The organism is Rhizobium sp. 01N48 (genome assembly GCF_056399145.1).
In genome coordinates, this window is sequence record NZ_JBFTQT010000005.1 from 112,752 (window position 1) to 169,116 (window position 56,365).

Here is a 56,365-nt window from a genome sequence, read left to right on the forward strand (position 1 = left end):
CGTGACTTCCTCGACCGCACCGTGACCTCGACGATCGCACCCGCAGTGCCGGATGCGCCCGATGGCCGCTGGATCGAATATGCCGGCGGCTATTCCGACATGCTGGCGCAGCGCAAGGGTGCAGCCGACGAGCGCAAGAAGGCGGAGAAAGCCGAGAAGGCGAAAGCGCAGGATGCGGCCCCTACCGCCGAAGCGCCGAAGGGCAAGGGAAAGCTCTCCTTCAAACAGAAGTTCGCGCTCGAAAACCTGCCCAAGGAAATGGCCAAGGCCGAAGCCGAGATCGCCAAGCGCGAGGAAAAGATGGCCGACCCCAACCTCTTCTCCAAGGACCCAACGACCTTCAACCGCCTGGCCGCCGAAATGGAGAAATTCCGCGACAGCTTGGTGAAGATGGAAGAAGAGTGGCTGGAGCTCGAAATGCTGCGGGAAGAGCTGGAGGGCTGATCGCCCTCTACGCCGCCGAAAGCTGAGCCTCGATCGCCGCCTTGTCGACGATCGACCACACGTTTGCGATCTTGCCCTCCGCAAACTCGTAGAACACGTTTTCGGAAAACGAGATTCGCCTGCCGTTGACGGGCAGGCCAAGGAATGTGCCTTGCGGGCTGATGTCGAAATTCAGCCGGCTGGCGACCGTGGTTTCATCGGCGATCAGAAGCTGGACGTCGAAATGGAGGTCGGGTATCGCGCGAAACTCGGCCTCACGCGCCTGCCGATAGCCGTCCAGGCCAACAACTTGGCCGTTGTAGCGCACATCCTGCCCGACATAGGTGCCGAGGTTTTCCCAATCCTGGGAATTCAAGCAACGGATATAGCCACGGTATAGGTCCGCAAGTCTGGTCTCCGGCATTCAAGCTCTCCCACATTGGCATACCCTGCCAGATAGTTCCCGTCTCCGAGCCGGAAACCCTCACATTTCATTGATTGGCCAGCGCTAAGACCTCGTGCCTAAGCTCCCGAAGGCTCCCGCCCCCGGAGCCAAGAGGAGAAAACCCATGTCTCGCTATCTGATTACCAGCCATGTCGCGGCGCTTGCCGTCGGCATTCTTCTGAGCACGTCGCAGATCACATCGGCGGCCGATGCGCAGCGCGTGCGCGTGCGTGGCGATATCGCCAGCCTCTCCGGCGACACGCTCGTCGTCAAGACCCGCGAGGGCGCCGACCAGACCATTGCGCTGAAGCCGGAATGGAAGGTTGGCGGCATCAAGAAGGCGTCGGTCGAAGACATCAAGCCGGGCGATTTTGTCGGCATCGCCTCGCTGCCCAAGCAGGACGGCGGCGGCGGCGCACTGGAGGTCCTGATCTTTCCGGCAACCATGAAAGGCACCGGCGAAGGCAGCCGCCCCTGGGATTTGAAGCCCAACAGCAGCATGACCAACGCAACCGTCGCCAAGGCGGTCAAATCCGTCGATGGCCACACCGTGACGCTAACCTATCAGGGCAAGGAAAAGACCATCTCGATATCAGACGATACGCCGATCGTGACCTTCACGGCCGCGCAGAAGTCGGACCTGACGCCGGGCGCGCATGTCATCGTCATGGGCGAGAAGGCAACGGACGGAACCGTCTCCGCGGCACAGGTCACGGTCGGCACCAACGGCATCGTTCCGCCGATGTGATCCCGATCTACGCGATCAGAGCGCAGGCGCCGGCGTGTTCGGCGCCTTGTCCGCCACCTTGTTTTCGTCGGGCTTGGCGGCAAGCGCTTCGAGATGCAGCACGCGCGGATGGAACGCCTCGATATAGGCGTCGGAGCGGCCGATGTAGATCATCGTCGCATCCGGCATCGCCTCGAGCACCTTCATCATCGTCGACTGCCATTCGGGCTCCATGCCCTCGAGCACTTCGTCAAAGACCATCCATTGCGGCCGGACCAGCAAGAGCCGTGCGAAACCAATAGCCCGCTGTTCATCGGCGTCGAGCAGCTTGTCCCAGCGCGCGCGCGTATCCAGACGGGCGACGAGATTATGCAGCCCCGCCTTTTCGAGCGCCGCGACCACATCGTCGTTCTTGTAGGTGTCGGCGGCTGCAGGAAACGCCAGTGCTTCGCGCAAGGTGCCACCCGGGATGTATGCCGATTGCGGCACGAACAGCATGTCGTCTGTCGGTGGCAGGCCGATCTTGCCGCTGCCGCAAGGCCACAGTTCCGACATCGCCAGGAACAGCAGCTTGCGATTGACGTTGTGATCGCCGTTGATCATCACCTTCTCGCCGGCCTTGATGGTGACGCTGCCCTCATGCAGGCGGAAGCCGCCGCACTGGTCGATCTCCTCGTCCATCTTGGTAGCGATGGTCACATCCTCGAGCGTCAGCGTGCCCGGCGCGCTGCGCTCATAGGCGATCGTCTCCTTCAGATCGACATCGTCGCCCATGGTGGTGAGAGCCTGGCGGAAATCGGTGACGCGCATCAATGTCGCGCGCCATTCGGCGATCGGGCCGAAGTTGGACACGTACCAGCGCAGCGCCGTATTGACCTGGTTGAAGGCACCGACCGACATCATCAGCTGACCGAAGGTGAGGCCGCCGGAGAAATAAGCGGGAGCCGCCACGATGATCGGAATGACGACGACGAGCCAGCCGTAACCAGCCGACACCCAGGTCAGATTGACGTTGGCCATCGCCAGCTTCTTGATGACGGCGAGAACGGCGCTGATGTCGGTGTTGATCCGCCCCCGCTCATTCTCCTCGCCACGTGCGGCCGTGATCGCCGGAATGTTCTCGTTGGCATGCATCAGCGCGAAACGCAGCTCGGCTTCCTTGGAGAAACGATCGGCATTGAGCTTGACGAGCTTGCGCCCGACGAGCTGGCTGAGCACCGAGGCTGACGCGGCATAGAAGATCGCGGCCCAGACCATATAGCCCGGGATGGAAAAGGCGTACTCGCCAAAACGGAAAACGAAGCCGCTCGACAGCTCCCAGAGAACGCCGATGAAGCTCACCAGCAGGATCGTCGATTGCACCAGACCAATGACGAGCCCGGTGGTGCTTTCCGCCAGATTACGCGCATCCTCATGCAGGCGCTGATCCGGATTGACGCCGATCAGCCCGCTGGAGGCGAGCCTGAGCGCCCGCTTGCGCTGCAGCCACTGGTCGACGAGATCGCGCGTCAGCCCCTCGCGCATGTAAAGCGCCGTCATCTGGTTCAGCCAGGCCTGCACCACGTTGAGCAAAAGCAGCATGCCGGCGATCAGCGCGAAGATCTTCAGCTGGTGGAAGAACCCCGGGAGGTCGCGCCGCGAGATGGCGTCATAGAATGGCGCGTTCCACTGGTTGAGGATGACGGTGGCATAGGCTGTCGCCAGAATGATGCCGATCAAAGCCGTCGAGAGAATGAGCACCGGCGCCCGCACCCTGGAATGCCAGAATGCCGAAAACATCACCTTGAGCCGGAAGATCAGGCTGAGATCATACCCTACCCGGTCCTGCCCTTGGATGCTCGGTCTGCTTTTGACGTCCTCTGCCATCATGCTTCCTTACGCGTATGTAGCACCTGAATAGCACCGTGAGTCAGCCTGTCCAGCAACAGTTTCTAGCATCAGGTAATGCGCGAGTTACCTCGGCAAATGCGCGACGCCGCGTATCGGTCATTGATTCGCGGCCTGACTGGGTCTATTTAGAGCGCTCCGTGGTGATTTGGCCGGCCGGCTTGCAGCCACGTTAAAGAAGTTGCTAAAGGGCCGCGTGCGGACCGATAGCGATATTTTCGTTTTTTCATCGAGTGACCGCTATGCCGATCAAGATCCCCGATACCCTGCCCGCCTTTGAAACCCTGGTTCAGGAAGGTGTGCGCGTGATGACCGAGACGGCCGCGATCCGTCAGGACATTCGCCCCCTGCAGATCGGGCTTCTGAACCTCATGCCGAACAAGATCAAGACCGAGATCCAGATGGCGCGCCTCATCGGCGCCTCGCCGCTGCAGGTCGAGCTGTCGCTTGTTCGCGTCGGGAACCACAAGGCGAAGAACACCTCGGAAGATCATCTCTTCTCCTTCTACCAGACCTGGGAGGAGATCAAACACCGGAAGTTCGACGGCTTCATCATCACGGGCGCGCCGATCGAAACGCTTCCATACGAAGACGTTACTTATTGGGATGAAATGCAGCAGATTTTCGACTGGACGCGCACCAACGTGCACTCCGCGATGAATGTCTGCTGGGGCGCGATGGCCGCGATCTACCATTTCCACGATATTCCCAAGCACGCGCTGACGGAAAAGGCCTTTGGCGTCTATCGCCACAAGAACCTCAAGCCGTCGTCGGTCTACCTGAACGGCTTCTCCGACAATTTCGAGGTTCCGGTCTCGCGCTGGACGGAAGTGCGCCGCGCCGACATCGAAAAATCCGACACGCTGGAAATCCTGATGGAATCGAGCGAGATGGGCGTGTGCCTCGTTCACGAGAAGAAGGGCAACCGGCTCTATATCTTCAATCACGTCGAATATGATTCGACATCGCTCGGTGACGAGTATTTCCGCGACGTGAATGCCGGCGTCCCGATCAAGATGCCGCACAACTATTTCCCGCATAACGACCCGTCGATCCCGCCGCAGAACCGCTGGCGCAGCCACGCGCATCTGCTTTTCGGCAACTGGATCAACGAAATCTACCAGACGACGCCTTACAATCTGGAAGATATTGGCGAGGACGGATGAGGCCTTTTCGCCTTGCTTGATACGCCGCCGGACCCGACCGGCGGCGTTTGTTTTTTATATCGCGGCGGTTGCGATTTCATTCAATTGAGAGCAGGTTCCCTCGCGAAATTGCGGACGCGAACCGGGGAGGAAACAGGATGGCGGATGGATTGAAGCGGGACGTTTTTGGAACGACGAAGACGGGCGAGACCGTCCATCGCGTCGAAATCTCGGGCGGCGGCCTGACCGCCAAGGTGATCACCTGGGGCGCCGTCATTCAAGATCTCAGGCTCGAAGGCCATGACGCGCCGCTCACCCTCGGCTTTGACGATTTCGACAGCTATCCCGCCCATTCCGCCTATTTCGGCGCGACGCCCGGCCGCAACGCCAACCGCATCGGCGGCGGCAAGTTCACGATCGATGGCAAGAATTATCAGCTCGACCTCAACGAAAACGGCGTCAGCCACCTACATGGCGGCTTCGAGAACATCGCGCTGCGCAACTGGACGATCGTCGAGCACGACAGCGACCGCGTTGTCCTGAAGATCGTCGACACCGATGGCCGCGGCGGCTATCCCGGCAATTGCACCATCCTCGTCACCTACCGCGTGCATGGCGATGGTGAACTTTCGGTCGTTTACGAGACGACCAGCGACCAGCCGACCATCGCCAATGTCTGCCAGCACGCCTACTTCAATCTCGACGGCCGCGACGATACGCTTGGCCACGACATCATGATCGCCGCCGACAGCTATCTTCCGACCGACGAACGCCAGATCCCGACCGGCGAGATCCGGCCCGTCGAGGGCACGGTGTTCGATTTCCGCGAAATGGCCTCGCTGAAGCGCTTCGAGGGCGACACCCAAGCGCTCTACGACCACAATTTCTGCCTCTCATCCGAACGTGTCGCCAAGCGCTCCGTGGTGCTCGCGCGCAGCCTCTATTCCGGCGTGTCGATGGAAGTGCGCACGACCGAACCCGGCGTCCAGTTCTACGCGGCGTTCAAGCTCGATGTGCCGGTGCCGGGCATTGATGGCCGCAAATACGGCCCCTTCGCGGGCTTCTGCCTGGAAACCCAGATCTGGCCAGACGCCATCAACCACGAGGGCTTCCCCAACGCGGTTCTGCGCCCCGGCGAAGTGCTGCGCCAGGAAACGGACTACATTTTCTCGAAGAGCTGACGGCCAGACGCCGACATGCCCGATGTCATCAAACCCTCGCAGAGCTCTGCGAGGGTTTTTCCATGCAAGTTAGCGCTTGCAATTGGTTCCAAAGAGGTTCTATTTTAATCTCATGGATAGAACCAGTCTGATAGGGGAGATCGAGGCACGCGGACTGCGCGACACAGCGCGCAGCGGACCTCTCTATCGCCGTCTCGCGCAGACACTGACCGGCCTGATCAATGAGGGCCTGCTGAAGCCCGGTGCCGCACTGCCGAGCGAGCGCGATCTGGCCGAAGCCTTGAAGATCGGCCGCGTCACCGTGCGCACCGCCTATCGCGACCTCCTGAATTCAGGCACGCTGGAATCGCGCCATGGAAGCGGCACTTTCGTTTCCGCCAAGGTCGAGCGCATGGAGCAGTCGCTCTGGCGGCTTTCATCCTTCTCCGAAGACATGCGCTCGCGCGGCCGTGTGCCGGCGGCGAGGATCTTGTCGCGCACCATCAACAAGCCCTCGCCGGAGGAAGCCTTCCTGCTGGGGCTCGGCGTCGACGAGCGCGTGTTGCGCCTCGATCGCCTGCGCCTTGCCGACGGGCTGCCGCTGGCGATCGATCGCTCCGTGGTTCCCGTGAAGTTTCTCGATGACACCGCCGGCGGGGAAGGCTCGCTCTATGACGCGCTGACGGCAAGCGGCCACCGCCCGGTGCGCGCATTGCAGAAGCTCTCGGCCGTCACGCTCGACGCGACATCGGCGGCAGCGCTCGACGTTGCGGCTGGCGCCCCCGCCCTTCTGATCGAACGCGTATCGCGCCTGGAAGACCAGCGCGTCGTTGAATACACCCGCTCCCACTATCGTGGCGACGCATATGATTTTGTTGCAGAATTGAGAATTGGAGACGAGCTATGAGTGAAACCCAGTCGCTGATGTTGCAGGAAGCCGGCCAGTCCCCTGAGGTGGTCGCCACGCTGCTGCGCAAGGAAAAGCCTGTTTTCGACGAGATCGCCAAGCTCTTTTCCAAGAACGCGCCAAGCGTCGTCACCACCGCCGCGCGCGGCTCGTCCGACCACGCCGCCACCTTCTTCAAATATCTCTTCGAGATCACCTGCGGCATTCCGGTAGCCTCTGTCGGCCCCTCTATCGCTTCGGTCTATGGCACGCCACTGCGCCTCAAGGGCGGCATTCACTTCACCGTATCGCAGTCGGGCGCGAGCCCCGATATCGTGGCGCTTCAGGAAGCGGCCAAGCGCGGCGGCGCGACGACCATCGCCGTCGTCAACGTCACCGACAGCCCGCTCGCCAAGCAGGCCGATCTCGTGCTCGACCTCAATGCCGGCGCCGAAAAGAGCGTCGCGGCGACCAAGTCCTTCATCGCCTCGGTCGCGGCCCTATCGGGCGTTACGGCGGCAATCGGTGCCAGTGGCGACTTGCAGGCAGCCCTTGAAAAGCTTCCCGAAGTGCTGAGCGCCACATCGGGCATCGATACGGCTGCCGCCGAGGACGTGCTTTTCAACGCCACCTCGCTTTACACCGGCGGCCGTGGCCCGGCCTTCGCCATCGCGCTCGAGGCGGCGCTCAAGGCCAAGGAGACCTCCGGCCTGCACGCCGAGGCATTCTCGCTCGCCGAGCTCATGCACGGCCCGATGCGCCTCGTGCAGCCGGGCTTCCCGATCCTCGCCTTCACGCCCGATGACGCGGCCTACGCCAACAACGTCAAGGCGCTGGAGCGCCTGAGCAAGCTCGGCGCCACCACGGTGCCCTTCTCGACCAAGGAACTCCCCGGCATCAACCTGCGCGTCCCCACGACCGGCAACGGCCTCCTGGACCCGCTGGTCTCGCTGCTGGTCTACTACCGAATGATCGAGGCGGTCACCCGCCGCAAGGGCTTCGACCCCGACAAGCCGGCGAACCTCCTGAAGGTGACGGAGACCGTCTGATGTCGCGCAAGATCTTTACCGGCGCCCGCATCTTCGACGGCGAGCGCTTTCACGACGACAGGGCGCTTGTCGTCGCCGACGGCCGCATCGAGACGATCGCCGGTCTGAACGACCTGCCTGATGGCGAGACGATCACGCTCGACGGCGGCATTCTCGCACCCGGCTTCATCGATGCACAGGTGAATGGCGGCGCCGGCCGGATGCTCAACGACGAACCGTCGCCCGCATCCATGTACCGGATCGCCGAGGGACATCGCCCCTATGGCACGACGTCGCTGCTGCCGACGCTGATCACCGACACCAGCGAGGCGACGGCCGCCGCGATCGAGGCCGCGAAAGAAGCGGTCAAGACGAACCGCGGCGTGGCCGGCCTCCATCTCGAGGGTCCCCATCTCGCGCCTGCTCGCAAGGGCGCACATCTGGCCGAACTGATGCGCCCGGTTGACAACAGCGACGTCAAGGCGCTTTCCGCCGCCGCCGAGGCGATCGGCACGCTGCTGGTGACGATGGCGGCCGAGCAGGTTACGGCACGACAGGTGCGGGAGCTGAGCGAGGCCGGCGTCACCGTCAGTATTGGTCACTCCGATTGCACGAGCGAGGCCGCCGAGGCGCGCTTCGACGCCGGCGCCCGTGGCGTGACGCATCTGTTCAACGCCATGAGCCAGCTTGGCCATCGCACACCAGGGCTTGTGGGCGCGGCAATCGATCATCCGTCCGTCTGGTGCGGCATCATCGCCGATGGCCACCATGTCGATCCCAAGGCGCTGCGCACGGCGCTGAGAGCCAAGCGCGGCGAGGGCAAGCTGTTCTTCGTGACCGACGCCATGTCGCTGGTGGGCTCCGCCGAGAACAGCTTCACGCTGAACGGCCGCACGGTGCGCCGCGAGACCGGAGCCTTCTGCTCGAGGCTGGTGCTGTCAGACGGCACGCTTGCCGGCTCCGACGTGGATATGGCCTCGGCGATCCGCTATGGCCTCACCTATCTCGACCTACCGCTCGCGGAAGCGTTGCGCATGGCAACCCTCTACCCGGCCCGCTTCCTGAAGCTCGATGACCGTGGTCGCCTCGCGCCCGGCCTGCGCGCCGATCTCGTGCATATGACCGACGGCATCAAGGTCAATCAGACCTGGATCAGCGGCGAGCCTGCGTGACCGCGAAATGCCGATTGTCAACTTGGTGTTGACAATCGGTCGCTGAAGCCTGGTCTATCCGGCAACGACCGGCAGGCTCATATTGCCCTCACGAACCGGCGGCACGCAGATGCGCCGCCCCTGTGAGAGGACAAAACCATGGCCCAGATCATCCTGAATTCGGCAACCGCCATCCTGATCGCGGCGGCATTTCTGGCAACGGCAGCAACGGCGCTCCGCACTGAAAACCAGGTGCGCGTCAGCGTGCCCGTGAAGGTCCGCGACCGACACCATCCCAACGGTTGAATGACCGAATAATTCCTCGAATTCGCCCCAATATCGACACCGGTCGGGATCAGGAATGCCTCGACCGGCTTGGGAGGGAAAGACAATGACGAAGATCATCGGCGCTGCGGCAATCTTGACGATTGCGCTCGCCACTTATGCGGCCTCGCTCAACCCATACGACACGAGCAAGACCCCGCATAAGCCGTCTCATCAGACGACCGTCAGCGATACCGAACATACCGCCTCGATCCGCTAAGCATGCATCGCTAGAGCGCGATGCGCTTTAGACGAACAGCTGCCCGCCATTGGCGCTGAGCGTCGAGCCGGTGATAAAGCCGGCATCATCCGAAACCAGAAACACAACGCAGCGCGCGATCTCGTCAGGCGTGCCGAGACGTCCGACCGGGATCTGCGGAATGATGCGTTCGTTGAGCACCTTTTCCGGGATCGCCAGCACCATCTCGGTGCCGATATAACCGGGGCAGATGGCGTTGACGGTGATATTCTTCGCCGCACCTTCCTGGGCAAGCGCCTTGGTGAAGCCGAGATCGCCGGCCTTTGCCGCCGAATAATTCGCCTGTCCCATCTGGCCCTTCTGACCATTGATCGACGAGATATTGACGATACGGCCGAAGCTGCGCTCGCGCATGCCGGCCCAGACCTGATGCGTCATGTTGAACAGGCCGGTGAGGTTGGTGTTGATCACCTCGTGCCATTGCTGCGGCGTCATCTTGTGGAACATCGCGTCGCGCGTGATGCCGGCATTGTTGACCAGCACCTCGATCGGGCCGACCTCGGCCTCGATCCGCGCCAGGCCTTCCGAACAGGCTTCGTAGCTAGACACGTCCCATTTGAAAACGGGAATGCCGGTCTCCGCGTGAAACGCATGTGCGGCCTCGTCATTGCCGGCATAGTTGGCCGCGACCCGATAGCCTGCACTTTTCAAGGCCAGTGAAATGGCGGCGCCAATACCGCGCGTACCGCCGGTGACAACAGCGACTCTGCTCATGTTCCGCTCCCCATATGTAAGGCTCCACTATGACAGGAGCTCAACCCGATACGATATAAAGCAGGCTATTAGAGTGCTTCGAAGCACATGGCGACGCCCATTCCGCCGCCGATGCACAATGTCGCAAGTCCCTTCTTGGCGCCGCGACGCTTCATCTCGAACAGAAGCGTATTGAGCACGCGCGCGCCGGACGCGCCGATCGGATGGCCGATGGCGATCGCCCCACCATTGACGTTGACGATCTCGGGGTTCCAGCCGAGATCCTTGTTGACCGCGCAGGCCTGCGCGGCGAAGGCCTCGTTGGCCTCGACGAGGTCGAGATCGTTGATCGACCAGCCGGCCTTCTCAAGCGCCCTGCGCGAAGCCGGGATCGGCCCGGTGCCCATGATCTGCGGATCGACGCCGGCGGTGGCCCAGGAGACGATGCGCGCCAGCGGCTGGATGCCGCGACGCGATGCTTCCTGCTCGGTCATCAGCACGGCAGCGGCCGCACCATCGTTGAGACCCGAAGCGTTGGCGGCCGTGACCGTGCCTTCCTTGTCGAAAGCCGGGCGAAGCTTCGCCATCGCCTCCATGGTGGCGCCGTGGCGGATATATTCATCCGCATCGACGGTCACGTCACCCTTGCGCCCCTGGATGACGAAGGGAATGATCTCGTCGCTAAAACGCCCGGCCTTCTGCGCAGCCTCGGCCTTGTTCTGCGAGGCAACGGCGAACATGTCCTGCTCCTCGCGCGTCAGCTGCCACTGGCGCGCGATGTTTTCAGCGGTCACGCCCATGTGGTAGCCGTAGAAAGCGTCCGTCAGGCCGTCCTTGATCATGGTATCGACCATCTTCATGTCGCCCATCTTGGTGCCGGCGCGCAGGTGTGCTGCATGCGGCGCCATCGACATCGATTCCTGGCCGCCGGCGACGATGATCTTCGCATCGCCGAGCGCGATTTGCTGCATGCCGAGCGCCACGGCGCGCAGGCCGGAACCGCAAAGCTGGTTGATGCCCCAGGCGGTTGCCTCCTTGGGAACGCCGGCCTTCATCGCCGCCTGACGCGCCGGGTTCTGCCCTTCGCCCGCCGGCAGCACCTGCCCGAGGATGACTTCGTCGACTTCGGAAGCATCGACGCCTGCCCTATCGAGCGCGCCCTTGACGGCCGCTGCACCCAGTTCATGGGCGGCTACGGTGGCGAAAGCGCCGTTGAACGAACCGACAGCCGTACGGCCGGCGCTGGCGATGACGATAGACGGACTGGACATGAAGGTCTCCTCGTTTGCTCCACCACATATAGGTTGAAACTGACAAAGCTTCATCGCCAAGTCAAACGACAAGACAGCACATGCGAATTTTCGAAAGAACTTACGCTGCGTGAATTGTCTTGCACTAAAAGGGGCTTGCCGCATCGCACAAAGAGATTGTCACCGGCCCGATTTTGCGTCTACACTCCCAAGTGGAGGAATTTCAATGACAATAAGACGGGCTTTGGGAGATTCATATGGCGAAGAATGAGGGCCAGGTAGCGATCAAGAAATACGCCAATCGCCGACTGTATAACACCGGCACCAGCACATACGTGACGCTGGAAGACCTGGCGGAGATGGTGAAGAAGGGAGAGGACTTCACCGTACAGGACGCCAAGAGCGGCGACGACATCACGCATTCCGTGTTGACGCAGATCATCTTCGAGCAGGAATCGAAGACCGGCAACACGCTGCTACCCATTTCCTTCCTACGCCAGCTGATCACCTACTATGGCGACCAGATGCAGATGGTGGTTCCGAGCTTCCTGGAACACTCCATGCGCGCCTTTACCGAGCAGCAGACGCAGATGCGCGAGCAGGTGACGCGCGCCTTCGGTGAGACGCCGCTGACGAAGAACCTGCAGCTGCCCATGCAGATGGTCGAAGACCAGGTCCGCCGCAACACCGAGATGTTCCAGCAGGCCATGCAGATGTTCTCGCCCTTCAAGGCGCCGGCAACGGCCGCCAAGGAAAGCCGCAAGGCCGAAGCCAAGGACATCGACGAACTGAAGGAACAGTTGCGCGCGCTTCAGAGCAAGCTCGACAGTCTCTGATACCAGACCCCGATCGCTTCGCATCTCCTCTGGCCATGGCTTGGGGAGATGCCGAAACTCAAAGCCCGATAGAGACATCCCGCCCGGCGCTGCGGATCGATACCCGCGAAGCCGCCGACGACATCGATCAGCGCGATCGTCAGAAGAATGAAGAACACCTGCGTCGCCGCATCGGGAACAAGCAGGAACTCCACCAGAAACGCGATGAACACAAGCATGGACAGCATGTGGTTGGCCAGGCTGCCGCGCGCGTTGCGGGTTGCGCGCAAGATCTCGAAGAACAACACGACGAGCGCCACGACGATGAACAGGTCGCCGAGCGACATGCTCCAGATCGCCCCTGAGATCATCGACAGTACGATGAGGTCATTGTGGAGTGCGGGAAGTCCGCCGCTGCCCATGAACCCGACCATCGCAAGATTATAGAGAATGAAAGGCACGACCATCAGCGGAATTGCCGTGAACATGTGGCGGTATTCTCCCTCGGTGAAAGAATAGTGCCGTAAATCACCGCGTCACTTCAAGTGATCATGCGATATATTATTGCCAAAACGCAAAAGGCCGGCACACGGCCGGCCTTGCGAATTCTGCTGAAGCAGAACGCATAATGAAATTATGCGCTTTCCTTCGGCGTCAGAACCTGACGGCCGCGGTACATACCGGTCTTCAGATCGATATGGTGCGGGCGACGCAGTTCGCCGGAGTTCTTGTCTTCAACGTAGGTCGGGGCCTTCAGCGCGTCAGCAGAGCGGCGCATACCGCGCTTGGACGGGCTTGTTTTTCTCTTAGGTACAGCCATTTTTCTTACTCCACTTCACAGGCGAACACATCCAACGGCCAGACTGGCGGCCGAAACGACATATCGCGATTTCGGAAATTTTGCGCGCTTATACATGCCTTGGAGGGGCTTGACCAGTCCCCAGCTTTATTTTTTGAGATTCACTTGAATCTCTCATCAGACCTCATCTTCCTCGACGATCCAGGGCTCCGCGCGCGCCGCGTCCTCCCAGGCCTTCCAGGCCGGAAGGGCCTTCATCGCCGCCATATAGCTCAACGTATCGCCCGATGCCACCAGATCGTAGATCTCGAAGCGATTGACGACAGGCGCGAACATCGCATCTGCGCCGGAGAATTCACCAAACAGGAAAGGGCCGCCGGAATGGGCGCGCAGATCCAGCCAGATCGTCTCGATGCGCGCCACATCGGCCATGACGCCGTCGGCGAGCGCAATCCGGCCCTTCGGGCGGCGCATGTTCATCGGACAGGCGTTGCGCAGCGCCCTGAAGCCAGTGAGCATCTCCATCGACACCGCACGCGCCACGGCCCGCTTGTCGCGCGCCTTCGGCCACAGTCCGGCTTCGGGATAGAGCTCGGCGACATATTCGATGATGGCGAGCGACTGCCACACGCGGGTGGCGCCATGCTGCAGCACCGGCACCTGCCCGGTCGGCGAAAACGCCCGGAAGTGCGGATTGCCGGCCGCCATGTCGAAGGGAACGAGCACCTCGTCGAACGGAATGCCAGCCGCGGCAAGCGCGATCCAGGGGCGAAACGACCACGAGGAATAGTTCTTGTTGCCGATATAGAGCGTCAGCCGGTCCAAAGATCTCTCCCTTGCAAGCAAGCGCGGCCGAGCCACACATCATCCTTCATACGTCCGATCCCGCATGCCAGATGACATCTGGGGTCACCAGCGACATCTTCTGATGTCAGTCATAAATGCATCTGATGTATTCGCCGGAACTGCGCGCCCGGCGCTCGATGACGCCGGCGAGACTGCGCAGGCCGCGGCCCGGCTTGCCGGCATTGCGATCGATCGGATTGGGCAGCGACACGGCAAGCAGCGCCGCCTGCCGGCTGGTGAGCTTCGACGCAGGCACCTTGAAATGATAGCGCGCCGCCGCCTCGATACCGTAAATACCCGGGCCCCATTCGGCGATGTTGAGATAGATCTCCATCAGCCGCCGCTTCGACCAGACGAAATCGGCCGTCACCGCCAGCGGCAACTCCATCGCCTTGCGCACGAAGGAGCGGCTGTTCCACAAGAACAGGTTCTTCGCCGTCTGCATCGGAATGGTGCTGCCGCCGCGCGTTGCTTCACCGCGCAGCGTATCGGTGACCAACATCCGCATCTCGCCCCAGTCGACGCCGCCGTGGAAGCAAAACTGCCCGTCTTCCGACATCATCACCGACTGCACCAGAACCGGCGAGATCTGGTCGATCGACACCCATTGCCGGTCGTAGCCGCGCAAGAGAACCAGATCGCGCAGCATCAAGGTCGAGACCGGATGGATGAAGGGCAGCACGTAGAGGAAGATCAGCACATAGGGCAGAACAAGCAGTGCGGCGATCGCCAGAACAATGCGCATCATAAGCGAACGACCCTTCAGCCAAACGAGGGCGCGCCGATGGATCGGCATGGCCATGCTGTCGTCTGTCTCCGGCGTGATGTCCAATTCCCCTGACCCAGTCTCGTTCCCCTCTTCTCCATACCGCCTGCAAACTGGCATGGCCAGACACAAAGGAAATCTTGGTCGCTCTGTCGACAATTCCGTTGCAAGCCCAAGCCCGCCCGTGCCAAACAACGCCGCATGAACGCGCATCTGAAGACATTCGAAAGCCGGCTCGCAGCCAACGCCCGTGAGATCGAAGGCGTGCTCGACGCGCTGCTCTCTCAAGCGGTCTTGGACGACGAGATCGCTCGCCCGGAAAACCTGCGCTCGGCGATGCACTACGCGGTGCTGAACGGCGGCAAGCGCCTGCGCCCGTTTCTGGTCGTCGAGACGGCAACGATGCTCGGCGGCAATCGCGACGCCGCCCTGCGGATCGGCGCGGCACTCGAATGCGTTCACTGTTATTCGCTCGTCCACGACGACCTTCCCGCGATGGACGACGACGACCTGCGACGTGGCAAGCCGACCGTACACATCGCCTACGATGAGGCCACCGCCATTCTCGCCGGCGACAGCCTACTCACCTACGCCTTCGACATCATCGCCTCGACGCCAGGTATCGACGAGGCGAGCAAGGTCGCGCTGATCCTCGCGCTGTCACGGGCCTCCGGTCTCGGCGGCATGGCCGGCGGACAGGCGCTCGATCTGGCCGCAGAGAAGCAGGCACCGGACGAACAGGGCATCATCATGCTGCAGGCGATGAAGACGGGCGCGCTCATCCGCTTCGCCTGCGAGGCAGGCGCCATCGTTGCCGGCAGCCCGGCCGAAGACCGTGCAACATTGCGCCGGTTCGGCGAAAGGATCGGCCTCGCCTTCCAGCTCGCCGACGACATCCTCGACCTGACCGCCGACAGCGCCACCATGGGCAAGGCAACCGGCAAGGACGCCGGCCGCGGCAAGGGCACGCTGGTGGGCCTGCACGGTATGGCCTGGGCCGAGGCGACACTCTCAGCCCACGTGAAGGAAGCCGAAGCGCTGCTGGCCCCCTACGGCGAGCGYGCCGCGGTTCTCGTCGAAGCCGCCCGCTTCATCGCCGAGCGCAAAAGCTGAGGCTCCAGCGTTAGCAACTGCTGAAAAAGCGTCACCGAGACAAGATTCCGGCACCCGCTCAGGCTCCGCTCTATTGCCGAGCGGCACACGGCGCGCCTAAAACTTGGCGCAAGGCCGCAACGATGCGCGGCCGTTTCCAAGAGAAGCGCCATGCACGAGACCTTCAGCTACCTTCCGCAAATCCTGCCGGCCTATATCGCCTATATCGTCGCCGTCATCAGCCCCGGCCCGGCCATTATGGCGATCGTCTCGACATCCATGGTGCATGGCCGCAAGGCCGGCATGACGATCTCGCTCGGCATTTTCGCCGGCTCCTTCACCTGGGCCTGCGCGGCCGCACTCGGGCTTGCCACCATCCTCAACACCTACGCGGTGGCGCTTGAGATCCTGAAGATCTTCGGCGGCCTCTATCTGCTCTATCTCGCCTACAAGGCCTTCAAGGCCGTGCGCGCCAACCCCGATATCCAGCAGGCCACGACGCCGAAGAACATGTCGACGCGCGCGCTGCTCCTGCGCGGCTACGGCATTCACGTCACCAATCCGAAGGCGATCTTCGCGTGGCTGGCCATCATCGCGCTCGGCATGCCGCAGGGCGCGCCGGCATCCGTTGCCGGCCTGATCGTCGGCATCTGCCTGACGACGGGCTTCATCGTCTTCATGGGTTATGCCGTGCTTTTCTCGACACCGCAGGCGCTGAAGATCTATTCAAGCCTGCGCCGCTGGATCGAAGGCGCGATGGCAGCCTTCTACTGCTTCGCGGGCCTGAAGCTGCTCACCAGCCGTATCTGATTTTGGATAAGGAAAGTGACGGCGCGGATTACTCCGCCGCCGTCCTGTTCTGGCCGAAACGCTTTTCGATATAATCGGCAACCAGCGCCTCGAAATCCGACGCGATATTCGGACCGCGCAGCGTCATTGCCTTCTGTCCGTCGATATAGACGGGCGCAGACGGGCTTTCACCGGTGCCGGGCAGCGAAATGCCGATATCGGCATGCTTGCTCTCACCGGGGCCATTGACGATGCAGCCCATGACCGCGACGTTGAGCGCCTCGACACCAGGATATTTGTCGCGCCACACGGGCATGTTCTTGCGCAGGTCGTTCTGGATGTTCTGCGCCAGCTCCTGGAAGACCGTCGACGTCGTACGGCCGCAGCCGGGACAAGCCGCCACGACTGGAATGAACTGGCGGAAGCCCATGACTTGCAGGATTTCCTGTGCCACCTGCACTTCACGCGTGCGGTCGCCATTCGGCTCCGGCGTCAGCGACACGCGGATCGTATCGCCGATCCCGTGCTGCAGCACATAGCCCATGGCAGCCGACGAAGCGACGATGCCCTTGGTGCCCATACCGGCTTCGGTGAGGCCGAGATGCAGCGCATGGTCGGAACGCTCCGACAGCATGGAATAGACGGCGATCAGGTCCTGCACCTGGCTGACCTTCGCCGACAGAATGATGCGGTTGCGCGGCAGGCCGATCTCTTCGGCAAGATTGGCCGAGATCAACGCCGACTGCACGATTGCCTCACGGGTAACCTGGCGCGCAGACAGCGGCGAACCGGCCGCCGAATTCTGGTCCATCAGCGCGGTCAGCAATTCCTGATCGAGCGACCCCCAGTTGACGCCGATACGCACCGGCTTGTCATAGCGGATCGCCATCTCGATGATGTCGCCGAACTGCTTGTCCTTCTTGTCCTTGAAGCCGACATTCCCGGGATTGATCCGGTACTTCGCCAACGCTTCGGCGCAATCGGGATGATCGGCAAGCAGCTTGTGGCCGATATAATGGAAGTCGCCGACCAGCGGCACGTCCATGCCGAGGCGCAGCAGCCGGTCGCGGATACGCGGCACGGCGGCAGCGCTTTCATCGCGATCGACGGTGATGCGAACAAGCTCGGAGCCGGCCTTGTAGAGCGCGGCCACCTGGGCGACGGTCGCGTCGATATCGGCCGTATCGGTATTGGTCATCGACTGGACGACGACGGGCGCGCCGCCGCCGACGATGACGCCGCCGACATCGACGGCAACGGATGCGCGGCGCGGTTTCGGATCAAAATCCGTAGCTGAAGACATGGATAGAGCTCTTGAACCCTTAAATTTCGTGCCTTTCAGGTGGATCATGACCGCCCGCTTGTCAACCCGCGGCATCCATCACTTTGTTTGACGTCTGTCAGTGACCGCCACCGGAGATACCGTCCGCGTAGCGCGCCAGACTGGAAAGCGCCAGCACCACGAGGAGAAGCACCGGCAGCGCCATGAACACGACGGAGAAGCCGACATGCTCGGCCACGAAGCCGATGGCCGACGGCGCCACCAGCATGCCGGAATAGCCCATGGTGGTGACGACGGAGATACCGATGCCCGCCTTCAGATGCGGAATGTTGCCCGCTGCCGAAAAGGCGATCGGCACCATGTTGGAGATACCGATGCCGCAGAAGGCGAAGCCGAGGATGGCGATCTCCGCATTCGGCGCGAAACCTGCGAGAAGCATGCCCGCGATGGCGAACAGGGTGCAGATCCTGAGCGTCATGACGCCGCCCAGGCGATCACGAACGAGGTCGCCGGCAAAGCGCATCGCCGCCATCGTCAGCGAGAAGGCAGCGAAGCCGAAGCCGGAGAGCGCAACCGAAGCACCAAGTTCCTCGCGGAGATAAAGCGCGCCCCAATCGAGCACCGCACCTTCAGGCATCATCGAAAACAGCGCGACGAGACCGAGCAGCCAGGGCAGTGGCACCATCGGCAGCCGTGTCTTCTCTTTCTTCGTATCTGGATGAGGCTGGTCTGCAAGGATCATGTTCCAGGCAACCGCAAGCGTGATGGCCGCGAGAGCCGTGGCGACGACGGCATGCGCGAACACGCCGAAATGCGCGATCAGCAGCCCACCCAGGCCGGCGCCGATCAAGCCGCCGAGGCTCCAGAAGGCATGGCAGGACGACATGATCGCCCGCCGCATCGATTGCTCGACGGCAACCGCATTGGCATTCATGGCAACGTCCATGGCCCCCATGAAGCCGCCGAACAGAAAGATCGCGATCGCCGCCGTCACGATATTGGGCGCCAGCGTCAGCGCCAGCAGGCCGGGCAGCAGGCAGACAGCCATCGCGAGCGACACGACCCGCGATCCATGCCGGGCGATCTGCGCGCCGGCGATCGGCATCAGCGTCAGCGAGCCGATCCCGAGCACCAGGATCATCAGACCGAGGTGGAACTTGCTGAGCTCCAGCCGCTCTGCGAATTCCGGAATCTTCGGCGCCCAGGAACCGACGGTGAAACCGTTGATCAGGAACAGCAGCGACACCGCCGTCCTGTTCTTGGTGACGTATCCGCTTCTCACCGGAAGCGCTGTGTTGACGTGATTATCCATGTCTCTTCCCATATGCACTGGCGCCGGCACTCCCCGTCCGGCGCGTCATTGAACGATATTTATTCGGTTTCGCCGGCAACCAGCGTCTTGCAGCCAAGATCGCGGTAGCGCGCAAGCATCTGAGGATCCGCGTCATGCTCGACAACGAGGCAGCCGCAATCGGCGGCCGAGAGCACGCCATGCGGCGCCGCCGTGCCGAACTTGTCGGAGGTGACGGCGACGAGTACCTGCCGGCTTTTGGTCGCGACGAAGCGCTTGAACTCCGCGTCCTCGAAACCGAAGACGGTGACACCGGCCGCGATATCGACGCCGCAGGCGCCGAGAATGCAGAGATCAGGCGACAATGGCTCCATGTCACGCATCGCCTTCGCCCCCAGCGCGCCGCCCACCTGCCGGTCGATCAATCCGCCGATCAGGATGACGTTGACGAGCGGCTTGTCGATCAGCGCAGCGGCAATCGACGGCGCATTGGTCACCGCCGTCAGCGGCAGATCCATCGGCAGCGCCATGGCGATTGCCAGGTTCGTGCTGCCGGCATCGAAGAACACGGTCATATCGGCCGCGATCTGCGAAACGGCAGCCGCCGCCAGCGCCTGCTTGCGGTCGCGCGCGATACCGGCGCGGTGATTGAGGCTGCCGCCGGCAGGCGAGACCGGTAGCGCGCCGCCATAGACCCGCTCGCAGAGCCCCGCCGCCGCCATCTCGCGCAGGTCGCGGCGCACCGTATCCTCGGATACGCCGAATTCCGCCGCGAGCTCGGCGGCAAGCACGCGCCCATGGGTCTGCAGCTTGCGCGAAATGAGGCTCTTGCGCTCCTGCAGCAGAAGTTCGTTCGTGTTCATGCCGGATTTAGCCTGACCAATCTCAAATCGATTAAATCATGCATAAACCGATACAAACGTGCAAACAAGCGGGAGCGAACAAATCATCGCTTCACATTGTGAAACACTGAACACCAAAACCGTGATAAATGAGAAAAATATTCGCAATTGCCGATTTTCTTCGCAGTTTTTGACGCATCGCGGCATCGGCTTTTCTGCGATTTTTCAGCCATCGAACACACTGGTGAATTGGACAGACACATGAACCTCCTGAAGACCCTCGCCACCGCAGCACTGATCCAGGCCGCCGCCCTGATGCCGGCACTGGCCGGTGAAAACCTCGCCGCCATCAAGCAGGCGGGCGTGTTGAAGATCGGCACCGAAGGCACCTACGCCCCATTCACCTTCCATGATGCCAGCGGCAAGCTTGTCGGCTTCGACGTCGAGATCGGCGAAGCCGTCGCCGCCAAGCTCGGCGTCAAGGCCGAGTTCGTCGAAGGCAAGTGGGACGGCCTGATCGCCGGCATCGACGCCAAGCGCTACGACACCGTCATCAACCAGGTCGGCATAACCGATGCGCGCAAGCAGAAGTACGACTTCTCCGAGCCCTACATCGCCTCCAAGGCCGTGCTGATCGTTCGCGACGGCGACGACAGCATCAAGACCTTTGCCGATCTCAAGGGCAAGAAGTCGGCCCAGTCACTGACCAGCAACTTCGGCAAGCTCGCCGAACAGTCCGGCGCCGAACTAGTCGGCACCGATGGCTTCGACCAGTCGATCCAGCTGGTTCTGACCAAGCGCGCCGACGCCACCATCAACGACAGCCTGTCCTTCCTCGACTTCAAGAAGCACAAGCCCGACGCCCCGGTGAAGATCGCCGCACAGGAAGAAAATGCCGACCACTCCGGCATCATCATCCGCAAGGGCGAACCGGAACTGCTGGAGGCCATCAACAAGGCGCTCGTCGATATCAAGGCCGACGGCACCTACAAGACGATCTCCGACAAGTATTTCGGCCAGGACGTCTCGAAGTAAGCCTGAGCCACAGTACAGATCTCCTCCCAACCCCTCCCCGCAAGGCGGAGGGGCTTTTTATTGGACGCTTTCAGACTAACTTTGCACGCACGGTGCCGCCTCTTCGCCCCTCCCCCTTGTGGGGAGGGGTTGGGGAGAGGTATTCCACGTCGAACCGATAACCCCCGCGAAAGGGAACGCCCGTGCCGCACTGGCTTCAATTGATGGCGGATTCGCTTGTGCCCCTGTTGTGGGCCGGGCTGGTCTTCACCATTCCGCTGACATTGCTGTCCTTCACCTTCGGGCTCGTGCTCGGCCTGATCACCGCGATCGCCCGGCTCTTCGGCGCCGCGCCCTTCGTGGCGATCGCCCGCTTTTACGTCTGGGTGATCCGTGGCACGCCGCTTCTGGTGCAGCTCTTCGTCATCTTCTACGGCCTGCCAAGCATCGGCATCCTGCTCGACGCCTTCCCGGCAGCCCTCATCGGCTTCACGCTGAACATCGGCGCCTACAGCTCCGAGATCATCCGCGCCGTCATCTCCTCCGTGCCCAAGGGCCAGTGGGAGGCCGCCTATTCGATCGGCATGAGCTGGCGCCAGGCGATGAGCCGCACCATCCTGCCGCAGGCCGGTCGCGTTGCCGTGCCGCCGCTGTCGAACACCTTCATTTCGCTGGTCAAGGATACGTCGCTCGCCGCCGCCATCACCGTGCCGGAGCTCTTCCAGGCCGCCCAGCGCATCGTCGCCACCACCTATGAACCGCTGATCCTCTATATCGAGGCGGCCCTCATCTACCTCGCCCTGAGCTCCGTGCTCTCGGCCCTGCAGGTCAGGCTGGAACGCCGCTTCGCCCGCTATGGCGGCATGCTGGAGGCAAACGCATGATCGAGCTCTCGAATATCGAAAAACGCTTCGGCGACGCCGTCATCCTGAAGGATATCAGCATCCGCATTCCCGAAGGCAGCGTCACAGCACTCGTCGGCCCCTCGGGCGGCGGCAAGAGCACGCTCCTTCGCTGTATCAACCTCCTGGAGATCCCGACCGCGGGCACCATCCGCCTCGGCGAGGAAACCCTGACCTTCAAGCCCGGCCAGAAGACCAGCTGGCAAGCGATTCAGAAAATCCGCCGCCAGACCGGCATGGTCTTCCAGAATTTCCAGCTATTCCCCCACCAGACGGCGATCGAAAACGTCATGGAAAGCCTGGTGACGGTCCTCAAATGGCCGAAGGAAAAGGCCCGCAACCGCGCCATGGAGCTCCTGACCAAGGTCGGCATGGCCCACAAGGCCGATGCCTGGCCCTCGACGCTGTCGGGCGGCCAGCAGCAGCGCGTGGCGATCGCCCGTGCGCTTGCCCCCTCGCCCCGCGTCCTCCTCTGCGACGAGCCGACCTCGGCGCTCGACCCGGAACTCTCCGCCGAAGTCGTCGACGTCCTCGGCCGCCTCGCCAGCGAGGGCACGACCATGGTGATGGCCACCCACGACCTCCGGCTCGCCTCGAAGATCGCCAACGATGTCGTCTTCCTGGAAGCGGGCAGCGTGGTCGAGACCGGCAGCGCGAGGAACATCTTCACCGCCCCGGAACGCGACCGCACCAAGCGCTTCATCTCGACGATCAACGCCGCGCATACCTACGATATTTGAGGGCAGACATCCCGATCACGCAGACATGAAAAAGGCGGCTCCGAGGCCGCCTTTTTCAATTGGTTGGCTGGATATCAGCCGGCGTACGTGACCAGCAGGTCCTTGGCGTCGATCTGGTCGCCGGCCTTGACGAGAACTTCGGCGATCGTGCCGTCCTTCTCGGCGTGGATCGCCGTTTCCATCTTCATGGCTTCGATCGACACCAGCACGTCGCCGGCGCTGACCGTCTGACCGGCCGAGACGAAGGCGCGGGAGATGACGCCAGGCATCGGCGCGCCGACATGGGCGGCATTGCCAGGCTCCGCCTTGCGGCGGGCAGCAGCTCCGGTTGCGCCATGGGCACGATCCGGAACCTTGATGCGGCGCGGCTGGCCGTTGAGCTCGAAGAACACCGTGACCATGCCCTGGCTGTCGGTACCGCTCATCGCCTGGTTGACGATGACAAGCGTCTTGCCCTTCTCGATATCGGCAAACAGCTCCTCGCCGTCGCCAAGACCGTAGAAATAGGCAGGAGTCGGCAGGACGGAGACCGGGCCGTAGGTGTCGGATGCCAGCGCGAAGTCGGTGAAGACCTTCGGATACATCAGGTAGGAGGCGAACTCGAAGTCGTTGACCTCGCGCTCCAGCTTGGTCTCGATCGTCTTGCGCTCGGCATCGAGATCGGCGTCTTCGAGCAGCGAGCCGGGACGCACCGTATAGGGCGCGTCGCCCTTCAGCGCCTTCTTCTGCAGCGCTGCCGGCCAGCCAGACGGCGGCTGACCGAGATCGCCCTTCAGCATCGAGACGACGGATTCGGGGAAGGACACTTCCTTGTCGGCGCTGACGACGTCGGCGACGCTCAGATCCTGGGAGACCATCATCAGCGCCATGTCGCCAACCACCTTGGAGGACGGCGTCACCTTGACGATATCGCCGAACATCTGGTTGGCATCGGCATAGGCCTGCGCCACCTGATGCCAGCGGGTCTCGAGACCGAGCGAGCGGGCCTGTTCCTTGAGATTGGTGAACTGGCCGCCCGGCATTTCGTGCAGATAGACTTCCGAGGCCGGTCCCTTGAGATCGCTTTCGAAGGCCGCGTACTGGTGGCGCACCGCTTCCCAGTAGAAGGAGATGCGGCGGATCCATTCCGGATCGAGACCAGGATCGCGCTCGGAACCGCGCAGCGCTTCGACGATCGAGCCCAAGCACGGCTGCGAGGTGTTGCCCGACAGCGCGTCCATGGCCGCGTCGACGGCATCGACACCGGCGTCGACCGCCGCCAGAACGGTCGCGGCCGCAATGCCCGAGGTGTCGTGCGTGTGGAAGTGGATCGGCAGGCTTGTCGCCTCGCGCAGCGCCTTGAACAGCACCTTGGCGGCGGCCGGCTTCAACAGGCCCGCCATGTCCTTCAGCGCGATGATATGCGCGCCGGCCTTTTCGAGCTGGACGGCGAGATCGGTGTAGTACTTCAGATCGTACTTCGGGCGCGCCGAGTTCAGGATGTCGCCGGTATAGCAGATCGCCGCTTCGCAGAGCTTGTTCTCTTCGGCGACCGCATCCATCGACACGCGCATGTTCTCGACCCAATTCAGGCAGTCGAAGACGCGGAAGAGATCGATGCCGCCGGCAGCGGCCTGACGGACGAAGTATTTGACGACGTTGTCGGGGTAGTTCTTGTAGCCGACGCCGTTGGCACCGCGCAGCAGCATCTGCAGCAGGAGGTTCGGCGCCGCCTCACGCACCTGAGACAGGCGCTCCCACGGATCTTCCGTCAGGAAGCGCATGGAGACGTCGAAGGTGGCGCCGCCCCAGCATTCCAGCGAGAGCAGGTTCGGCAGCGCATGCGCATAGGTGCCGGCGATGCGGGCGATGTCGTAGGTGCGCATGCGGGTCGCGAGCAGCGACTGATGGCCGTCGCGCATCGTCGTGTCGGTCATCAACACGCGCTTTTCGTTGCGCATCCATTCGCCGAACTTCTTCGGACCCAGCGTGTCGAGCAGCTGCTTGGTGCCGTCCTTGATCGTCGTGCCGTTGGTGTAGGGCACGACGGGCTCGGCGGCATCCGCAGTCGGGCGCGGTCTGTCCTTGGCTTCCGGGTGACCGTTGACGGTGACGTCGGCGAGATAGGTGAGCAGCTTCGTCGCGCGGTCCTGGCGCTTGACCTGCTGGAACAGCTCCGGCGTCGTGTCGATGAAGCGGGTGGTGTAGCTGTTATCCTTGAACTTCGGATGCGTGATGATCGCTTCCAGGAAGGTCAGGTTGGTGGCGACGCCGCGGATACGGAATTCGCGCAGCGCGCGGTCCATGCGCGAGATCGCTTCCGACGGGCTCGGCGCCCAGGCCGTGACCTTGACCAGCAGCGGATCGTAATAGCGGGTGATGATTGCGCCCGAATAGGACGTGCCGCCATCGAGACGAATGCCGAAGCCGGATGCCGAACGGTAGGCGGTGATGCGGCCATAATCCGGGATGAAGTTGTGCTCCGGATCCTCGGTGGTGATGCGGCACTGCAGGGCATGGCCGTTGAGCTTGATATCGGCCTGTGCGGGAACGCCCGATTCCGGGGTGCCGATCGCGAAGCCGTCGAGAATGTGGATCTGCGCCTTGACGATATCGATGCCAGTAACGACTTCGGTGACCGTGTGCTCGACCTGGATGCGCGGATTGACTTCGATGAAGTAGAATTTGCCGGTATCGGCATCCATCAGATATTCGACCGTGCCGGCGCCGACATAGCCGGTGGCGCCCGCGATCTTCAGCGAATAGGCGGCCAGTTCCTGGCGCTGCGCTTCAGAGAGATAAGGGGCAGGCGCGCGCTCGACGACCTTCTGGTTACGGCGCTGGATCGAGCAGTCACGCTCGAAGAGATGCACGACATTGCCGTGCGTATCGCCCAGGATCTGGCTTTCGACGTGACGGGCGCGCTCGACGAGCTTTTCGAGATAGACCTCATCCTTGCCGAAGGCGGCCATCGCCTCGCGCTTGGCTTCGGTGACTTCGCGGGCAAGGTCCTTCGGATCGCGAATGGCGCGCATGCCGCGACCGCCACCGCCCCAGGAGGCCTTGAGCATGACGGGGTAGCCGATCTCGTCGGCCATCTTGGCGACGACGGCCATATCATCCGGCAGCGGATCGGTGGCCGGAACGACAGGAACGCCGACCGAGATCGCCAGATTGCGGGCCGCCACCTTGTTGCCGAGCTGGCGCATCGTATCGCCGGTCGGGCCGATGAAGATGATGCCGGCCTTGTTGCAGGCGTCGACGAATTCGGGGCTTTCCGACAACAGGCCGTAACCCGGATGGATGGCATCGGCGCCGGAGAGTTTTGCGACGCGGATGACTTCATCGATCGACAGGTAGCTCTCGATCGGGCCGAGGTCGCGCGCCAGATGCGGGCCGCGGCCGACCTGGTAGCTCTCGTCCGCCTTGAAGCGATGCAGCGCCAGTTTGTCTTCCTCAGCCCATATCGCGACCGTTTTTATCCCGAGCTCGTTGGCAGCGCGAAACACGCGGATGGCAATTTCGGAACGGTTGGCGACAAGGATCTTGGAAATGGGCAAATGCAGTCTCCTCACGGCATAAAAACGGGCAATGCTGCACCCGCGAAAGGAGTCTTAACCCGCTGTCACGGAAAGTTCAATTTCCCACGACGACACCAGATCGAATTTCTCTAAACTAGCTAGCTGATGAGCCCATGGCGGAACGCAACGGCAACGGCGTGCTGACGGTTCTTTGCCTTCAGCTTGTCCTGCAGACCGTTCATGTACCAGTCGACCGTATGGTTGGAGATCTGCAAGAGCTTGCCGATCTCGACCGACGTCAGGCCCTCCGCGAGATATTGCAGTATTTCCATTTCTCTGCGCGTGAGCCGGGTATCAGCGCCCGGCAGATCGTCCGACACGGAACCGTCTTCGCCGCGCAGTTCGAGCAGGCGCCAGAATGCCCGCTTGGCGATCGCATCGAAGAGGGTCATTTCGAGCGGAGACAGATCGACAGGCTTGCCGCCGACGCTCAGATAACCGAGCACGCCGCTTCTTCCATGCACTGGAAATGTGTAGCCATCCTTCAGGCCATAGCCCGAAGCGGCCGACATCATCTGCTCCATCCGCCGATAGTGCGGATCCTTGCGGAACGCCGCCAGGCCATCCTTCCAGCGGAACGGCTGTTGCGCGAAAGCCAGATAGCGGATCGTCGGATCGTTCAGCATGTATTTCTTGCCGACATAGACCTGCGGCCATCCCTCGGGCCATTCGCCGGCGAGCACCGCTCCGGTCATATCCTCGCTATGCTTCGGATACCGGAGCAGCCCATGAAACTCGAAGCCATAAGACAGGACGACGTGTCTCAGCTCCTCGACCACCGCCTCCGGCTTCCGGCACTCTTCAAGAACGACAAGTAATTGAATTAATGAATGAATATTCACTAAAATGCCCCCATCCCATCACAGGCTTTCAAGTGAAGCCGCTGCGACAGGACTTGCCCCGATAGCGAACGGTTATCGATGCAATTAAATTAGAGTTCAGAATATCGTTTATGGTTGTGCCAGTTTGACGCGACAACGCAAGGGTTAAATGTCGAGCCTTTTCATTTCACTAAGAAATTTTACCACATCTGGCACCCGCTCATGAAAACGAGCGTCGGCACGACGGCGAAACGCCAACAATGAATGCCTTGTTAATCGCCAGTTCAGATAGGTTTTTGTAGCATCGCAACATCCGCTATTTCGCAGATGCACAAAGAGGAATTCGCCGTGTCGCTTTTCAAGGTCTATGCAAGAGCTTTGCGCTATCTTGGCGCCTATAAGTTCCGCGTATCCCTGGTCGTTATCGCGAACATCGTGCTCGCAGCGATCACCATCGCCGAGCCGATCCTTTTCGGCCGCATTATAGATGCTATTTCCGGCAAAGGCGAGGTCAAGCCGATCTTGTTCATGTGGGCCGGTTTCGCCGTCTTCAACACGATCGCCTTCGTCCTAGTCGCCCGTGAGGCTGACCGGCTGGCCCATGGCCGTCGCGCGACGCTTCTGACGGAAGCGTTCGGCCGCATCATCTCCATGCCGCTCTCCTGGCATCATCAGCGTGGCACGTCCAATGCCCTGCATACGCTGCTTCGTGCCTGTGAGACGCTGTTCGGCCTCTGGCTCGAATTCATGCGCAATCACCTTGCGACCGTCGTTGCCATCGCCATCCTCATCCCGACGGCGATCTCGATGGACGTCCGTCTGTCCGGCGTGCTTGTTGTGCTTGGTATCGCCTACTGGCTGATCGGCCGTCTCGTCATGAGCCGCACGAAGGATGGCCAGGCTTCGGTCGAAAACCACTACCACACGGTTTTCTCGCATGTCAGCGACTCGATCAGCAACGTCTCGGTGCTGCACAGCTACAACCGCATCGAAGCGGAAACCAAGGCGCTGCGGTCCTTTACCGAACGCCTGCTGCAGGCCCAGTACCCGGTTCTCGACTGGTGGGCCCTGGCCGGCGCGATGAACCGCATGGCTTCGACCATCGCCATGATGATCATTCTCGTCATCGGCACCGTCATGGTCCAGGCCGGCGAGCTGCGCATCGGTGACGTTATCGCCTTCATCGGCTTTGCCAACCTCCTGATCTCGCGTCTCGACCAGATGCGCCAGTTCGCCTCGCAGATTTTCGAGGCCCGTTCCAAGCTTGAGGACTTCTATGCTCTCGAAGACTCGGTCCGTGATCGCGAAGAGCCTGCCGGCAACGCCGACATCACCGACGTGAAGGGCGAAGTCGAGTTCCGCAACGTGTCGTTCCGCTTCGGCAACACGGCTCAGGGCCTGCACAACGTGTCCTTCACCGCCAAGGCTGGCCAGACGGTTGCGATCGTCGGCCCGACCGGCTCGGGCAAGACCACGATGATCAACCTGCTGCAGCGCGTCTATGACCCCGACAGCGGCCAGATCCTCGTCGACGGCCACGATACGACGAAGGTCACCCGCAAGTCGCTGCGCCGCTATATCGCCACCGTGTTCCAGGACGCAGGTCTGCTCAACCGCTCGATCAGCGACAACATTCGCCTCGGCCGGGAGAACGCTTCGGATGAAGACATGCGCCGTGCGGCTGAAGCTGCCGCTGCAGCCGACTTCATCGAGACCCGCGAAGACCAGTACGACACCCATGTCGGCGAGCGCGGCAACAGGCTTTCGGGTGGCGAGCGCCAGCGTGTGGCCATCGCCCGCGCCATCCTCAAGGATGCGCCGATCCTGGTGCTGGACGAGGCGACGAGCGCGCTCGACGTCGAAACCGAGAACCGCGTGAAGGCTGCGATCGACAATCTTCGTCAGAACCGCACCACCTTCATCATCGCCCACCGTCTGTCGACGGTTCGCGAAGCCGACAAGGTTCTCTTCCTCGACAACGGCCGCGTCGTCGAAGAAGGCAGCTTCGACGAGCTCAGCCAGAGCAACGGCCGCTTCGCCGCACTGCTCCGCGCCAGCGGTATCCTGACGGACGAGGAAGTCCGCAAGGCACACACGACCGAAGCCGCCTAAGACAGGCACTTCACGAAAACGATCGAAGCCGGATGGTCCGCCATCCGGCTTTTTTCTTGCCTGACAGGCCCGCACGTTTAGATAATCCGGAACTTGAGCCGGGAGCCCCGTATGCAGGTCAAACGAATTGTCGCCAATATCGCGACCATCGATCAGAAGGCCGCCAGGTCTTTCTATCAGGACATCCTCGGCCTTGAGCTGCTGATGGATCACGGCTGGATAGCAACCTATGGCTCCGACCAGCAGATGGCGGTTCAGGTGAGCGTTGCCAGCGAAGGCGGCTCCGGAGCACCCGTGCCGGGCCTGTCGATCGAAGTCGATGACGTCGATGAGGCATTTTCAGCCATGAGCGCCGCCGGTTTCGAAATCACCTATGGGCCGGCCGATGAGCCCTGGGGTGTACGACGCTTCTATGTCCGGGATCCCTTTGGCACCCTCGTGAACATCGTCTCGCATACAGGCTGAACTAGAGGCCTGCGCAAGGGGCGTTAGACTAAAGTCATAATCCCAAAGCCGCTCTCCGTAAGCGTGGTGTTTTCTGGCACACTTTCCTCGGGCGAACCGCGACCAGGGGTATGCTTTGAGGAGAGTATGGTCGCGCGCCGCATTTCACATCATTCTGTGGAGGACAGAACATGGCAAATGTCGCAAGCGTCGGGGGCGCGAAAGCCGGACCGATGACATCGGAGGAGAAGAAGGTCATCTTCGCCTCCTCGCTCGGCACCGTTTTCGAGTGGTACGACTTCTATCTCTACGGTTCGCTTGCCACCTATATCGGCGCGACCTACTTCACCCAATATCCAGAAGCCACGCGCAACATCTTCACGCTGCTGGCCTTTGCCGCCGGCTTCCTGGTGCGCCCCTTCGGCGCGCTCGTCTTCGGCCGCCTCGGCGATCTCGTCGGGCGTAAATACACCTTCCTGGTGACGATCCTGATCATGGGTCTCTCGACCTTCCTGGTCGGTATCCTTCCCGGTGCCGCCACCATCGGTATTGCTGCTCCGATCATCCTGATCGCGCTTCGCCTGCTGCAGGGTCYGGCGCTCGGCGGTGAATATGGCGGCGCCGCCACCTATGTGGCCGAGCACGCGCCAAACGGCCGTCGCGGCTACTTCACCTCATGGATTCAAACCACGGCAACGCTCGGCCTCTTCCTGTCGCTGATCGTCATCGTCGGCGTCCAGTTCATCATGGGCAAGGAAGCCTTTGCCGCCTGGGGCTGGCGCATTCCGTTCCTGGTCTCGGTCGTCCTTCTCGGCGTCTCCGTCTGGATCCGCGTGCGGATGCACGAATCCCCCGCCTTCCAGAAAATGAAGGCGGAAGGCAAGGGCTCCAAGGCGCCGCTGACGGAAGCATTCGGTCAGTGGAAGAACGCCAAGATCGCCCTCATCGCTCTGCTCGGCGCCACCATGGGCCAGGCGGTCGTCTGGTACGGCGGACAGTTCTACTCGCTGTTCTTCCTCCAGAACGTTTTGAAGGTCGACCTGCAGGCAGCCAACATCATGGTCGCCGTCGCCCTCATCCTTGCCACGCCGTTCTTCGTCATCTTCGGCGGCCTGTCGGACAGGATCGGCCGCAAGCCGATCATCATGGCTGGCCTGTTGATTGCGGCAGTCACCTACAATCCGCTGTTCAAGGCCCTGACTTGGACCGCCAACCCGGCACTCGCCGAAGCGCAGGCCTCGGTCCGCGCGACGGTCACAGCCGATCCGACGGACTGCAAGTTCCAGTTCAACCCGACCGGCACATCGAAGTTCACCAGCTCCTGCGACGTGGCGACAGCCTTCCTGACCAAGAACTCGGTGCCTTATGATGTCGTCCCAGGTCCTGCAGGCCAGCCGGCGACTGTGAAGATCGGCGATGAAACCATCACCAGCTTCGACGCAGTTGCAGCCGGCGACAAGGCCAAGGGCCTGACGGCGGCCTTCGAGAAAAGCGTCAACATCGCGCTCCACGATGGTGGCTACCCGCTGAACCGCGGCGCCATCAAGGTTCCGGACGCGAAGCTCGATGCCTTCGTCGCCTCCAATCCCGAGCTCGCGCTGAACGCCGATGCGATCCGCGCCGGCGCCAAGGAGACGATCCCGGCCGACAAGCTGGTAGCGGCCAAGCTGCTGACGACGGATGAAGCCAACGGCGTCACCGACATGGCGGTCTACAATATCGCCGGCGGCGGCACATTCGCCATGGCGGCCGATCCTGCACGCGTCAACTGGATCGGCACGATTGCCATCCTGTTCGTGCTGGTTCTCTATGTGACGATGGTCTACGGCCCGATCGCCGCATTGCTGGTCGAACTCTTCCCGACCCGCATCCGCTACACCGGCATGTCGCTGCCCTATCACATCGGCAACGGCTGGTTCGGCGGCCTGCTGCCGGCAACGGCCTTCGCGATGAGTGCGGCCACCGGCGACATCTACTTCGGCCTCTGGTACCCGATCATCTTCGCCGCGATCACGCTTGTGATCGGCCTGATTTTCCTGCCGGAAACCAAGAACCGCGATATCCACGCAATGGATTGATCTTTCCCGAAAAGACAGACCACGCCCGGCGCTCCAAAGGCGCCGGGTTTTCTATTGCCGGAAACAGCCGCTTGGGCTGCGGCCAGCCGCCGACGCCTGGGCGAAACAGAAGATTGTGGCGCGCATAGACGATGGCAATCATCAGCGAAAACCACCCGCCAAGCGCCAGGCCGGCGATCACGTCGCTCGGATAATGTGCGCTCACCATGACCCGCGTCATGCCGAACCACAGCGCACAAGCCACGAAAGCAATGCGATAGCGCGGGAAGAGCAGCGCGAAGGCGGCGAAGAAGGCGCCGATCGTCGTTGCGTGGCCTGATGGGAAGCTTTCGAAAGAATGACCGGAGAAGGACGAAAACGAGAAAATGCCGTAGTCCTGGAAATGCTCCGGCCGGGCCCGCCCGATCAGGCGTTTCAAGAGATTGGCGACCAATCCCGACAGCGCGATCGAGGTCAGGAGATAACAGCCGATCCAGCTGACCCTGAGCGCCTGCAGGCGGTGACGTACGCTGGTGGCGGTGCGCGACGATGCCCAGCCCTGGAACAGAAGGAAGGCGGTGACGATGATGATCCAGTCGGACTTGCCGAAATCGGTCAACATCAGGCCGATCCTGCGAATGGTTGGCGGCACGTGATCGCCGCCGACAGGACCATCGAACAACAGGAGCGAGAGGATAACGGCGTTGACGGTGACGAATAGACAGGATTGCCAACGCAGATGCGGCATGCCGTGACGACAGCGAAGCCTGCGTTTCTCGAGCGAAGAGAGAAAGGATTTCATGTCTGTCGGCGGTCCTGGTCAGGGGTTGTCGATCAACGACCAAGACCTAGCAGAGGCAGACTACAGAATTTTTACGGAGGCGCTTACAACAAGCGGCTGAGCCGCGGTATCGGCCACCCGCCATCCCTCCCGATCGAGAACACCAGACCGAAGCGTGCAAACAGCACCGATGTGGCAAAAGCGATCCACGCGCCAAGCGCCAGCCCCGCTGTAACGTCGCTCGGATAGTGCACGCCGATGATGATGCGGGTTGCGCCGAGCCAGAGACCAATGGCGACGAAGCCGAGGCGAAAACGGGGAAAAAGCAACGCAAGCGCCATGAACAGCGCCCCGATATTGGCCGAGTGCCCGGAGGGAAAGCTCTGGTGCAGGAAATCCATGTTGAACGGCGCGAAACTGAAGATGCCTTCCTGATCATAAATCAGCGGCCGGGCGCGACCGATCGCGAACTTCAACGTGTTGGCGATAATGGCAGTGAACAGGACGGATAGCGCGACATAGGCAGTCATCTGCCCGAAATAGATCATCCGGAACCGCTCGCGCACTTTCCACAAGCGCCGTCGGACCAGATAAGCGGTCGCAACAACGGTTGTAAGCCCGGCGAGAATCCATGCAAGCCTGCCGATATCGGTGACATCACCGGCAAGCGTGACCAGTGGCTGCGCCAGTTCCTTGGCCGCAATACCGAGCGGGCGATCGAACACGAAAAAGGCGATGGCCACGGCGTTGATCGCGGAAAAGGCAAACCCCTTCCAGGGTACCCGGCGATGGATCGTGCGGCGCGCCTGGTAGCGCTTTTTCAGATAGCCCCAGAAACCCGGCCTTCGATCGACGCTCTCGCTCATTCCACTCCCGCTCTTTTATCAATAGAGGAGGGAGATAGGGGCTGCGGCGGTTGCCTTCAATGCAAAGGCCCTCCGCATCCTGAGATGCGAAGGGCCTGAAAGGTGTTTCACGTGAAAAATCAGGCTGAAAGCGCCTTGAACTCGGAGAGGATCGCCTCTCCCATCTCGACCGTACCGACCTTCTTGGCGCCGTCAGCCATGATATCGGCGGTGCGGATGCCCTTGTCGAGCACGTTGGCGATCGCCTTCTCGAGGTTGTCGGCTTCCTTGACCATGCCGAAGGAGTAGCGCAGGCACATGGCAAACGAGGCGATCATCGCGATCGGGTTGGCAATGCCCTTGCCGGCGATGTCAGGTGCCGAACCGTGTACCGGCTCGTAGAGCGCCTTGCGCTTGCCGGTCTTGCCGTCAGGCGCGCCGAGCGAAGCCGACGGCAGCATGCCGAGCGAACCCGTCAGCATGGCGGCAACGTCGGACAGCATATCGCCGAACAGGTTGTCCGTGACGATGACGTCGAACTGCTTCGGCGCGCGCACCAGCTGCATGCCGCCGGCATCCGCCAGCATGTGCTCAAGCTTGACGTCCGAATACTTGTCCTTGTGCGTCGCGGTCACGACTTGGTTCCACAAAACGCCCGACTTCATGACGTTGCGCTTTTCCATGGAGCAGACGCGGTTCTGGCGCGTGCGGGCCATTTCGAAGGCCACGGCCGAGATGCGCTCGATCTCGTAGGTGTCGTAGACCTGCGTGTCGATGGCGCGCTTCTGGCCATTGCCGAGATCGGTGATCGTCTTCGGCTCGCCGAAATAGACACCACCCGTCAGTTCGCGGATGATCAGGATATCGAGGCCTTCGACCAGCTCCGGCTTCAGCGAGGAAGCGGCAGCGAGCGCCGGGTAGCAGATGGCAGGACGCAGGTTGGCGAACAGCTCGAGATCCTTGCGCAGGCGCAGCAGGCCGGCTTCCGGGCGCACTTCATAGGGAACGTCATCCCACTTCGGGCCGCCGACGGCGCCGAAGAGAACCGCATCCGCCGCAAGCGCCTTCTGCATGTCGGCTTCAGAGATCGCCGCGCCATGCGCGTCGTAAGCGCTGCCACCGACCAGACCTTCGTCGGTGACGAAGCCTGCGGACATTTCCTCGTTCATGTAAGCGATGATCTTGCGGACCTCGCCCATGGCCTCGGGACCGATGCCGTCACCAGGCAGCAGGAAAAGATTGCGCGTCGTCATGAAACCCTCCGGGAAAACCAAGTTGCGGCTTATTATCCCTCGGCAGAGGGCATTTCAAGCGATGAAGAGGCCGTTTCGGTACGGTTGGCGCCAGAGTTGAAGATCGGTTGACCCCGCGATTTGGCTGAGCAACAAGAAGGGCATCGTGACCATGACCCGGAAAACGCCCATGCCCGCCGCACCGCTCCATCTCGACACCCCGCTCTTTCTGACATCCGCCGACTATAGCGCCGCAAACCGGCCGCTCTGGCTGAAGCTGGACGCGCTGCAGCCCGCGGGAAGCTTCAAGCTGCGCGGCGTCGGCCGGCTCTGCCAGCACGAAGTGGAAAACGGCGCGAAGGAAATCTTCTGCGCCTCCGGCGGCAACGCCGGGATCGCCGCTGCCTATGCCGGCCGTGCGCTCGGCGTGCCCGTCACCATCGTCGTGCCGGAAACCACCTCAGAGGAGGTTCGCCGCTCGATCGAAGCCACCGGCGCCGCCGTCCTCGTCCACGGCTCCGTCTTCGACAAGGCCAACGCCCATGCAGTCAATCTCGCCGCAGAGCGCAAGGCTGCCTATGTGCACCCCTTCGACCATCCGCTGCTCTGGGAAGGCCACGGCACGCTGATTGACGAAGTGGTGGCCAAGGGCGCCGAGTTCGATTGCGTGATTGCCAGCGTCGGCGGCGGCGGCCTGCTTGCCGGCATCGTCGCCGGCCTAAAACGCAACGGCCTCGATAATGTGCCCGTCATCGCCGTCGAAACCGAAGGTGCCGCATCCTTCAACGCCAGCCTGAAAGCCGGTGAACGCATCACCCTGCCCGCCATCACCTCGATCGCCACCTCGCTCGGCGCCCGCCAGGTCGCCCAGCATGTCTTCGACCTTCCCAAGCATCATCCGATCGAGAGCGTAACGGTGACCGACGCTGAAGCCGTCGCCGCCTGCCTGAAATTCGCCGACGCCTACCGTATCCTCGTCGAACCCGCCTGCGGCGCCGCCCTTGCCGTCGCCGACACCCACCCCGACCTCCTCGCCCGCTTCAAGAACCCGCTGATCGAGGTCTGCGGCGGCATCGGCGTGTCGCTGGAAAAGCTCAAGATGTGGAGAGAACGGCTGCTCTGAGGCCAAATAAAAAGCCGGCGGGCGGACCCACCGGCTTGATCATGCAATCCTGCCGAGGCGCTTAGGCGGCCCAGGGATGGGAAGCGGCGTTGGCCTTTTCGAACTGATCGATTTCCTTGCCCTTTTCCATCGTCAGGCCGATATCGTCGAGACCGTTCAGCATGCAGTGACGCTTGAAGGCATCGAGATCGAACTTGATGGAGCCGCCGTCGGGGCCGGTGATTTCCATGTTTTCCAGATCGACCGTCAGGATGGCGTTGGAGCCGCGCGAGGCGTCGTCCAGGAGCTTTTCCAGATTTTCCGGGCTGACCTTGATCGGCAGAATGCCGTTCTTGAAACAGTTGTTGTAGAAGATGTCGGCGAAGCTGGTGGAGATCACGCAGCGGATGCCGAAATCGAGCAGCGCCCACGGCGCGTGCTCGCGCGAGGAGCCGCAGCCGAAATTGTCGCCGGCGACGAGAATCTTGGCGTTCTGGTAGGCTGGCTTGTTGAGGACGAAATCCTCGTTCGGCGTGCCGTCTTCATTGTAACGGGCTTCCGCGAAGAGACCCTTGCCGAGGCCGGTGCGCTTGATCGTCTTCAGGTAATCCTTCGGGATGATCATGTCGGTGTCGATGTTGACAACCGGCAGAGGGGCGGCGACGCCCGTCAGCTTGGTGAATTTTTCCATGGCCTGGCCTCCAGTTCGGCAGAGATAGTGTGTTGATCAGCGTTTAGTCCAGTTTCCCGGCAAAATGAAGGGGAATCTGCAGCCCCGGCCAGCGCCCTGAAGAATCGTCCGGCCGGGCGCGGCTGATCTAGCCAGCCTTGGCGGGCTCGTTCATCGCCCAGGAGACGCCGAAGGGATCGCGCAGCTGACCATAGCGATCGCCCCAGAACATGCGCTCGACAGGCATGACCACCTCAACCCCGGCCTTCACCGCCCGCTCCCACCAGAGATCGATATCGTCGACGACAAGCTGCAACGAGAAGCCCTGGTGCGGCCGAAAGGGGTGGCCGTGTTCGGGATAGGCGTCGCTCAGCATCAGCGAGCTGCCGTTGATGTAGAGATGCACATGCATCGTGCGTCCATTCTCATCGGGCGGCACGACGAATGCCTGCTCGGCACCGAAAGCTTTTTCGTAGAATTCCGCAGCCTTCAGCGCGCCGTCGACAGTGATGTAGGGGAGCAGTCCGTTCTTGACCGGCGGCATGGCCATCTGGCCGGTTTGCGTTTCGCTTTCCATGCAGTCCTCCATTGATGCCTGGGCGTGATGCTTGTGCAGACACAAGCCCTGCCGCATCTAGGACGCGCGAGCAAAACGCCAGCCGACAGACTGAATGAAATAAATTCGGGACGCCAGAAGCGATCGGAGAGAGGCGATCAGAGATCGATGATCGTGCCGCGACCGTCGTTCCAGATGCGCATGGTTTGACCATCGCGCGTCTTGGACTTCGCCCTTGCGCAGACCGGAGCCGCCTTCATCTTCAACGAGAGAGCGCGGCCGACCATCAGCACCGTCAGAATGGCGCCGACGGCGAGCGTCACCGAAAAGGTGAGGAGCGCCAATGCTGCGAATGCGGTGATGCCTGCAAGCAAAAGGAAGACGGAACGAATATTCTGCATGGGTTTGAAACCTTTCTAGGAAAGGAATGTGGTCCTTCGTCTTGTCTTCTGCAAGATAAGCATGGCTTTTTGTTGTCTTGCCATCGGTCACAAAGCTTGACACACATTCGTGATGAGCCAGTCTCCCCTCACCCGTTCGATGAACCTGCGCCGCTCGGTGCTGAGCGTTCCCGCGATCAATCCTCGCGCGCTTGAAAAGACCCATCAGCTCGATTGCGATGCGGTGATCTTCGACCTCGAGGATTCCGTAGCGCCGGAGAAGAAGGACGAAGCGCGCGATAACCTGGCCGCTTTCTTTCAGGGCAAACCGCTCGAGGGCAAGGAACGCATCATCCGCATCAATGGCCTCGACACCAACTGGGGCCGCGCCGACATGGAACTCATAAGCGCGCTGGAGCCGGATGCCGTTCTGCTGCCGAAGGTCAACGAACCGCAGGACGTCATGTTAGTCAGCGATCTGCTCGCGGATGCCGATGCACCCGACGAACTGCGGATCTGGGCGATGATCGAGACCCCGCGCGGCATCCTCAATGCTGCGGCGATCGCCGAGGCCGGGCGAACGGCGGGCTCAAGGCTCGACTGCTTCGTCGTCGGCCTCAACGACCTCAGAAAGGAAACAGGCGTGCTGCCGCAACCCGGCCGGCAGTATCTCGTGCCCTGGCTGATGCAGGTGATCCTCGCCGTACGCGCTTACGGCCTCTGCGCCATCGACAGCGTCTTCAACGATTTCAAGGATATCGATGGTTTCGATACCGAATGCGCCGAGGCACGCGCCATGGGCTTCGATGGCAAGATGCTGATCCATCCCACGCAGATCGAACCCGCCAACCGGCATTTCGGGCCGGACACATCCGCCATCACCGAAGCTGAGGCGATCATGAAAGCCTTCGCCGACCCCGCCACGGATGGCCTCAACGTCATCAATGTCGACGGCCGCATGATCGAGCGGCTGCATCTTGTCCAGGCGGAAACTCTGGTTCATAAAGCCCGCCTGATTGCAGATCGCCAGAAGGCAAAAGGCCAGACGGCAAACTGAAAGACGATGTGATGAAGCTCTACCGCCTTCTGACCGGCCAGGACGACGCCGCCTTCTGCCACCGCGTAACCGACGCCCTCAACAAGGGCTGGTCGCTAAACGGCTCGCCGGCCATGACTTTCAACTCGCAGACCGGCCAGGTGATGTGCGCCCAGGCTATCGTCAAGCATGTCGAAGGCAAGGACTATCACCCCGACATGAAGCTTTCCGAGCAGTAAGAATTCCGGCCAAGACCTGCGTAAAGAGCCCAGCGCCTAGCGCTCGGCCGCCTCTTCGGCGCTCGCCTCGATCCGCTCCATGTCGTCGTCGCTGAGACCGAAATGGTGGCCGATCTCGTGGATCAGCACATGGGTGATGATATCGCCCAGCGTCTCGTCGTTCTCGGCCCAGTAATCGAGGATAGGCCGCCGGTAGAGGCGAATGCGGTTAGGCAGCTCGCCCGTTTCCAGGGTGAAGCGCTCGGAAATCCCGCGCCCTTCGAACAGGCCGAGCAGATCGAACGGCGTTTCCAGGGCCATGTCCTCGAACACATCGTCGTCGGGAAAATCTTCGATCTCGATCGTCAGATTGGTGGTCAACGCACGGAATTCTTCCGGCAGGTGGCTGTAAGCCTCCATCGCCAGGGACTCGAACGTGCTGATTGTCGGAGCGTGGCGATCCTGCCAATTGTCGCTCTGGTCTATGCGAGCCATAAAAGCTCCTTTCCTTTGCCGCCCATATAGAGCCTTTGCAGCTGATTTTCGAGAGCGGAATCAAAGGCAGGAATAAATTCACATCAAACGACTGTTGACTCTTCGGGCCAGCTCTGGAACCCATAAGAACATAATAGGAACATCCGATAGATGGAGTGACGTCGTGGCACAGTCGGCCGTGGGGCGCGAGCGGCTTTTTGCGCTCCGCGAAACCATTGCAAAGCTTGAAGGAAAACCGGTGCCCGCATTGGCGGCGGCGGAAAACCAGGCTTTGGCCGACACCGTTCTCGACAAGCCCGGGAGCGAAGACGCCCTGCGCCTGCAGCTCGGAATCCCCGCTCTGGATGAAGCGCTCGACGGCGGCCTTCCGCTTGACGGCATGACCGAAATCCGCACGACGTTGCTGCGCAATGCCGGCGCAAGCAGCGGCTTCGTTCTGGCGATCGCGGCCATGCTTCAGCGGCAAGAGGAGGGGGCGAACGCGCACCTGCCGATCCTCTGGATCGCAGACACAGTGGCGACGATGGAGGCGGGACGGCCCTATGCCGTTGGCCTCGGCGATTTCGGCCTGAAGCCACGGCTGTTCCTGCACGCCGCACCGAAAAAGCTGGAGGACGCGCTGTGGTTGGCGGAAACCGCCGTCGAAAGCGGCGTCTTTCCGGCCACCATTCTCGAAGTTCGCGGCAATCCCAGGCCCTTCGGCCTGACGGAGAGCCGCCGTCTCAACCTGCGGGCAAAGGCGTCGCGCCGCCCGCTTTTCCTGTTGCGGCAGGCAGCGGAGGAAGAAGCCAGCAGCGCCATCTTCCGCTTTCTTGCCGAACCCGCGCCATCTGCGGCGCGGCCCCTGCCTGATGGTTCGATGCTGGGCGGCAGCATCGGCAATCCGATCTTTCGCATCACCCTGGAGAAGAGCCGAAACCCGGCCCCCTTCTCCATTCTTCTGGAGTGGAACCCCCATGACCGCCGGTTTTTCCCTGTCCGCCCATCAGCCGACACTCGCTTTCCAGGCGAACGCTCAGCGCATTCTGGCGCTGCATTTTCCGCATCTGCCAACCGATCGCATATCCAGGAGGAAGTGGGGTCTCGCCTGGCGTTTGCGCAATCGTCCTGAGACGCCGCCGATCGTCTGCTCCGGCCGCCACGCCAACACCATGCGGCTAACGGCGCTGGACGAGGCAGCCGAGACGATCAACCTGAAAAAGAGCATGGGTGTCGCCGAAGCCCGCGCCATCCACCCGACGATCGAGGTAATCGAGGAGGATCCGGCCGCCGACCTGCGCTTTCTCGAAGGCATCGCCGACTGGTGCGATCGCTATACGCCGCTTGTGGCGCTCGACGGCAGGGATGGCCTGTTTCTCGATATCACCGGCTGCGCCCACCTCTTCGGCGGTGAAAAGGCGCTCCTCAAGGATATCCTGTCCAGGCTCTTTCAAATGGGTATCGACGTCCGGGGCGCGATCACTGCCTCCCCGGGCCTCTCCTGGGCGGTCAGCCGCTTCGGCCAGGGAGGCGTGATCGACGCGGATGAGACGGAGCGTGTCGTCGCCCCTCTGCCGGTCGCCGCACTTCGCCTCTCGGACGACACGGTCGCAGCACTCACCAAGATGGGCCTGAAATACATCGGCGACCTGATGGAAACCCCGCGCGCGCCGCTGACCCGCCGTTTCGGCGCAAGCGTGCTGTTGCGGCTTGATCAGGTGCTTGGAACGGACGAGGAGCCGATATCGCCGCGCCTGCCCGTCGCCAGCCTCTCGGCCGAGCGCCGCTTGATGGAACCGGTCGCTGCGGAAGAGGAGATTCTGGCCGTCACCGACCAGATCGCCCATGCGCTCAAACCGTCGCTGGAGGCGCGGGGCGTCGGCGGCCGCGTTTTCGAACTCGTCCTGTTTCGCGTCGATGGCAAGGTCTTCCGCATCGCGGCCGGCACGACAAGGCCGCTGCGGGAACCAAGGCGCATCGCCGTCCTCTTCACCGAACGCCTGCAGGCCGTCCATGACGATCTCGATGCCGGCTACGGGTTCGAGATCCTGCGCCTCAATGTCCTGCGCCACGAAGCCTTCGATACAGCCCAGAGCGACTTCGAGGGACATCAGCAGAAGGATGCCTCGCTGGCAGCCTTCGTCGATCGCGTCTCCGCGCGATTGGGATCAGATTGCCTGCAGACATTCCAACTACGCGAAAGCCACCTGCCGGAAAGGGCCGTGATTTCGGTTCCCGCCATCGATGGCCTCACCGCGAAGATCCCGCCAGGAAATCCCGCCCCCTCACGCGGCGAGAGACCTGCGCGTCTCCTGGAAAGGGCGGAACCGATGGATGCCTTTGCCATCGAGGTGCCGGATGGCGCGCCGGCTAATTTTCACTGGCGCCGCATGCGCCACCGTATCGTCAAAAGCGAGGGGCCGGAACGGCTTGCCATGGAATGGTGGCTCGACGGCAAGGATACGCAGCCCCGCGACTATTTCCGCGTCGAAGATGATCAGGGCCACCGCTTCTGGATCTATCGCAAGGGTCTGTACGGCCAGGACGAGACGCAAAGCTGGTACATGCACGGGATGTTCGCATGACACAGGCTTTCTTTGAGATCGGCGCCAAGACCAACTTTTCCTTTCTGGAGGGTGCCTCCAAGCCTGAGGAAATGGTGCTGCAGGCCGCGGTCCTAGGGCTAGGCGGCATCGGCATCGCCGACCGTAATTCGGTCGCTGGCGTGGTCAGGGCGCACGCGCAGGCAACGGCGCTTCGAAAGAAATTCGGGCGGAAAGAACAGGGCCTGCTGGAAAAGGGCGAGAACCCCGAGGACGTCCTCGACCCGGTCCGTCTCCAACCCGGTGCGCGGCTCGTCTTCTCGGATGGAACGCCCGATATTCTGGCCTACCCGCAAAATCGAAGGGGTTGGGCACATCTCTGCCGCCTCCTGAGCGCCGGCAATCTGCGCGCGGAAAAGGGCAGCTGCACCCTCGTGGAAGCGGACCTCTTGGAATGGGGCGACCAGATGATGCTAGCGATCATCCCTGATCCTGCCGTTGCCGACGATCCCCAGCGCTGCGACACATTCGAAGCCTGCGTCGGTCGTCTCCGCGCCCGCTTCCGTGACAAGCTCTACATGACGATGACATCAACCTATGACGGCCGCGACAAGCGCGTCTTTGCGGTGATTTCGATCCTCGCTTCCAGAAACCGCGTCCCCCTGATCGCCTCCAACCAGCCGCTCTATCACGACACCGCCCGACGCCCCCTATCGGATATTGTCACCTCGATAAGGGAGCACGTACCAATCCCGGAGGCCGGCTTTCTGCTGGCGCCGAATGCCGAACGCTATCTGAAGCATGGAAGAGAGATGGCACGGCTTTTCAGGGAATATCCCGATGCCATTGCCAACACGGAGAAGTTCTTCTCCAAGCTGAGCTTTTGCCTGGACGAACTGAAGCACAATTATCCCGATGAGAACGACGCGGGCGAAACCCCTTACGAAACATTGGAGCGCCTGACATGGGCGGGAGCGGCAAGGCGCTTTCCTAAAGGCATATTGGAGAAGACCCGCGAACAGATCGTCTACGAACTGGACCTCGTAAGAGAGAAGCAATACGCGCCCTATTTCCTGACGGTCCACCGGATCATCATGCATGCCCGCTATGAGCTCAAGATCCTTTGCCAGGGCCGCGGTTCGGCCGCCAATTCGGTGATCTGCTACTGCCTTGAAGTCACGGAGGTTAACCCTGAGAAAAGCGTGCTGCTGTTCGACCGCTTCATGTCGACAGACCGCGACGAACCACCCGATATCGACGTCGATTTCGAGCATGACCGGCGCGAGGAGGTCATCCAGCACATCTACAAGCGCTATGGCAAGGAGCATGCCGGGCTGACGGCGGCCGTCACCAGCTACCGCACCCGGTCCGCAGGCCGCGAGGTCGCAATCGGCGATCGGCAGCCTGGTCTGGGGCTGGTCGGATGACAAGCTGTCCGAACGGGAAGCAAAGGCCGCTGGCCTCGACACCGGAAACCCCGTAACCAACCACGTCCTGCAATACGCATCCGAACTCTTGAGTTTCCCCCGTCACCTCACCCAGCATGTCGGCGGTTTCGTCATCACTCGCGACCGGCTCGACGAGGTCGTGCCGATCATGAATACGGCGATGCCGGATCGCTACATGATCGAATGGGACAAGGACGATCTCGACAATCTGAAGATCCTCAAGGTCGATGTCTTGGCACTCGGCATGCTGACCTGCCTGCGCAAGGCCTTCGATCTTCTGCTGCTGCATTACGACGTGAAGAAGACGCTGGCCGATCTAGGCAACGACACGCATGAGGACGAGAAGCCGGTCTACGACATGATGTGCCGGGCCGATACGCTGGGCGTCTTCCAGATCGAAAGCCGCGCGCAGATGAGCATGCTGCCGCGCCTGCGGCCGCGAGTGTTCTACGACCTCGTCATCGAGGTCGCCATCGTCCGACCCGGCCCCATCCAGGGTGACATGGTCCATCCCTACCTGAAGCGAAGGGAGCAACGACAGAAAGGTATTCCTATCGACTATCCGAGCCCGGAGTTGGAAGGCGTCCTTGAGCGAACACTTGGAGTACCGCTCTTTCAGGAACAGGCCATGCAAATCGCCATCACAGCGGCCGGTTTCGAGCCTGCCGAGGCCGATCAACTGCGCCGCGCCATGGCAACCTTCAAGCGGACGGGCACGATCGGCAATTTCGAACAGCGCTTCATCGACGGAATGGTATCCAAGGAGTACCCGCGGGAATTCGCACAACAGTGTTTCAACCAGATCAAGGGCTTCGGCGAATACGGCTTTCCGGAAAGCCACGCGGCCTCCTTCGCGCTGCTCGTCTACGCCTCCTCCTGGATGAAGGCCTATTATCCCGATATCTTCTGTGCGGCCATGCTAAACTCGCAGCCAATGGGCTTCTACGCGCCGGCGCAGCTGGTTCGCGATGCCAGGGAACACGGCGTGGAGATACGGCCGGTCGATATCAACAGTTCGGATTGGGACTGCCTTCTGGAAGACGGACGCTTCGACAATCGTCGGATTGATTTCCGCCATCGTGAGATGAGCGATGTAATCAAAGCCAACCACGCCGTCCGCCTCGGCTTTCGCCAGGTAAAGGGATTATCCGAGGAGGCCATACGCGAGAAACTGATGGCGCATCGGGGATATGGCTATACCTCCATCCGCGATCTCTGGCTGCGCTCCGGCCTCGACAAATCCGATATCGAGCGGCTGGCGGATGCGGACGCCTTCAACAGCATCGGCCTGTCCCGGCGCGAGGCGCTATGGGCGGTCCGTGCGCTGGATGTGAAGAGTGCAGCCGAGCGCTTGCCGTTGTTCGATCAGGCATCTCATCTCGACCTGCAGGTCGAGCCGCAAGCCAGACTGCCTGAAATGCTGCCGGGCGAGCAGGTGGTCGAGGACTACCGGTATCTGTCCCTGTCGCTCAAGGCGCACCCCCTGTCCTTCCTGCGCGACGAATTGCGCGGCATAGGCATCACCCGCAGCGTCGACCTGCTCAAGGTGCCGAACGGTCGATGGGTGACGATTGCCGGCCTCGTATTGGTGCGCCAGCGCCCAGGCTCGGCCAAGGGCGTTATCTTCATGACGCTGGAGGATGAAACCGGCGTCGCCAATGCCATCGTCTGGCCGAAGACCTTCGAGAAATACCGCGCCATCGTCATGGGCGCCCGGCTCGTCAAAATCCGCGGCAAGCTGCAGAGCCAGAGCGGGGTGATCCATACGGTTGTCGATCACATCGAGGACATGACGCACGCTCTGGGGCTATTGCAGAAGGAGGCGAACCGCTTCGGCGTCTGCGACCGCTCGGACGAAGCGCGCCGACCGACCGCCGATCCCCGGCAGAAGAAGCTCAACGAGACATTGGAGAAAGCAGTGATGGAAAAAAGAATAACCACGCGGGACAATCGGGAGCGGAATGAAGCCACGGCCTCGGTCATGCCGAAGGGCCGTAATTTTCATTGATTTTCAATATCGAGTCCGATCAGGCATCGTCGCAAGCGGAGAGCCATCCGTTTCGATTGGATCGTAAGCGAGCCGTAAGGTGGGCGAAGCGGCAATGCCGGAATATGAATCTTTCTTGACAACGAGCGTCTTCTTTAGCAAAAAGACGATAGTCATTGTCATGTTTGGAATGAAGACGTGCTTGTCTGCAGTTGCAACTACATAACCGACACCGAAATCCGGGAGGTTATCAACAGCCTTCTCGATGAGGACTGTTGGCAGCTTATTGTCCCTGCGAAAGTCTACCACGCCATGGAAAAACGCGGCCGTTGCTGCGGCTGTTTCCCGAATGTGGTCGACATCATCATTCAGACGACCGAGGACTATCACGCCCGTCGGCACTCGACGGATGCCGAAATATTTGATTTCATGTCCCGCCTCAGAAACTTCCATGAAGAAAACAGGAGAGCGGACATTGAAAGGCGACAAAAAAGTCATCGAGCGGCTTAACGAGGCCCTCTTTTTGGAGCTTGGTGCTGTCAATCAGTACTGGGTTCACTATCGTTTGCTCGAGGATTGGGGCTACACAAAGCTCGCCAAGAAAGAGCGCGCTGAATCCATCGAAGAAATGCAGCATGCCGACAAGCTCGTCGCGCGCATCATCTTCCTCGAAGGTCATCCCAATCTGCAGACGCTTGCGCCGTTGCGCATCGGCCAGAACGTCAAGGAAGTTTTGGAAGCGGACCTCGCCGGCGAATACGACGCCCGCACCGCCTACAAGAAATCCCGCGATATCTGTCATGAGGCAGGCGACTACGTTTCCATGAAGCTCTTCGAAGAGCTGCTCATGGACGAAGAAGGCCACATCGACTTCCTTGAGACGCAGCTGGAACTCCTCGGCAAGATCGGCGAAGCCAAGTATGGCCAGCTGAACGCCGACTCCGCCGACCAAGCCGAGTAATCAAGCCACAGGAGCCGGTCGCCCAGGCGGCCGGCATCCAAAATAGGCGCCATCAGTCAGGCGGCCGGCAATCCGGCGAGATGGCTGAACTCGCCGACCACCTGTTCGTAGACGCCGCGCTTGAAGGACACGATCAGCTCCGGCAATTCCGCCATCGGCTTCCAGTCCCAGGCGTCGAATTCCGCGGAATGTCCGCCCGGCGGAGGGTTGATGGCGATCTCGCTCTCGTCGCCATCGAAACGGAAGGCGAACCAGCGCTGCGTCTGTCCGCGAAACTTTCCCTTCAGGCCAATGCCGATCAGCTGCGGCGGCAGATCATAGTTGATCCAGTCCTTCGCCTCGGCAAGCAGCGTCACCGTCTTCATCCCGGTCTCTTCATAAAGCTCGCGGTAGGCCGCCGTCAGCGGGTCCTCGCCCTTGTCGATGCCGCCCTGCGGCATCTGCCACAGCTGCGGCGAGCCGTCATATTCCGAGTTCTCCGCCGGGATCCGGCGGCCGGCCCAGACGAGCCCGGCGCGATTGAGGATCATCACGCCGACACAGGGGCGATAGGGCAGATCTTCGGCTTTAACGGTCGATTGGCTCATGTTTGTCTCTGCTAGGGTTTCTTCGGATCGTTGGTCAGCGCGGCGATCCCGACGATCTCGATGCCGCGCATCGCCGCTTCTTCCGTCCATTTTGAAATGGCATCGATGCTTTCGTCAAATGCCGAGGCGACACCAATTGCCTGGCCGTTGCGCTTGGCCACGCGCTCGAGTTCGTCAAGCTTGTTGGTGATCGCATTGAAATCCACCTGCCCGTCGAGCTGCACGTCCGCAAAGGCGTATGGCGTCTCCGTGCCCTTGGCGATCGCGGCGGTCTTCGACTGCGCCGAGGTGCCGTCGTCGAGAAAGAGCAGCCCGCGCTTGCCGATATCGCGCATGACGGGCTCCAGCGCATTCGCGTCCGAGAGGAAACGGCCGCCCTGATAGTTCAGCACGCCGGTGTAGTTGGTGATTTCGCCCATCGCCCGGTGCAGGCTCTCGATATTCTTGGCCACGCTCTTCGACGTCAGCAGCGTATCGGGACCTGGATCGTTCGCCGGGTAATCGAAAGGTTCGAGCGGCACCTGAATCAATATCTCATGACCAGACCGGCGCGCCTCCTGCATCCAGCGCTGCAGGCTGTTGCCGCTGGCGGCGAATGCAAGCGTCACCTCCTCGGGCAGCTGCTGGATCGCCCGCTGCGTGCCCGTCTGGCTGAGGCCAAGCCCGCTCACGACGATCGCGATCCGCGTTCCATGCGCGCCGGACCATGGTCGGGCATATTGGTCCATCGGCCGGCGACCATCGGGCCCAACGATCGGCAAGCGCCCGAACGACGACGCCTCGAGCAGGGCATCATTCGGCAATGCGGCCACTCGCGGATCCTGCCCCACCTGCATGGCGTCGATCAGCACGGGGCCGTTTCCGTCGCGGGTCTTCGGGCTGTATTTGGTGACCACCGAGCCATCGCCCGTCGTCATGCGCTCGACATTGGCGCCGGAATTCGGCTCGCTGCGCGGCATGCCGTTGGGAGGCGTTGCATCGGGCGTGGCGGTCTGTTGGACGGTATCGGTGGGAACGGCGGATGCCTGCTCCTTCGCGGGTGGTGTCTCGCGCTTCAGGCCATCGCCGCGAAAGGCGGTATAGACCGAAAAGCCGCCAATCAGCACGAGGCAAAGCCCAGCGACAACCCGCCCCGTGCGCAAGACGCCAGGGCGCTTGCCGCCCGGCTTGCGGTTCTGTCCAAGGGGCGCGTGCAGATCGGTATTCATTCTTCGGCTGCTTCCATCATCAGGACAGCAAAAAGGCGTCAGGCCGGATCCTCATCCGGCCTGACGCCTCATCTGATCGTTACTTGGCGCTGACGGCCTTTTCAGGGTTCGGCGGGAAAGACGGGTCCGTCTTCTTGCCGCGCAGAAGATCGAGCGCGTAGTTGAGCTGCACGTCATCCTTCGGATCCGGCGGCACGTAGGCGACGGAGCCCGAGCCCTCGTCCGTCTCGCTCTGGCCCTTGATGTGGCCGCGCAGGGCGGATTCGCCCTCGGTCACCATCTTGCCCTTCAGATCATCCGGCAGCGGCTCTTCGACCTTGATGTCAGGCGTGATGCCGGTGCCCTGGATCGAGCGGCCCGACGGCGTGTAGTAGAGCGCCGTCGTCAGGCGAAGCGCGCCGTTCTCGCCAAGCGGGATGATGGTCTGAACCGATCCCTTGCCGAAGGAGCGCGTGCCGAGAACCGTGGCGCGACGCAGATCCTGCAGGGCGCCGGCGACGATTTCCGATGCCGAAGCCGAGCCGCCGTTGATCAGAACGATCACAGGCTTGCCATCCGTCAGATCACCAGGACCGGCATTGAAGCGGCGGGTTTCATCCGGATTGCGGCCACGGGTGGAAACCACCTCGCCGCGCTGCAGAAGCGCATCCGATACCTGGATCGCCTGGTCGAGCAGACCGCCCGGGTTGAGGCGCAGGTCGAGCACGTAGCCCTTGAGCTTGTCGGCCGGAACGGTCTTCTTGATCTTCTCGATCGCCTTTTCCATATCCGGATACGTCTTCTCGGTGAACGAGATGATACGGAGATACCCGACATCATCCTCGACGCGCGACTTGACCGCCTGCACGGCCACGACGTCGCGAACGATCGTCAGTTCGATCGGCTTGTCGGCGCCCTTGCGGATCAGCGTCAGCTTGATCGGGGTGTTGATGGCACCGCGCATCTTCTCGACAGCGTCTTCGAGCTTCAGGCCACGGACGGACTGCCCGTCGATTTCCGAGATATAATCGCCGGCGAGAACACCTGCCTTGGCGGCCGGCGTATCGTCGATCGGCGTGATAACCTTGACCAGCTCGTCTTCCATCGTGACTTCGATGCCGAGACCGCCGAACTCGCCCTTGGTCTGGGTCTGCATGTCCGCCGCGTCCTTGGCGTTCATGTAGCTCGAATGCGGATCAAGCGACGAAAGCATGCCGTTGATGGCATTTTCGATCAGCTTGTCCTCGGCTGGCGGCGTCACGTACTGGGCGCGAACGCGCTCGAACACGTCACCGAAAACGGACAGTTCCTTGTAGGTGGACGCCCCCGCCGCTTCCGCGGGCACACCGGCGGAATAGATGACGCTCATGGCCGTCGCACCCATCAATGCGCCAACCAGAACAAGAGAAGCCCTACGAATCATTGCGTGCCTTTCCGGTGTCTTTGGCGGTCCACCATGGTCGGGAATCGACCGGCTTTCCGTCTTTTCGAAATTCAATGTAAAGCGTTGGTCGGTTTGTTTCCAGCGCCAATGCAGTCGCACTGGCCACTCTTTTCGCACCCATCACCGCAAGCGGTTCGCCGGCGAAAACAAACTTGCCCTGCCGCGCGTTCATGGTCTCCATTCCGGAGAGAACCAGGTGATATCCGTCGCCGGCATCGAGAATGATCATCTGCCCGTAGCTGCGAAACGCGCCGGCATAAACGATCAGACCATCCGCCGGTGCGGTAACCACCGTTTCCGGGTTGGTCGCCAGCGTCATACCCATCGCCTCGTGGCCTGTTCCATCGGCATCGCCGAACTGGCGCAGGATATCGCCGGCAACGGGCAACTCCAGCTTGGCCTTCAATTCTCCGAACGGATATGCGGGCGCAATGCGGTTTTTATCGGGCACCCCGCTATCCGCCAAAGCCTTGGCCTGCGCGCGCTGTTCATCCGTCAGCAGCCTGCGATTTTCCTCCGCCTGACGCGCCGCGGCAGTCGCCTGGCGAACGGACGAAATCTCGCTTTCCATCGATGCCACGAGGCTCTCCAGGCTCGTGGCCTTGCCCGCGAGCTCCTCGGAGCGCTGGCGCTCGGCATTGAGCTCGGCTGTGTTGCTTCGGCTCAATTTCTCGTTCTCGGCGAGAAGCAAATCCATGCGCCGCTCTTCCTCGAGGCTGTTCGTCATCGTCGTCGTCAAGCCGGCCTTCTCGGCGGCACTTGCGGCCTGCAGAGAGGCCAGGTTGCCGAGATCGGCGGCGAGTTTATCCGTTTCCTTGCGAATGCCGGGAACAACGGCACCGAGCAGGATAGCGCTGCGCACCGAAGCAAGCGCGTCATCGGGCGTCACCAGAAGCGCCGGCGGCGGGTTGCGTCCCATCCGCTGCAGCGCCGCGAGCACCTCGGCCAGCAATCCGCGCCGCTCATGCAGCGAGTGGCGAACCGCATCTTCCTTCACGCCGAGATCGGCAAGCTTCTTCTCGCTCTCCAATATCTGCTTTTCGAGCGACTTGCGCCGCGCGGCTGAATCGATCAGCGCCTGACGAACACTGCTGGTGCTCTTGTCCAGATCCTCGATGCTCTTCTGCAGTTCCGCGACCTTGCTCGAAGAGAGATTTATGGTCTTCGACAGCGCATCCAGTTCGCTGCGCGTCTGGTCGCGCTTCTTTTCCAGTTCGACGGCCGGATCAGGTGCTGCAGCCACAACGGGCGCGGTCGGCGGCGGCGATTCCGGTTGCGCGGAGGGCGGCTGCTCCTGCGCCAGAGCGGACACCCATCCGGACACGCCGAGAGCCGACGCGGCAAGGCCAGCCACGGCAACCGACAAGATCACATAGTTTCGCTTGGATGCAGGTGTCGGCATGCCGATCGGTAAATCCTCTTAAACCGCGCGAAGATTAAGCTGATTTGACCATCTTTGCCAGAAAGATTGAGGCCTGCCGCCCAATCGCGCAAGACACACCTGCGTGAAGGAGCGTGAGCGCTCAGACGCGATGATAGGGATGGCCGGAGAGGATCGTAACGGCGCGATAAAGCTGCTCGGCGATCAGCGTGCGAACGAGTTGATGCGGCCAAGTCATCTTGCCCAGGCACAACGTTGCGTCGGCCCGATCGTAGAGCGCCGGATCAAGTCCATCGGCGCCGCCGATCGCGATCAACATCTCGCGCTTTCCCTGATCGCGGTAATTGCCCAGAAGAGTGGCGAAGCCTTCGCTGTCGAGCGCCTTGCCGCGCTCGTCGAGAAGAATGAGAATGCTGCCATCCGCCAGCGCCTTCTGAAGCATGCCCGCTTCCTCGCGCTTGCGCGTATCGGCATTGGAGGCGCGACTTTCGGCGACTTCGACAACGCGGGAGAATTCGAGGCCGATGGCGGGACCGGCCTTCGCAAAGCGGTCGAAATAACGCGCCGCAAGATCCTTCTCCGGGCCGGATTTGAGCCGCCCCACGGCAAAAAGACCAACGCGCATATGTCCGCTCCTGCTATCAGGCTTTTCGCGGCCCAAAGGTGCCGCAGGCCGGGGCTAAAGCACCGCCGGCCCAATCAGAGCCATCTATCAGGCGCCGGACGCAGCGTCCAGACAGCCTGCCAGCTGGAGTATCAGTGCAGCGTCTCGTCCAGATCGGGAGCCTGCCACATCTTTTCGATGTTGTAGAACTCGCGAATTTCGGGACGGAAGACATGCACGATAACATCGCCGGTATCGATCAGGATCCAATCGCCGGCATCCTGGCCTTCGACCCGGGCGGAGCCGAAGCCCTCATCCTTGAGGTCGCTGAGCAGGTGGTCGGCAATTGCCATGACATGGCGGCTCGAGCGGCCCGATACCACGACCATGAAGTCGCCGAGCGCCGATTTTCCGGCAATGTCGATGGAAACGATATCTTCAGCTTTGGAGTCCTCGAGGCTGACGAGGACGGTGTGCAGGGCGCGGGCAGCGGCATCAACGCCACGTTCCGGGCTCTTCGGGACAACGACTTTCGTGCTTCCCTTTGCGTGTACTGTTGTCAGTGCTTTCCCTTTCTCGGAATGACAAAGCATGCACATCACTGATTTGGCGAACCAAATCATGGTTAAGATAGGCACCGAACCATAAATGTTTCAAGACGCCCGCGATCACAAAGCATGAATGCCGGATTTGGCGCGGCAGCAACGGATGGCTCAGCCTCAAGTGCATCCTGCGGGGCTGTGTACAGTTGCTATCGCCCTCAGTAAAGTGATGCTTCGTCCCAGTGCGAAGATTGCAAATGAAAAACACCTTAGAAAACACGCTTGTTCCGGTCCTTCGCATCAGCTTTCCGCATGAGGATCGCCTTGGGCACGGCAAGATGGAACTGCTGGAGCATATCAGGGAGACCGGCTCGATTTCCGCAGGCGGCCGCGCGATGGACATGTCCTATCGGCGTGCATGGCTGCTGGTCAGCGAAATGAACCGGATGTTCAAGCATCCCGTCGTCGAATCGCAACGCGGCGGCCAGAAGGGCGGCGGCGCGGCGCTGACTGAATTCGGCGAGGAGTTGCTGGCGCGCTTTCGGCAGATGGAGCAAACGATCCGGGTGACCTTGGCCGACGACCTCGCCTGGCTGGAGAGCAACCGCCTGATCGATGGCACCGAGCCGGCTGTCTAAGGCTCCAGCGCAACCGTCTTGATGATGGCGAACACCGGCATGCCCTCGCGCAGCGCCATGCGCTCCGCCGAGAAACTGGTGATCCGCGACAGGATCGCGTCACCACCGCAATCGACCGTGACGTCTACGGTCGCATCGTCGGAAGGCGTCACCGCCAGGATCGCACCTTCAAGCACGTTGAGCGCGCTGAGGCCGTTTGGCCGTTCGGTGGCAAGCATCACGTCGCGCGAGGGAATACGGACACGCACCGCCTTGCCCGGTGCAAGGCTGGCATCGGGTACACTTAGCCGCACGGTCGTCATCGCAACGGTGGCCAGGCGATGCCGTTCGTCCACGGCCTCCACACGCCCCTGCAACAAGGCGCCCGCCTCGCGCCGATCGAGCGACGCGGCGGGCAGGCTGAGCACCTCGGTTGCCGCGCCAACGGCCTTAACCCGGCCGTCCTGCATAACGACGACCTGATCGGCAAGCCGCGCCACCTCCGCCACCGAATGGCTGACATAGACGATCGGAATATCCATCTCGTCGCGCAGACGCTCGAGGAAAGGCATCACCTCCGCCTTACGCGCTTCGTCGAGCGCGGCAAGCGGCTCATCCATGAGAAGCAGGCGCGGTGACGACAAGAGCGCACGGCCGATCGCCACCCGCTGCTTTTCACCGCCTGACAGATGCTCAGGACTGCGACCGAGCAACCTTTCAATGTCGAGCAGGCCGACGATCCGCTCAAAGCTCTCCCGTGGCGCCCCCTTCGGCGCGAACCAGCGGCCATAAGTCAGGTTCTGGCGCACGGTCAGATGCGGGAAGAGCCGAGCCTCCTGAAACACATAGCCGAACCGCCGGCGATGCTTGGCAACGAAAATGCGCTTGGCGGTATCCGTCAGTATCTCGCCGTCGAGGCTGATCCGTCCCTCGTCGGGCCGCGTCAGCCCGGCGATCATCCGGATCATGGAGGTCTTTCCCGAACCCGAACGGCCGAACAGCGCGGTGATCCCGCGTTCCGACGTGAACCCTGCCTCGAGCGAGAACGCGTCAAACCGATGCTTTGCCTGAACAACGAGCGTCATTGCGGATCGATCCTCCGCCCGATGAGACGTGACAGAAATTCGGATGCGAGCAACGCAGCCATGGAGATAACCACGGCCACCAAAGTCAGCCGCAACGCGCCTGCATCCCCACCCGGCACCTGCGTGAAGGAATAGATCGCGGCCGACAGCGTCTGCGTCTCGCCGGGAATATTGGAAACGAAGGTGATCGTCGCGCCGAACTCGCCCATGGCCTTGGCGAAGGCCAGGATCATGCCGGCGATGATGCCGGGTAGGGTGAGGGGGAGCGTCACCGTCAGGAAGACCCAGACCGGGCTGGCGCCGAGCGTGCCGGCAGCCTCTTCCAGCTTGCGGTCGATCGCCTCAATCGAGAGCCTGATGCTGCGCACCATCAGCGGAAAGGCCATCACCGCGCAGGCAAGCGCCGCTCCCGTCCAGCGGAAGGAGAAGACGATGCCGAAATACTGATCGAGAAAGGCTCCGATCACCCCGCGCCGGCCAAACAGCACAAGCAGGATGAAACCGGTAACGACGGGCGGCAGGATGAGCGGCAAATGCACGATGCCGTTGAGAATGGATTTGCCCCAGAAACGCCCCCGCGCCAGAAGCAGCGCGACACCGATGCCGAAGGGCAGGCTTGCCAGCATTGCAACGATCGACACGCGCAGGCTGAGCATGATCGCCGTCCATTCGTCACTGCTCAGACCAAGTGCTTCCAAATGCGATGCTCCTGAAAAAACGAAGGCCCACCGTGGCGGGCCTTCAGACTAGGCAGCTGCGTATAAAACCGCAATTATTTCAGGATGGTGAAGCCCTGCTCGGTAAAGAAGTGGGCTGCCTTCTCCGACTTCAGGAAGTCGAGATAGGCTGCCGTATCGGCGTTCTTGCTCTCGGACAGGATCGCGATCGGATAGGTGATCGGCGGGTGCGAATCGGCGGGGAAGGTGCCGGCAACCGCAACACCCGGATCGGCGTTCACATCGGTCTTGTAGACGATGCCGAACGGCGCTTCGCCGCGCGAGACCAGCGCCAGCGCCGCGCGCACGCTTTCAGCGCCTGCGACCTTGCCTTCGACCGACGACCAGATGCCGAGCTTTTCGAGCGCCGCCTTGCCGTACTTGCCTGCCGGTACCGACTTGACTTCGCCCATCGCGAGCTTGCCGTCGCCGAGCAAGCCGGCCAGATCGAAGCCCTGCTTGATGTCGACAGGCTTGACCTTATCCTTGGCGGCGACGAGCACGATGCTGTTTCCGAGCAGGTTGGAGCGGGTGTCCGCCTTGATCAGGCTCTTCTTGGCGAGATAGTCCATCCAGTCGAGGTCGGCCGAAATGAACACATCCGCCGGCGCGCCGCCTTCGATCTGCTTTGCCAGAGCGGAGCTCGCCGCATAGGAGACGACAGCTTCCTTGCCGCTCTCCTTGGCCCATTCGGCATTGGCCGCATCAAGCGCGTTTTTCATGCTCGCGGCTGCGAATACCGTAACCTTTTCAGCGGCGAAGGCCGTTCCGGCGGTCGCACCAAGCCAGATCGCGGAGACTGCGACGGCTGCGAATTTCACCCATTGACGACGATTGTGCATATTGGCTCCCCAACGCTTCGAGATATCTGCAGAGATATAACGGAAACTTGGCTATTGACCAGCGCTATATTCAGTCGAACGCAACGCGTGGCGCAGGACCGCAGCCGAGCTGATCGCACTGGCGTGGGTCATGGGCGGTAGACTGCCGCAAGGCAGCAACTAGCGCGGTCGGGCGGTAGCCATTTTCTAGTATCCATCTGACAAAAGGCCATCAAACTTGATAAACCTCCAGTGTAGTGCGCAGATATTGAGCATTTGGATGGGTGCGACACTTAAACACATGCCAGAAATGCATTGCTGCGATGCACCAATTCCGCTTTCCTTTCTGTGATACTCATCATACAAGTCTCTCACCGGACAGCGATCTCCTCCTCCCAAGCTGTTCGGTAACGGATCGGCAACACTCCTCCTCCCAGTTGCCGGTCAAGTTTTAAGCCCGACGGATCCTCCCCCGTCGGGCTTTTCATTTTCCAGCTTGATATTGAGAGAAATGAGCTAAGCGCCGTTTTGCGCGCGGATCGCCGTCGAACTCAGTCGCGATCGCGGGCCGTGGATGAATGTCCAGGCCGGCGCCGGCTTCTTCCAGAGCGCTCTCGAATCTTCCTCGTCGACACGTGCGAAATCGAAGGTCTTGGCCATCTTCGACGACAGGAACGACAGCGTCGCACCCGGCCGGTCGATGACCGCGATCGGAAACATGCGGGCGATATCCTGCCACCGCTGCCAGCGATGAAAGGTCTTCAGGCTGTCGGCGCCCATGATCCAGATGAAATGCACATGCGGGTTGCTGATCTTGATCCGCGCCAGCGTTTCCGCGGTGAAGGTCGTGCCGAATTTCTTTTCGAATGCGGTGACCTTGATCGCGGGATGCTTGGCAAGCTTTTCGCTGAGCCGCACCCGCTCCGCCAAAGGCAGTAGCTGGCTCGGATCCTTCAAGGGATTGCCCGGAGTGACCATCCACCACAGCTGATCGAGACCAAGCCGCTTGATAGCGATCTCCGCCACCAACGCATGGCCCTGGTGCGGCGGATTGAAGGAACCGCCGAACAGACCGACCACCATGCCCCGCTCGGCATGCGGCACGCGAAGATAGCGTCGGTCCAGTTCGTCGTTGATCACATCAGGTCCGGACTTGGCCGGTGCCATGCACGCGGTATTTGAACGAGGTCAGCTGCTCGACGCCGACGGGGCCTCGTGCATGCATTTTGCCGGTCGCGATGCCGATTTCCGCACCCATGCCGAATTCGCCACCATCGGCAAACTGCGTCGAGGCATTGTGCAGCAAGATGGCGGAATCGACCTCGGTGAAGAAGCGCTCCACGACAGCTGGGTCTTCGGCGATCACGGCTTCGGTATGGTTCGACGAATAGGTCTGGATATGCTTGATCGCACCATCGATGCCATCGACGACAGCGACCGAAACGATCGCATCGAGATATTCCGTCGACCAGTCTTCCTCGGTCGCCGCCTTCGTTCCCGGCGCCGCCTTCACGACGCTCAAGGAGCCGCGAACTTCGCAGCCGGCATCCGAGAGAACCTCAAGCAGCGGCACGAGGTGCGTGTCGCTGACAGCGCTG

54 protein-coding genes, 4 pseudogenes and 1 riboswitch (2 of these 59 only partly in view) are annotated in these 56,365 nt (G+C 61.6%); of the genes and pseudogenes, 27 read left to right on the forward strand and 31 right to left on the reverse strand.

Annotated features, from left to right (window positions below):
• Window positions 1-444 carry the final stretch of an ABC-F family ATP-binding cassette domain-containing protein gene (locus AC1DOG_RS12315; RefSeq protein ID WP_209191959.1) on the forward strand. 1,380 nt of this gene lie to the left of the window's left edge, so only the last 444 of its 1,824 coding nucleotides appear in the window; the start codon falls outside the window, past its left edge; the stop codon is at window positions 442-444.
• A gap of 7 nt (window positions 445-451) precedes the next feature.
• Here the strand turns inward: AC1DOG_RS12315 and AC1DOG_RS12320 are convergent, their stop codons facing one another.
• The gene (locus AC1DOG_RS12320; RefSeq protein ID WP_477928325.1) at window positions 452-847 is read right to left on the reverse strand and encodes an ester cyclase; all 396 of its coding nucleotides are present in this window, start codon (window positions 845-847) and stop codon (window positions 452-454) included.
• 145 nt (window positions 848-992) lie between these two features.
• Here AC1DOG_RS12320 and AC1DOG_RS12325 point away from each other — a divergent pair, with 145 nt between their 5' ends.
• Entirely contained in the window at window positions 993-1,616 is a 624-nt protein-coding gene (locus tag AC1DOG_RS12325) for a hypothetical protein (protein ID WP_477928327.1), read from the forward strand.
• A 15-nt stretch (window positions 1,617-1,631) separates the two neighbouring features.
• On the opposite strand, the gene AC1DOG_RS12330 is transcribed toward AC1DOG_RS12325, so the two are convergent.
• Window positions 1,632-3,461, reverse strand: coding sequence for an ABC transporter ATP-binding protein/permease (locus AC1DOG_RS12330; RefSeq protein WP_112982836.1), 1,830 nt, complete (start codon window positions 3,459-3,461; stop codon window positions 1,632-1,634).
• A 151-nt stretch (window positions 3,462-3,612) separates the two neighbouring features.
• Window positions 3,613-3,690, forward strand: a riboswitch (SAM riboswitch).
• 34 nt (window positions 3,691-3,724) lie between these two features.
• On the opposite strand from AC1DOG_RS12330, the gene metA reads away from it, so the two are divergent.
• The 7 genes from metA to AC1DOG_RS12365 all read left to right on the forward strand — a co-directional run bounded on the left by metA (window position 3,725) and on the right by AC1DOG_RS12365 (window position 9,396).
• On the forward strand, window positions 3,725-4,648 hold the full coding sequence (gene metA / locus AC1DOG_RS12335) for a homoserine O-acetyltransferase MetA (protein WP_018901853.1): 924 nt from the start codon (window positions 3,725-3,727) through the stop codon (window positions 4,646-4,648).
• Window positions 4,649-4,785: 137 nt separating this feature from the next.
• Window positions 4,786-5,808 (forward strand): aldose epimerase family protein, encoded by a 1,023-nt coding sequence (locus AC1DOG_RS12340; RefSeq protein WP_477928330.1) that lies wholly within the window; start codon window positions 4,786-4,788, stop codon window positions 5,806-5,808.
• A 112-nt stretch (window positions 5,809-5,920) separates the two neighbouring features.
• Complete coding sequence (locus AC1DOG_RS12345) at window positions 5,921-6,694, forward strand: GntR family transcriptional regulator (protein WP_477928332.1); 774 nt, start codon at window positions 5,921-5,923, stop codon at window positions 6,692-6,694.
• On the forward strand, window positions 6,691-7,722 hold the full coding sequence (locus tag AC1DOG_RS12350; protein ID WP_477928334.1) for an SIS domain-containing protein: 1,032 nt from the start codon (window positions 6,691-6,693) through the stop codon (window positions 7,720-7,722). Before AC1DOG_RS12345 ends, AC1DOG_RS12350 begins: the two co-directional genes overlap by 4 nt.
• Window positions 7,722-8,873 (forward strand): N-acetylglucosamine-6-phosphate deacetylase, encoded by a 1,152-nt coding sequence (gene nagA, locus AC1DOG_RS12355; RefSeq protein ID WP_477928336.1) that lies wholly within the window; start codon window positions 7,722-7,724, stop codon window positions 8,871-8,873. Before AC1DOG_RS12350 ends, nagA begins: the two co-directional genes overlap by 1 nt.
• A gap of 138 nt (window positions 8,874-9,011) precedes the next feature.
• A complete protein-coding gene (locus AC1DOG_RS12360) occupies window positions 9,012-9,158 on the forward strand; it encodes a hypothetical protein (RefSeq protein WP_477928338.1) in 147 nt (48 codons plus the stop codon).
• An 85-nt stretch (window positions 9,159-9,243) separates the two neighbouring features.
• The gene (locus AC1DOG_RS12365) at window positions 9,244-9,396 is read left to right on the forward strand and encodes a hypothetical protein (protein ID WP_018901847.1); all 153 of its coding nucleotides are present in this window, start codon (window positions 9,244-9,246) and stop codon (window positions 9,394-9,396) included.
• A gap of 27 nt (window positions 9,397-9,423) precedes the next feature.
• Here AC1DOG_RS12365 and phbB read toward each other — a convergent pair whose 3' ends face one another.
• Together phbB and AC1DOG_RS12375 are read right to left on the reverse strand one after the other, a co-directional pair.
• On the reverse strand, window positions 9,424-10,149 hold the full coding sequence (gene phbB, locus AC1DOG_RS12370) for an acetoacetyl-CoA reductase (RefSeq protein WP_477928340.1): 726 nt from the start codon (window positions 10,147-10,149) through the stop codon (window positions 9,424-9,426).
• A gap of 68 nt (window positions 10,150-10,217) precedes the next feature.
• Window positions 10,218-11,399: an acetyl-CoA C-acetyltransferase gene (locus tag AC1DOG_RS12375; protein ID WP_477928342.1), complete on the reverse strand. Its 1,182-nt coding sequence runs from the start codon at window positions 11,397-11,399 to the stop codon at window positions 10,218-10,220.
• A gap of 236 nt (window positions 11,400-11,635) precedes the next feature.
• On the opposite strand from AC1DOG_RS12375, the gene phaR reads away from it, so the two are divergent.
• Window positions 11,636-12,214 (forward strand): polyhydroxyalkanoate synthesis repressor PhaR, encoded by a 579-nt coding sequence (gene phaR, locus AC1DOG_RS12380; protein WP_018901844.1) that lies wholly within the window; start codon window positions 11,636-11,638, stop codon window positions 12,212-12,214.
• 58 nt (window positions 12,215-12,272) lie between these two features.
• On the opposite strand, the pseudogene AC1DOG_RS12385 reads toward phaR, so the two are convergent.
• The 4 genes and pseudogenes from AC1DOG_RS12385 to mtgA all read right to left on the reverse strand — a co-directional run bounded on the left by AC1DOG_RS12385 (window position 12,273) and on the right by mtgA (window position 14,670).
• A pseudogene (locus tag AC1DOG_RS12385) lies at window positions 12,273-12,681 on the reverse strand (hypothetical protein).
• A gap of 146 nt (window positions 12,682-12,827) precedes the next feature.
• Window positions 12,828-13,013, reverse strand: coding sequence for a 50S ribosomal protein L32 (rpmF, locus tag AC1DOG_RS12390; RefSeq protein WP_003543812.1), 186 nt, complete (start codon window positions 13,011-13,013; stop codon window positions 12,828-12,830).
• Between the two features lie 156 nt (window positions 13,014-13,169).
• Window positions 13,170-13,817: a glutathione S-transferase family protein gene (locus AC1DOG_RS12395; RefSeq protein ID WP_477928344.1), complete on the reverse strand. Its 648-nt coding sequence runs from the start codon at window positions 13,815-13,817 to the stop codon at window positions 13,170-13,172.
• Window positions 13,818-13,923: 106 nt separating this feature from the next.
• Window positions 13,924-14,670, reverse strand: coding sequence for a monofunctional biosynthetic peptidoglycan transglycosylase (gene mtgA, locus AC1DOG_RS12400; RefSeq protein WP_018901841.1), 747 nt, complete (start codon window positions 14,668-14,670; stop codon window positions 13,924-13,926).
• A gap of 135 nt (window positions 14,671-14,805) precedes the next feature.
• On the opposite strand from mtgA, the gene AC1DOG_RS12405 reads away from it, so the two are divergent.
• Window positions 14,806-15,717: a polyprenyl synthetase family protein gene (locus AC1DOG_RS12405; protein ID WP_477928347.1), complete on the forward strand. Its 912-nt coding sequence runs from the start codon at window positions 14,806-14,808 to the stop codon at window positions 15,715-15,717.
• Window positions 15,718-15,867: 150 nt separating this feature from the next.
• On the forward strand, window positions 15,868-16,506 hold the full coding sequence (locus tag AC1DOG_RS12410) for a LysE family translocator (RefSeq protein ID WP_477928349.1): 639 nt from the start codon (window positions 15,868-15,870) through the stop codon (window positions 16,504-16,506).
• A gap of 28 nt (window positions 16,507-16,534) precedes the next feature.
• Here AC1DOG_RS12410 and ispG read toward each other — a convergent pair whose 3' ends face one another.
• The 3 genes from ispG to AC1DOG_RS12425 form a co-directional block, all read right to left on the reverse strand.
• On the reverse strand, window positions 16,535-17,788 hold the full coding sequence (gene ispG, locus AC1DOG_RS12415) for a flavodoxin-dependent (E)-4-hydroxy-3-methylbut-2-enyl-diphosphate synthase (protein ID WP_113238175.1): 1,254 nt from the start codon (window positions 17,786-17,788) through the stop codon (window positions 16,535-16,537).
• Window positions 17,789-17,885: 97 nt separating this feature from the next.
• Window positions 17,886-19,079 (reverse strand): MFS transporter, encoded by a 1,194-nt coding sequence (locus AC1DOG_RS12420; protein WP_111562669.1) that lies wholly within the window; start codon window positions 19,077-19,079, stop codon window positions 17,886-17,888.
• A 59-nt stretch (window positions 19,080-19,138) separates the two neighbouring features.
• Entirely contained in the window at window positions 19,139-19,921 is a 783-nt protein-coding gene (locus AC1DOG_RS12425) for a DeoR/GlpR family DNA-binding transcription regulator (protein WP_477928352.1), read from the reverse strand.
• 240 nt (window positions 19,922-20,161) lie between these two features.
• On the opposite strand from AC1DOG_RS12425, the gene AC1DOG_RS12430 reads away from it, so the two are divergent.
• From AC1DOG_RS12430 to AC1DOG_RS12440, 3 genes are all read left to right on the forward strand, one after another.
• On the forward strand, window positions 20,162-20,935 hold the full coding sequence (locus tag AC1DOG_RS12430; protein WP_047508997.1) for an amino acid ABC transporter substrate-binding protein: 774 nt from the start codon (window positions 20,162-20,164) through the stop codon (window positions 20,933-20,935).
• Window positions 20,936-21,117: 182 nt separating this feature from the next.
• Window positions 21,118-21,798, forward strand: coding sequence for an ABC transporter permease subunit (locus AC1DOG_RS12435; RefSeq protein WP_113009335.1), 681 nt, complete (start codon window positions 21,118-21,120; stop codon window positions 21,796-21,798).
• Window positions 21,795-22,556, forward strand: coding sequence for an amino acid ABC transporter ATP-binding protein (locus AC1DOG_RS12440; protein ID WP_047509001.1), 762 nt, complete (start codon window positions 21,795-21,797; stop codon window positions 22,554-22,556). Before AC1DOG_RS12435 ends, AC1DOG_RS12440 begins: the two co-directional genes overlap by 4 nt.
• Before the next feature lie 74 nt (window positions 22,557-22,630).
• Here AC1DOG_RS12440 and pyc read toward each other — a convergent pair whose 3' ends face one another.
• Window positions 22,631-26,095 (reverse strand): pyruvate carboxylase, encoded by a 3,465-nt coding sequence (gene pyc, locus AC1DOG_RS12445; RefSeq protein ID WP_018901033.1) that lies wholly within the window; start codon window positions 26,093-26,095, stop codon window positions 22,631-22,633.
• A 119-nt stretch (window positions 26,096-26,214) separates the two neighbouring features.
• Window positions 26,215-26,958 carry a helix-turn-helix transcriptional regulator gene (locus AC1DOG_RS12450; protein WP_477928356.1) on the reverse strand — a complete coding sequence of 248 codons (744 nt, stop codon included), beginning with the start codon at window positions 26,956-26,958 and terminating at the stop codon, window positions 26,215-26,217.
• A gap of 327 nt (window positions 26,959-27,285) precedes the next feature.
• Between AC1DOG_RS12450 and AC1DOG_RS12455 the strand changes: the two genes are divergently transcribed.
• The 3 genes from AC1DOG_RS12455 (at window position 27,286) to AC1DOG_RS12465 (ending at window position 31,571) form a co-directional block, all read left to right on the forward strand.
• Window positions 27,286-29,049 carry a glucan ABC transporter ATP-binding protein/ permease gene (locus tag AC1DOG_RS12455; protein ID WP_477928358.1) on the forward strand — a complete coding sequence of 588 codons (1,764 nt, stop codon included), beginning with the start codon at window positions 27,286-27,288 and terminating at the stop codon, window positions 29,047-29,049.
• A gap of 111 nt (window positions 29,050-29,160) precedes the next feature.
• The gene (locus tag AC1DOG_RS12460) at window positions 29,161-29,514 is read left to right on the forward strand and encodes a VOC family protein (protein ID WP_477928360.1); all 354 of its coding nucleotides are present in this window, start codon (window positions 29,161-29,163) and stop codon (window positions 29,512-29,514) included.
• 170 nt (window positions 29,515-29,684) lie between these two features.
• Window positions 29,685-31,571: an MFS transporter gene (locus AC1DOG_RS12465; RefSeq protein ID WP_477928362.1), complete on the forward strand. Its 1,887-nt coding sequence runs from the start codon at window positions 29,685-29,687 to the stop codon at window positions 31,569-31,571.
• A gap of 52 nt (window positions 31,572-31,623) precedes the next feature.
• Here the strand turns inward: AC1DOG_RS12465 and AC1DOG_RS12470 are convergent.
• The 3 genes and pseudogenes from AC1DOG_RS12470 to leuB all read right to left on the reverse strand — a co-directional run.
• A pseudogene (locus AC1DOG_RS12470) lies at window positions 31,624-32,352 on the reverse strand (phosphatase PAP2 family protein); the annotation flags it as partial.
• An 83-nt stretch (window positions 32,353-32,435) separates the two neighbouring features.
• A complete protein-coding gene (locus AC1DOG_RS12475; RefSeq protein WP_477928364.1) occupies window positions 32,436-33,197 on the reverse strand; it encodes a phosphatase PAP2 family protein in 762 nt (253 codons plus the stop codon).
• A gap of 119 nt (window positions 33,198-33,316) precedes the next feature.
• Entirely contained in the window at window positions 33,317-34,429 is a 1,113-nt protein-coding gene (gene leuB, locus AC1DOG_RS12480; protein ID WP_477928366.1) for a 3-isopropylmalate dehydrogenase, read from the reverse strand.
• Between the two features lie 169 nt (window positions 34,430-34,598).
• Between leuB and AC1DOG_RS12485 the strand changes: the two genes are divergently transcribed.
• Window positions 34,599-35,531, forward strand: coding sequence for a pyridoxal-phosphate dependent enzyme (locus tag AC1DOG_RS12485; RefSeq protein WP_477928368.1), 933 nt, complete (start codon window positions 34,599-34,601; stop codon window positions 35,529-35,531).
• Between the two features lie 61 nt (window positions 35,532-35,592).
• Here AC1DOG_RS12485 and leuD read toward each other — a convergent pair whose 3' ends face one another.
• The 3 genes from leuD to AC1DOG_RS12500 form a co-directional block, all read right to left on the reverse strand.
• Window positions 35,593-36,201 (reverse strand): 3-isopropylmalate dehydratase small subunit, encoded by a 609-nt coding sequence (gene leuD, locus AC1DOG_RS12490; protein ID WP_018901042.1) that lies wholly within the window; start codon window positions 36,199-36,201, stop codon window positions 35,593-35,595.
• 127 nt (window positions 36,202-36,328) lie between these two features.
• On the reverse strand, window positions 36,329-36,757 hold the full coding sequence (locus AC1DOG_RS12495; RefSeq protein WP_477928370.1) for a VOC family protein: 429 nt from the start codon (window positions 36,755-36,757) through the stop codon (window positions 36,329-36,331).
• Window positions 36,758-36,894: 137 nt separating this feature from the next.
• Window positions 36,895-37,137 carry a hypothetical protein gene (locus tag AC1DOG_RS12500; protein WP_477928372.1) on the reverse strand — a complete coding sequence of 81 codons (243 nt, stop codon included), beginning with the start codon at window positions 37,135-37,137 and terminating at the stop codon, window positions 36,895-36,897.
• Window positions 37,138-37,249: 112 nt separating this feature from the next.
• Between AC1DOG_RS12500 and AC1DOG_RS12505 the strand changes: the two genes are divergently transcribed.
• The gene (locus AC1DOG_RS12505; protein WP_477928374.1) at window positions 37,250-38,173 is read left to right on the forward strand and encodes an HpcH/HpaI aldolase/citrate lyase family protein; all 924 of its coding nucleotides are present in this window, start codon (window positions 37,250-37,252) and stop codon (window positions 38,171-38,173) included.
• An 11-nt stretch (window positions 38,174-38,184) separates the two neighbouring features.
• Window positions 38,185-38,391 (forward strand): DUF1737 domain-containing protein, encoded by a 207-nt coding sequence (locus tag AC1DOG_RS12510; protein WP_018901046.1) that lies wholly within the window; start codon window positions 38,185-38,187, stop codon window positions 38,389-38,391.
• Window positions 38,392-38,427: 36 nt separating this feature from the next.
• Here AC1DOG_RS12510 and AC1DOG_RS12515 read toward each other — a convergent pair whose 3' ends face one another.
• Window positions 38,428-38,865, reverse strand: a complete 438-nt coding sequence (locus AC1DOG_RS12515) for a metallopeptidase family protein (RefSeq protein ID WP_183899995.1) — start codon at window positions 38,863-38,865, stop codon at window positions 38,428-38,430.
• 163 nt (window positions 38,866-39,028) lie between these two features.
• On the opposite strand from AC1DOG_RS12515, the gene AC1DOG_RS12520 reads away from it, so the two are divergent.
• From AC1DOG_RS12520 to bfr, 5 genes and pseudogenes are all read left to right on the forward strand, one after another.
• Window positions 39,029-39,976, forward strand: a complete 948-nt coding sequence (locus AC1DOG_RS12520) for an ImuA family protein (RefSeq protein WP_477928377.1) — start codon at window positions 39,029-39,031, stop codon at window positions 39,974-39,976.
• Between the two features lie 40 nt (window positions 39,977-40,016).
• Complete coding sequence (locus AC1DOG_RS12525) at window positions 40,017-41,429, forward strand: Y-family DNA polymerase (protein WP_477928532.1); 1,413 nt, start codon at window positions 40,017-40,019, stop codon at window positions 41,427-41,429.
• Window positions 41,426-44,843 (forward strand): annotated as a pseudogene (locus tag AC1DOG_RS12530) (error-prone DNA polymerase). Before AC1DOG_RS12525 ends, AC1DOG_RS12530 begins: the two are co-directional and overlap by 4 nt.
• A gap of 94 nt (window positions 44,844-44,937) precedes the next feature.
• Window positions 44,938-45,332 (forward strand): annotated as a pseudogene (locus AC1DOG_RS12535) ((2Fe-2S)-binding protein).
• Window positions 45,298-45,783 (forward strand): bacterioferritin, encoded by a 486-nt coding sequence (gene bfr / locus AC1DOG_RS12540; RefSeq protein ID WP_018901052.1) that lies wholly within the window; start codon window positions 45,298-45,300, stop codon window positions 45,781-45,783. The pseudogene AC1DOG_RS12535 and the gene bfr overlap by 35 nt, the downstream one beginning before the upstream one ends.
• A gap of 56 nt (window positions 45,784-45,839) precedes the next feature.
• Here bfr and AC1DOG_RS12545 read toward each other — a convergent pair whose 3' ends face one another.
• The 6 genes from AC1DOG_RS12545 to rsfS form a co-directional block, all read right to left on the reverse strand.
• Window positions 45,840-46,370: an RNA pyrophosphohydrolase gene (locus AC1DOG_RS12545; protein WP_477928379.1), complete on the reverse strand. Its 531-nt coding sequence runs from the start codon at window positions 46,368-46,370 to the stop codon at window positions 45,840-45,842.
• An 11-nt stretch (window positions 46,371-46,381) separates the two neighbouring features.
• Entirely contained in the window at window positions 46,382-47,578 is a 1,197-nt protein-coding gene (locus AC1DOG_RS12550) for a divergent polysaccharide deacetylase family protein (protein WP_477928381.1), read from the reverse strand.
• Between the two features lie 79 nt (window positions 47,579-47,657).
• Entirely contained in the window at window positions 47,658-48,980 is a 1,323-nt protein-coding gene (locus tag AC1DOG_RS12555) for a S41 family peptidase (protein ID WP_047509025.1), read from the reverse strand.
• Entirely contained in the window at window positions 48,970-50,403 is a 1,434-nt protein-coding gene (locus tag AC1DOG_RS12560) for a murein hydrolase activator EnvC family protein (protein WP_477928384.1), read from the reverse strand. Before AC1DOG_RS12560 ends, AC1DOG_RS12555 begins: the two co-directional genes overlap by 11 nt.
• 121 nt (window positions 50,404-50,524) lie before the next feature.
• Complete coding sequence (gene rlmH, locus AC1DOG_RS12565; RefSeq protein WP_477928386.1) at window positions 50,525-51,007, reverse strand: 23S rRNA (pseudouridine(1915)-N(3))-methyltransferase RlmH; 483 nt, start codon at window positions 51,005-51,007, stop codon at window positions 50,525-50,527.
• Window positions 51,008-51,138: 131 nt separating this feature from the next.
• A complete protein-coding gene (gene rsfS / locus AC1DOG_RS12570) occupies window positions 51,139-51,579 on the reverse strand; it encodes a ribosome silencing factor (RefSeq protein ID WP_037112036.1) in 441 nt (146 codons plus the stop codon).
• A gap of 206 nt (window positions 51,580-51,785) precedes the next feature.
• Here rsfS and AC1DOG_RS12575 point away from each other — a divergent pair, with 206 nt between their 5' ends.
• Window positions 51,786-52,166 carry a winged helix-turn-helix domain-containing protein gene (locus tag AC1DOG_RS12575; protein WP_112942711.1) on the forward strand — a complete coding sequence of 127 codons (381 nt, stop codon included), beginning with the start codon at window positions 51,786-51,788 and terminating at the stop codon, window positions 52,164-52,166.
• Here the strand turns inward: AC1DOG_RS12575 and modC are convergent.
• The 5 genes from modC to AC1DOG_RS12600 all read right to left on the reverse strand — a co-directional run.
• A complete protein-coding gene (gene modC, locus AC1DOG_RS12580; RefSeq protein ID WP_477928389.1) occupies window positions 52,163-53,230 on the reverse strand; it encodes a molybdenum ABC transporter ATP-binding protein in 1,068 nt (355 codons plus the stop codon). The genes AC1DOG_RS12575 and modC overlap by 4 nt on opposite strands.
• Window positions 53,227-53,928, reverse strand: a complete 702-nt coding sequence (gene modB / locus AC1DOG_RS12585) for a molybdate ABC transporter permease subunit (RefSeq protein ID WP_477928391.1) — start codon at window positions 53,926-53,928, stop codon at window positions 53,227-53,229. The genes modC and modB overlap by 4 nt, the downstream gene beginning before the upstream one ends.
• A 74-nt stretch (window positions 53,929-54,002) precedes the next feature.
• Entirely contained in the window at window positions 54,003-54,788 is a 786-nt protein-coding gene (gene modA / locus AC1DOG_RS12590; protein WP_477928393.1) for a molybdate ABC transporter substrate-binding protein, read from the reverse strand.
• Between the two features lie 495 nt (window positions 54,789-55,283).
• Entirely contained in the window at window positions 55,284-55,934 is a 651-nt protein-coding gene (locus AC1DOG_RS12595) for a nicotinate-nucleotide adenylyltransferase (RefSeq protein ID WP_477928395.1), read from the reverse strand.
• Window positions 55,909-56,365 carry the final stretch of a glutamate-5-semialdehyde dehydrogenase gene (locus AC1DOG_RS12600; RefSeq protein ID WP_477928397.1) on the reverse strand. Its footprint extends 827 nt past the window's final position, so only the last 457 of its 1,284 coding nucleotides appear in the window; its start codon lies off the right edge, out of view; its stop codon occupies window positions 55,909-55,911. The genes AC1DOG_RS12595 and AC1DOG_RS12600 overlap by 26 nt, the downstream gene beginning before the upstream one ends.

Excerpts from the sequence above, each read along its gene's own strand:
- AC1DOG_RS12430 (WP_047508997.1), top strand. The coding sequence starts at position 20,162 with ATGAACCTCCTGAAGACCCTCGCCACCGCAGCACTGATCCAGGCCGCC.
- AC1DOG_RS12595 (WP_477928395.1), bottom strand. The coding sequence starts at position 55,934 with ATGGCACCGGCCAAGTCCGGACCTGATGTGATCAACGACGAACTGGAC.
- AC1DOG_RS12345 (WP_477928332.1), top strand. The coding sequence starts at position 5,921 with ATGGATAGAACCAGTCTGATAGGGGAGATCGAGGCACGCGGACTGCGC.
- rlmH (WP_477928386.1), bottom strand. The coding sequence starts at position 51,007 with ATGCGCGTTGGTCTTTTTGCCGTGGGGCGGCTCAAATCCGGCCCGGAG.
- leuD (WP_018901042.1), bottom strand. The coding sequence starts at position 36,201 with ATGGAAAAATTCACCAAGCTGACGGGCGTCGCCGCCCCTCTGCCGGTT.
- AC1DOG_RS12420 (WP_111562669.1), bottom strand. The coding sequence starts at position 19,079 with ATGGATAATCACGTCAACACAGCGCTTCCGGTGAGAAGCGGATACGTC.
- AC1DOG_RS12365 (WP_018901847.1), top strand. The coding sequence starts at position 9,244 with ATGACGAAGATCATCGGCGCTGCGGCAATCTTGACGATTGCGCTCGCC.
- modA (WP_477928393.1), bottom strand. The coding sequence starts at position 54,788 with ATGCACAATCGTCGTCAATGGGTGAAATTCGCAGCCGTCGCAGTCTCC.
- AC1DOG_RS12545 (WP_477928379.1), bottom strand. The coding sequence starts at position 46,370 with ATGAGCCAATCGACCGTTAAAGCCGAAGATCTGCCCTATCGCCCCTGT.
- AC1DOG_RS12525 (WP_477928532.1), top strand. The coding sequence starts at position 40,017 with ATGCGGCTAACGGCGCTGGACGAGGCAGCCGAGACGATCAACCTGAAA.
- ispG (WP_113238175.1), bottom strand. The coding sequence starts at position 17,788 with ATGTCTTCAGCTACGGATTTTGATCCGAAACCGCGCCGCGCATCCGTT.
- AC1DOG_RS12560 (WP_477928384.1), bottom strand. The coding sequence starts at position 50,403 with ATGCCGACACCTGCATCCAAGCGAAACTATGTGATCTTGTCGGTTGCC.
- rpmF (WP_003543812.1), bottom strand. The coding sequence starts at position 13,013 with ATGGCTGTACCTAAGAGAAAAACAAGCCCGTCCAAGCGCGGTATGCGC.
- AC1DOG_RS12425 (WP_477928352.1), bottom strand. The coding sequence starts at position 19,921 with ATGAACACGAACGAACTTCTGCTGCAGGAGCGCAAGAGCCTCATTTCG.
- AC1DOG_RS12410 (WP_477928349.1), top strand. The coding sequence starts at position 15,868 with ATGCACGAGACCTTCAGCTACCTTCCGCAAATCCTGCCGGCCTATATC.
- leuB (WP_477928366.1), bottom strand. The coding sequence starts at position 34,429 with ATGACGACGCGCAATCTTTTCCTGCTGCCTGGTGACGGCATCGGTCCC.
- AC1DOG_RS12500 (WP_477928372.1), bottom strand. The coding sequence starts at position 37,137 with ATGCAGAATATTCGTTCCGTCTTCCTTTTGCTTGCAGGCATCACCGCA.
- AC1DOG_RS12555 (WP_047509025.1), bottom strand. The coding sequence starts at position 48,980 with ATGATTCGTAGGGCTTCTCTTGTTCTGGTTGGCGCATTGATGGGTGCG.
- phbB (WP_477928340.1), bottom strand. The coding sequence starts at position 10,149 with ATGAGCAGAGTCGCTGTTGTCACCGGCGGTACGCGCGGTATTGGCGCC.
- modC (WP_477928389.1), bottom strand. The coding sequence starts at position 53,230 with ATGACGCTCGTTGTTCAGGCAAAGCATCGGTTTGACGCGTTCTCGCTC.
- AC1DOG_RS12375 (WP_477928342.1), bottom strand. The coding sequence starts at position 11,399 with ATGTCCAGTCCGTCTATCGTCATCGCCAGCGCCGGCCGTACGGCTGTC.
- AC1DOG_RS12325 (WP_477928327.1), top strand. The coding sequence starts at position 993 with ATGTCTCGCTATCTGATTACCAGCCATGTCGCGGCGCTTGCCGTCGGC.
- AC1DOG_RS12440 (WP_047509001.1), top strand. The coding sequence starts at position 21,795 with ATGATCGAGCTCTCGAATATCGAAAAACGCTTCGGCGACGCCGTCATC.
- AC1DOG_RS12320 (WP_477928325.1), bottom strand. The coding sequence starts at position 847 with ATGCCGGAGACCAGACTTGCGGACCTATACCGTGGCTATATCCGTTGC.
- AC1DOG_RS12340 (WP_477928330.1), top strand. The coding sequence starts at position 4,786 with ATGGCGGATGGATTGAAGCGGGACGTTTTTGGAACGACGAAGACGGGC.
- nagA (WP_477928336.1), top strand. The coding sequence starts at position 7,722 with ATGTCGCGCAAGATCTTTACCGGCGCCCGCATCTTCGACGGCGAGCGC.
- AC1DOG_RS12550 (WP_477928381.1), bottom strand. The coding sequence starts at position 47,578 with ATGAATACCGATCTGCACGCGCCCCTTGGACAGAACCGCAAGCCGGGC.
- AC1DOG_RS12495 (WP_477928370.1), bottom strand. The coding sequence starts at position 36,757 with ATGGAAAGCGAAACGCAAACCGGCCAGATGGCCATGCCGCCGGTCAAG.
- AC1DOG_RS12360 (WP_477928338.1), top strand. The coding sequence starts at position 9,012 with ATGGCCCAGATCATCCTGAATTCGGCAACCGCCATCCTGATCGCGGCG.
- AC1DOG_RS12475 (WP_477928364.1), bottom strand. The coding sequence starts at position 33,197 with ATGAGCGAGAGCGTCGATCGAAGGCCGGGTTTCTGGGGCTATCTGAAA.
- rsfS (WP_037112036.1), bottom strand. The coding sequence starts at position 51,579 with ATGCTTTGTCATTCCGAGAAAGGGAAAGCACTGACAACAGTACACGCA.
- AC1DOG_RS12515 (WP_183899995.1), bottom strand. The coding sequence starts at position 38,865 with ATGGCTCGCATAGACCAGAGCGACAATTGGCAGGATCGCCACGCTCCG.
- AC1DOG_RS12575 (WP_112942711.1), top strand. The coding sequence starts at position 51,786 with ATGAAAAACACCTTAGAAAACACGCTTGTTCCGGTCCTTCGCATCAGC.
- AC1DOG_RS12510 (WP_018901046.1), top strand. The coding sequence starts at position 38,185 with ATGAAGCTCTACCGCCTTCTGACCGGCCAGGACGACGCCGCCTTCTGC.
- AC1DOG_RS12485 (WP_477928368.1), top strand. The coding sequence starts at position 34,599 with ATGCCCGCCGCACCGCTCCATCTCGACACCCCGCTCTTTCTGACATCC.
- AC1DOG_RS12460 (WP_477928360.1), top strand. The coding sequence starts at position 29,161 with ATGCAGGTCAAACGAATTGTCGCCAATATCGCGACCATCGATCAGAAG.
- metA (WP_018901853.1), top strand. The coding sequence starts at position 3,725 with ATGCCGATCAAGATCCCCGATACCCTGCCCGCCTTTGAAACCCTGGTT.
- phaR (WP_018901844.1), top strand. The coding sequence starts at position 11,636 with ATGGCGAAGAATGAGGGCCAGGTAGCGATCAAGAAATACGCCAATCGC.
- AC1DOG_RS12350 (WP_477928334.1), top strand. The coding sequence starts at position 6,691 with ATGAGTGAAACCCAGTCGCTGATGTTGCAGGAAGCCGGCCAGTCCCCT.
- AC1DOG_RS12505 (WP_477928374.1), top strand. The coding sequence starts at position 37,250 with ATGAGCCAGTCTCCCCTCACCCGTTCGATGAACCTGCGCCGCTCGGTG.
- AC1DOG_RS12330 (WP_112982836.1), bottom strand. The coding sequence starts at position 3,461 with ATGGCAGAGGACGTCAAAAGCAGACCGAGCATCCAAGGGCAGGACCGG.